Source organism: Streptomyces mayonensis (assembly GCF_018982965.1).
Taxonomy (GTDB): Bacteria; Actinomycetota; Actinomycetes; order Streptomycetales; family Streptomycetaceae; genus Streptomyces; species Streptomyces mayonensis.
Genome location: NZ_JACBYP010000049.1, coordinates 1 through 54,719 on the forward strand (window position 1 = coordinate 1; position 54,719 = coordinate 54,719).

Annotated in this window: 41 protein-coding genes and 1 riboswitch; of the genes, 16 read left to right on the forward strand and 25 right to left on the reverse strand. The window is 73.1% G+C overall.

The features are described from left to right. Nucleotides 1-2,116, reverse strand: a 2,116-nt coding sequence (locus HZS56_RS19615; RefSeq protein WP_253914523.1) for a GNAT family N-acetyltransferase, incomplete at its 3' end; no start/stop codon positions are given. A gap of 199 nt (nucleotides 2,117-2,315) precedes the next feature. On the opposite strand from HZS56_RS19615, the gene HZS56_RS19620 reads away from it, so the two are divergent. Next, nucleotides 2,316-2,597, forward strand: coding sequence for an HPr family phosphocarrier protein (locus HZS56_RS19620; protein WP_031035284.1), 282 nt, complete (start codon nucleotides 2,316-2,318; stop codon nucleotides 2,595-2,597). Between the two features lie 262 nt (nucleotides 2,598-2,859). On the opposite strand, the gene HZS56_RS19625 is transcribed toward HZS56_RS19620, so the two are convergent. The 4 genes from HZS56_RS19625 to HZS56_RS19640 all read right to left on the reverse strand — a co-directional run bounded on the left by HZS56_RS19625 (nucleotide 2,860) and on the right by HZS56_RS19640 (nucleotide 7,672). After that, on the reverse strand, nucleotides 2,860-3,555 hold the full coding sequence (locus tag HZS56_RS19625) for a GntR family transcriptional regulator (protein ID WP_216722024.1): 696 nt from the start codon (nucleotides 3,553-3,555) through the stop codon (nucleotides 2,860-2,862). A gap of 208 nt (nucleotides 3,556-3,763) precedes the next feature. Continuing rightward, a complete protein-coding gene (locus HZS56_RS19630; protein WP_216722025.1) occupies nucleotides 3,764-4,528 on the reverse strand; it encodes a M23 family metallopeptidase in 765 nt (254 codons plus the stop codon). Nucleotides 4,529-4,540: 12 nt separating this feature from the next. Then, nucleotides 4,541-4,706, reverse strand: a riboswitch (cyclic di-AMP (ydaO/yuaA leader). A 192-nt stretch (nucleotides 4,707-4,898) separates the two neighbouring features. After that, on the reverse strand, nucleotides 4,899-6,287 hold the full coding sequence (locus tag HZS56_RS19635; RefSeq protein ID WP_216722026.1) for a M16 family metallopeptidase: 1,389 nt from the start codon (nucleotides 6,285-6,287) through the stop codon (nucleotides 4,899-4,901). Next, the gene (locus HZS56_RS19640) at nucleotides 6,284-7,672 is read right to left on the reverse strand and encodes a M16 family metallopeptidase (protein WP_216722027.1); all 1,389 of its coding nucleotides are present in this window, start codon (nucleotides 7,670-7,672) and stop codon (nucleotides 6,284-6,286) included. The genes HZS56_RS19635 and HZS56_RS19640 overlap by 4 nt, the downstream gene beginning before the upstream one ends. 307 nt (nucleotides 7,673-7,979) lie before the next feature. Between HZS56_RS19640 and HZS56_RS19645 the strand changes: the two genes are divergently transcribed. Further along, nucleotides 7,980-10,436, forward strand: a complete 2,457-nt coding sequence (locus tag HZS56_RS19645; protein WP_216722028.1) for a DNA gyrase/topoisomerase IV subunit A — start codon at nucleotides 7,980-7,982, stop codon at nucleotides 10,434-10,436. Here the strand turns inward: HZS56_RS19645 and HZS56_RS19650 are convergent. Then, nucleotides 10,433-11,548 (reverse strand): CobW family GTP-binding protein, encoded by a 1,116-nt coding sequence (locus HZS56_RS19650; RefSeq protein ID WP_216722029.1) that lies wholly within the window; start codon nucleotides 11,546-11,548, stop codon nucleotides 10,433-10,435. The genes HZS56_RS19645 and HZS56_RS19650 overlap by 4 nt on opposite strands. Nucleotides 11,549-11,866: 318 nt before the next feature. Between HZS56_RS19650 and HZS56_RS19655 the strand changes: the two genes are divergently transcribed. Together HZS56_RS19655 and HZS56_RS19660 are read left to right on the forward strand one after the other, a co-directional pair. Continuing rightward, nucleotides 11,867-12,415, forward strand: a complete 549-nt coding sequence (locus HZS56_RS19655) for a DUF6082 family protein (RefSeq protein ID WP_216722030.1) — start codon at nucleotides 11,867-11,869, stop codon at nucleotides 12,413-12,415. Nucleotides 12,416-12,669: 254 nt separating this feature from the next. Beyond that, nucleotides 12,670-12,906 (forward strand): hypothetical protein, encoded by a 237-nt coding sequence (locus HZS56_RS19660; RefSeq protein ID WP_216722031.1) that lies wholly within the window; start codon nucleotides 12,670-12,672, stop codon nucleotides 12,904-12,906. A 182-nt stretch (nucleotides 12,907-13,088) separates the two neighbouring features. Here HZS56_RS19660 and HZS56_RS19665 read toward each other — a convergent pair whose 3' ends face one another. Continuing rightward, the gene (locus HZS56_RS19665; RefSeq protein ID WP_216722032.1) at nucleotides 13,089-14,276 is read right to left on the reverse strand and encodes a citrate synthase/methylcitrate synthase; all 1,188 of its coding nucleotides are present in this window, start codon (nucleotides 14,274-14,276) and stop codon (nucleotides 13,089-13,091) included. A 99-nt stretch (nucleotides 14,277-14,375) separates the two neighbouring features. After that, nucleotides 14,376-16,625: an MMPL family transporter gene (locus HZS56_RS19670; protein ID WP_216722033.1), complete on the reverse strand. Its 2,250-nt coding sequence runs from the start codon at nucleotides 16,623-16,625 to the stop codon at nucleotides 14,376-14,378. Nucleotides 16,626-16,826: 201 nt separating this feature from the next. Between HZS56_RS19670 and HZS56_RS19675 the strand changes: the two genes are divergently transcribed. Further along, nucleotides 16,827-18,089: an FAD-dependent oxidoreductase gene (locus HZS56_RS19675; protein ID WP_216722034.1), complete on the forward strand. Its 1,263-nt coding sequence runs from the start codon at nucleotides 16,827-16,829 to the stop codon at nucleotides 18,087-18,089. A gap of 143 nt (nucleotides 18,090-18,232) precedes the next feature. Here the strand turns inward: HZS56_RS19675 and HZS56_RS19680 are convergent, their stop codons facing one another. After that, nucleotides 18,233-19,471, reverse strand: a complete 1,239-nt coding sequence (locus HZS56_RS19680) for a cytochrome P450 (RefSeq protein ID WP_216722035.1) — start codon at nucleotides 19,469-19,471, stop codon at nucleotides 18,233-18,235. Nucleotides 19,472-19,785: 314 nt separating this feature from the next. Here HZS56_RS19680 and HZS56_RS19685 point away from each other — a divergent pair, with 314 nt between their 5' ends. From HZS56_RS19685 to HZS56_RS19710, 6 genes are all read left to right on the forward strand, one after another. Beyond that, complete coding sequence (locus tag HZS56_RS19685; protein ID WP_216722036.1) at nucleotides 19,786-20,481, forward strand: response regulator transcription factor; 696 nt, start codon at nucleotides 19,786-19,788, stop codon at nucleotides 20,479-20,481. Beyond that, a complete protein-coding gene (locus tag HZS56_RS19690; RefSeq protein ID WP_216722037.1) occupies nucleotides 20,474-21,568 on the forward strand; it encodes a sensor histidine kinase in 1,095 nt (364 codons plus the stop codon). The genes HZS56_RS19685 and HZS56_RS19690 overlap by 8 nt, the downstream gene beginning before the upstream one ends. 121 nt (nucleotides 21,569-21,689) lie before the next feature. Next, on the forward strand, nucleotides 21,690-22,742 hold the full coding sequence (locus HZS56_RS19695; protein WP_216722038.1) for a D-isomer specific 2-hydroxyacid dehydrogenase family protein: 1,053 nt from the start codon (nucleotides 21,690-21,692) through the stop codon (nucleotides 22,740-22,742). Further along, complete coding sequence (gene vanA / locus HZS56_RS19700) at nucleotides 22,735-23,802, forward strand: D-alanine--(R)-lactate ligase (RefSeq protein ID WP_216722039.1); 1,068 nt, start codon at nucleotides 22,735-22,737, stop codon at nucleotides 23,800-23,802. Before HZS56_RS19695 ends, vanA begins: the two co-directional genes overlap by 8 nt. Further along, nucleotides 23,795-24,418, forward strand: coding sequence for a D-Ala-D-Ala dipeptidase VanX (gene vanX / locus HZS56_RS19705; protein WP_216722040.1), 624 nt, complete (start codon nucleotides 23,795-23,797; stop codon nucleotides 24,416-24,418). The genes vanA and vanX overlap by 8 nt, the downstream gene beginning before the upstream one ends. 8 nt (nucleotides 24,419-24,426) lie before the next feature. Next, nucleotides 24,427-25,788, forward strand: a complete 1,362-nt coding sequence (locus HZS56_RS19710; protein WP_216722041.1) for a UDP-N-acetylmuramoyl-tripeptide--D-alanyl-D-alanine ligase — start codon at nucleotides 24,427-24,429, stop codon at nucleotides 25,786-25,788. Between the two features lie 75 nt (nucleotides 25,789-25,863). Here the strand turns inward: HZS56_RS19710 and HZS56_RS19715 are convergent, their stop codons facing one another. The 8 genes from HZS56_RS19715 to HZS56_RS19745 form a co-directional block, all read right to left on the reverse strand. Continuing rightward, complete coding sequence (locus tag HZS56_RS19715) at nucleotides 25,864-27,042, reverse strand: lipid II:glycine glycyltransferase FemX (RefSeq protein ID WP_216722042.1); 1,179 nt, start codon at nucleotides 27,040-27,042, stop codon at nucleotides 25,864-25,866. Nucleotides 27,043-27,150: 108 nt separating this feature from the next. After that, nucleotides 27,151-27,567, reverse strand: coding sequence for a DUF4260 family protein (locus HZS56_RS19720; RefSeq protein ID WP_216722043.1), 417 nt, complete (start codon nucleotides 27,565-27,567; stop codon nucleotides 27,151-27,153). 225 nt (nucleotides 27,568-27,792) lie between these two features. After that, nucleotides 27,793-28,836 carry a ketoacyl-ACP synthase III family protein gene (locus tag HZS56_RS19725; protein ID WP_216722044.1) on the reverse strand — a complete coding sequence of 348 codons (1,044 nt, stop codon included), beginning with the start codon at nucleotides 28,834-28,836 and terminating at the stop codon, nucleotides 27,793-27,795. Nucleotides 28,837-28,968: 132 nt separating this feature from the next. Next, nucleotides 28,969-29,283 carry a phosphopantetheine-binding protein gene (locus HZS56_RS38325; RefSeq protein ID WP_253914524.1) on the reverse strand — a complete coding sequence of 105 codons (315 nt, stop codon included), beginning with the start codon at nucleotides 29,281-29,283 and terminating at the stop codon, nucleotides 28,969-28,971. Next, nucleotides 29,280-30,767: a type III PLP-dependent enzyme domain-containing protein gene (locus tag HZS56_RS19730; protein WP_253914525.1), complete on the reverse strand. Its 1,488-nt coding sequence runs from the start codon at nucleotides 30,765-30,767 to the stop codon at nucleotides 29,280-29,282. Before HZS56_RS19730 ends, HZS56_RS38325 begins: the two co-directional genes overlap by 4 nt. Beyond that, nucleotides 30,757-32,346, reverse strand: a complete 1,590-nt coding sequence (locus HZS56_RS19735; protein ID WP_216722045.1) for a class I adenylate-forming enzyme family protein — start codon at nucleotides 32,344-32,346, stop codon at nucleotides 30,757-30,759. The genes HZS56_RS19730 and HZS56_RS19735 overlap by 11 nt, the downstream gene beginning before the upstream one ends. Then, nucleotides 32,343-33,404 carry a ketoacyl-ACP synthase III family protein gene (locus HZS56_RS19740; protein WP_216722046.1) on the reverse strand — a complete coding sequence of 354 codons (1,062 nt, stop codon included), beginning with the start codon at nucleotides 33,402-33,404 and terminating at the stop codon, nucleotides 32,343-32,345. Before HZS56_RS19740 ends, HZS56_RS19735 begins: the two co-directional genes overlap by 4 nt. Before the next feature lie 289 nt (nucleotides 33,405-33,693). Then, entirely contained in the window at nucleotides 33,694-35,082 is a 1,389-nt protein-coding gene (locus HZS56_RS19745; protein ID WP_216722047.1) for an MFS transporter, read from the reverse strand. 290 nt (nucleotides 35,083-35,372) lie between these two features. Here HZS56_RS19745 and HZS56_RS19750 point away from each other — a divergent pair, with 290 nt between their 5' ends. Beyond that, entirely contained in the window at nucleotides 35,373-37,178 is a 1,806-nt protein-coding gene (locus HZS56_RS19750; RefSeq protein ID WP_253914526.1) for an MFS transporter, read from the forward strand. A 124-nt stretch (nucleotides 37,179-37,302) separates the two neighbouring features. On the opposite strand, the gene HZS56_RS19755 is transcribed toward HZS56_RS19750, so the two are convergent. Further along, a complete protein-coding gene (locus tag HZS56_RS19755) occupies nucleotides 37,303-38,085 on the reverse strand; it encodes a thioesterase II family protein (RefSeq protein ID WP_253914527.1) in 783 nt (260 codons plus the stop codon). Nucleotides 38,086-38,318: 233 nt separating this feature from the next. Next, nucleotides 38,319-39,161 (reverse strand): AfsR/SARP family transcriptional regulator, encoded by an 843-nt coding sequence (locus HZS56_RS19760; protein ID WP_216722048.1) that lies wholly within the window; start codon nucleotides 39,159-39,161, stop codon nucleotides 38,319-38,321. Nucleotides 39,162-39,505: 344 nt separating this feature from the next. Here HZS56_RS19760 and HZS56_RS38330 point away from each other — a divergent pair, with 344 nt between their 5' ends. From HZS56_RS38330 to HZS56_RS19780, 4 genes are all read left to right on the forward strand, one after another. Continuing rightward, nucleotides 39,506-39,868, forward strand: a complete 363-nt coding sequence (locus HZS56_RS38330) for a TIGR04351 family putative TOMM peptide (protein WP_308408105.1) — start codon at nucleotides 39,506-39,508, stop codon at nucleotides 39,866-39,868. Beyond that, nucleotides 39,865-42,309 (forward strand): TOMM precursor leader peptide-binding protein, encoded by a 2,445-nt coding sequence (locus HZS56_RS19770; protein WP_216722050.1) that lies wholly within the window; start codon nucleotides 39,865-39,867, stop codon nucleotides 42,307-42,309. The genes HZS56_RS38330 and HZS56_RS19770 overlap by 4 nt, the downstream gene beginning before the upstream one ends. A 233-nt stretch (nucleotides 42,310-42,542) precedes the next feature. Next, nucleotides 42,543-44,159 carry a SagB/ThcOx family dehydrogenase gene (locus HZS56_RS19775; RefSeq protein ID WP_216722051.1) on the forward strand — a complete coding sequence of 539 codons (1,617 nt, stop codon included), beginning with the start codon at nucleotides 42,543-42,545 and terminating at the stop codon, nucleotides 44,157-44,159. Between the two features lie 80 nt (nucleotides 44,160-44,239). Beyond that, nucleotides 44,240-45,496, forward strand: coding sequence for a sensor histidine kinase (locus HZS56_RS19780; protein WP_216722052.1), 1,257 nt, complete (start codon nucleotides 44,240-44,242; stop codon nucleotides 45,494-45,496). Between the two features lie 214 nt (nucleotides 45,497-45,710). Here the strand turns inward: HZS56_RS19780 and HZS56_RS19785 are convergent, their stop codons facing one another. From HZS56_RS19785 to HZS56_RS19810, 6 genes are all read right to left on the reverse strand, one after another. Further along, nucleotides 45,711-46,316: a response regulator transcription factor gene (locus tag HZS56_RS19785; RefSeq protein WP_216722053.1), complete on the reverse strand. Its 606-nt coding sequence runs from the start codon at nucleotides 46,314-46,316 to the stop codon at nucleotides 45,711-45,713. A gap of 143 nt (nucleotides 46,317-46,459) precedes the next feature. Then, nucleotides 46,460-47,593, reverse strand: coding sequence for a ScbA/BarX family gamma-butyrolactone biosynthesis protein (locus HZS56_RS19790; protein ID WP_253914528.1), 1,134 nt, complete (start codon nucleotides 47,591-47,593; stop codon nucleotides 46,460-46,462). Between the two features lie 38 nt (nucleotides 47,594-47,631). Continuing rightward, entirely contained in the window at nucleotides 47,632-49,329 is a 1,698-nt protein-coding gene (locus HZS56_RS19795) for an FAD-dependent monooxygenase (RefSeq protein ID WP_216722054.1), read from the reverse strand. Further along, nucleotides 49,326-50,075, reverse strand: coding sequence for an HAD family hydrolase (locus tag HZS56_RS19800; protein ID WP_253914529.1), 750 nt, complete (start codon nucleotides 50,073-50,075; stop codon nucleotides 49,326-49,328). Before HZS56_RS19800 ends, HZS56_RS19795 begins: the two co-directional genes overlap by 4 nt. Nucleotides 50,076-50,581: 506 nt before the next feature. Then, nucleotides 50,582-53,116, reverse strand: a complete 2,535-nt coding sequence (locus HZS56_RS19805; protein ID WP_216722055.1) for an MMPL family transporter — start codon at nucleotides 53,114-53,116, stop codon at nucleotides 50,582-50,584. Nucleotides 53,117-53,177: 61 nt separating this feature from the next. Further along, complete coding sequence (locus HZS56_RS19810) at nucleotides 53,178-54,242, reverse strand: SMP-30/gluconolactonase/LRE family protein (protein WP_216722056.1); 1,065 nt, start codon at nucleotides 54,240-54,242, stop codon at nucleotides 53,178-53,180. Nucleotides 54,243-54,719 lie beyond the last annotated feature (477 nt).

Below are 54,719 nucleotides of genomic sequence, written 5' to 3' on the forward strand. Positions count from 1 at the left end.
GCGGCGGGCGCGGCCGGGGGCCCCCCGGGGGCCCCCCCCCCCGCGCCCCCCCCCCCCGGGCGCCCCCGCCCGGCGCCGCCGGCGGGCGGGGGGCCCGCGCGCCCGCCGCCCGGGGGCGGGACGCATCGGAAGGGGGCAGCGGTGTCTGACGACCGGAGGTCGGCCCGGTCGGCCCGGCCTGCGCGACCGGGCGGGACGCGTCGGACGGCGGCGTCTGCGGACCCGGGGGCCGGGGTGCCCGCGGGGCGGTGCTCGCGGCTGCCGAGAGGGCCTGGGCCAGGCCGCCCAGTTCCACGTGGACCACCAGCACCGGCTTGTCGGGCACCGCTGCCGCCGCCGACCGCAGGGCCCCGGCCAGCGCGGCGTCCCCGGCGGCCCCCTCCCCCAGCGTCGGGATCGCGGTCACCACCACCGCGTCGCACGTGTCGTCGGACAGGGCCCGGGACAGCGCCGCGTGGAAGTCGTCCGCCGAGGCCGCCGTCGTCAGGTCCCGGGGCGGGTGCGGGCGCAGCCCCTCGGAGAGGCACGCGTCGTACGTCAGCAGTCCCAGTGACTCCGAGTTGCCCAGGATGGCCACCCTGGGTCCGGCGGGCAGCGGCTGGCGGGCGAGCAGGAGTCCGGCGTCCACCAGGTCGGTGATCGTGTCGACCCGGATCACGCCGGCCTGCCGCAGCAGCGCGGAGACGGTCGCGTGCGGCAGCCGCGTCGCCCGCACGGCGTGCCCCTGCGGTGCCACCCCGCCGTGCCGGGCCCCCTGCACCACGACCAGTGGCTTGGCGGCCGCGGTCCGCCGTGCCAGGCGGGTGAACTTGCGCGGGTTGCCGATGGACTCCAGGTACATCAGGGCGACGTCGGTCTCCGGGTCGTCGTACCAGTACTGCAGGACGTCGTTGCCGGAGACGTCGGCCCGGTTGCCGGAGGAGACGAAGGTCGACACGCCGGTGACGCCGGTGACCCCGCCGCCGCGCCGGTGCAGTCGGGACAGCAGAGCGATGCCGATCGCGCCGGACTGGGCGAACAGGCCGATGCGTCCGGTGCGCGGCATCTCCGGGGCCAGGGAGGCGTTGAGCCGCACGTCCGGGGAGGTGTTGATGATCCCGAAGGCGTTGGGCCCGATGATCCGCATGCCGTACGTGCGCGCGTGCCGCACGAGCGCACGCTGGCGTTCCCGTCCGTCGGGGCCGCTGTCGGCGTATCCGGCGGAGACGACCACCAGTCCCTGTACGCCGTGCTCGCCGCACTCGGTGACGACGTCGGGGACGTGCTCGGCGGGCACGGTGACGACGGCGAGGTCGACGGGACCGTCGATGTCGCGCACGGAGCGGCACGCGGGAACCCCGTCGAGTTCCTTCCGGTCCTCGGGAAAGGCCGTGTTGACGGCGTACAGCCGGCCCGGGAAGCCCGCGTCCCGGATGTTGGCGAGGATGCTGCGGCCGACGCCGCCGGGTGCGCGGCCGGTGCCGACGACCGCGACGGAGCCGGGCTGGAGCAGCCGCTGGACGGAACGGGCCTCCGCGCGGTGCTCGCGCGCGTACTGCACGGCGAGGGACCGGTCCGTGGGTTCGAGACCGAACTCGAGGCGGACCACGCCGTCCTCGAAGCTGCGCTTCTGGGTGTACCCGGCGTCCATGAAGACTTTGATCATCTTGTTGTTGGCGGGCAGCACCTCCGCGGCGAAGCGCCGGATGCCGCGCTCGCGGGCGACCGCGGCGATGTGCTCCAGGAGCGCCGAGGCGACGCCGCGCCCCTGGTGGGCGTCCTGGACGAGGAAGGCGACCTCGGCCTCGTCGGCCGGGGCCGGGGCAGGTGTTCCGCCGGCGCCGATCCGGTCGTAGCGTACGGTGGCGATGAACTCGTCGCCGACGGTGGCCGCGAGTCCCACCCGGTCCACAAAGTCGTGGTGCGTGAAGCGGTGGACGTCCTTGGCGGACAGGCGAGGGTACGGCGCGAAGAAGCGGTAGTACTTCGACTCGTCGGAGACCTGCTCGTAGAAGCTGACCAGGCGCTCGGCGTCATCAACGGTGATGGGGCGGACGCGTGCGGTGCCGCCGTCGCGCAGCACCACGTCGGCCTCCCAGTGGGCGGGGTACTCGTGCCGGTCCGACGAGGTCTGCATGGGCCCCAGCGTACGGCTCGCGTACGACAGCGGCGCGGGGCAGCCTGTGGACACCGGCACCGGACCGGGGCCGCGGCCCGGTGCGCGTCGGGGGCGGCACACCGTGGCCGTCCCGGCCCGCTTCACGATGTGGGAAACTGGTCTAGACAAGACGGTCTGGACAACTTGAACCGCCTGAACACCTGAAGGGCAGCATCACATGGCTGAGCGCCGCGTCAACGTCGGCTGGGCCGAGGGTCTCCACGCCCGCCCCGCCTCCATCTTCGTCCGGGCCGCCACGGCCACCGGCGTCCCGGTGACGATCGCCAAGGCCGACGGGTCCCCCGTCAACGCGGCCTCCATGCTGGCCGTCCTCGGCCTCGGCGCCCAGGGCGGCGAGGAGATCGTCCTCGCCTCCGACGCCGAGGGCGCGGACGCCGCCCTGGACCGGCTGGCGAAGCTGGTCGCCGAGGGGCTCGAGGAACTGCCCGAGACCGTCTGAGGAACCGCCCGAGATCCCGTGACGGACAGCGGCACTCCCCTCTGAGGACCGCAGCACGGAAAGGCCCTCCCGGACCACCGGGCGGGCCTTTCTCTTTTCTCTCGAAGGCCGCCTTTCCTTCGAGCTTTCCGTCGAGCTTCCCTTCGAGGACCGCACAGGGTCGGATATCCACCCGCCCCGGAACTCCGGGGCATTTCCCGCACATCCCGGGGCAGCGGAAAAAGCACCGCCGATTTCCATCTCCTTGTATACGGCGCCCGCGTTACCGCCGCACACTCGCCGTGTTTACGGGAGGTTGCGGGTTCCTCACACGCCCCGTGCGCCCGGCGCCGGGGGCGAAGCGCAGCCGGTGGGCCGGCGCGGACCGCTCGATGTGCAGCGTCATCAGCGCACGGGCCCGTTCGCCGTCCCCCCGGGCCACCGCGTCGAGGATCGCGCCGTGCTCGGCCCAGTACTCCACCGGGCCGGCCGGCACGTCCACGGCGTACATCCAGGCGATCTTGTGGCGCAGCTGGGTCAGCAGGGCCGTCAGTGAGGGGCTGCCGGCCGCCTGGGCGAGGGTCTCGTGGAACCAGCCGCCCAGCGAGCGCAGTTCCTCGCCCGCGCCCTGCCTGGCCCGTTCCTGGCCGAGCCTGACCAGTCCGCGCAGCACCCTGAGGTGGGCGTCGGTGCGGCGGCGTGCGGCCCGGGCCGCACCGAGCGGCTCCAGGAGGGTGCGGGTCTCCAGGAGGTCGGCGGCCTCCTGTTCGCTCGGTTCCGCGACGCACGCGCCCGCGTGCCGCCGGGTCACCACGAACCCCTCGGCCTCCAGCGTCCGCAGGGCCTCGCGCACGGGGACGCGCGAGACTCCGTAGCGGCGGGCCAGGAGTTCCTCGGTGAGTCTGCTCCCACGGGCGTGCACCCCGGTCACGATGTCGTCCCGGATCGCCGTACACACCGAATGCGTCGGAATACGCATGCCCGACCTCCGTCTTAATCCCCGTGCAACGTCGACGATTGACGTATTCAACGACTCTAGGCCAATCGTGCGGGAATACCGGCGGCGGAGCGGATTTCATGGACGTTTTTTGGCCGACCCCGGCGGGGCCGGCGCGGCGGCAGGAATGCGGAAAGCCCCGGCCAGGTGGGGGCCGGGGCCGGGGCCTGTGGTGCCGTGCTGTCCGCCGTCAGACGTCGACGCCGTGGGAGCGGAGGTAGGCCACGGGGTCCATGTCCGAGCCGTACTCCGGGGTCGTACGGGCCTCGAAGTGCAGGTGGGGTCCGGTGACGTTGCCGGTGGCACCGGAGAGGCCGATCTGCTGGCCGGGCTCGACCGACTGGCCGGCCGCGACGCCGACGGACGACAGGTGCCCGTACTGCGTGTACGTGCCGTCGTGCATCCGGATCACGACCTGGTTGCCGTACGCCCCGCCCCAGCCGGCCTCGACGACGGTGCCGACGCCCACCGCGTGCACGGTGGTGCCGCCGGCGGCGTGGAAGTCGATGCCGGTGTGGCTGCCGGAGGACCACAGGGAGCTGCCGGCCTGGTACGCGGTGGAGACGTAGGAGGCCGTGATCGGCGCGACGAAGGTGTTGAGGCGCTTGCGCTCCGCCTCCCGCGCGGCTCGCTCCTTGGCCTCGCGGGCCTCCTCCGCCGCCTCGGCGGCCCGCTCGCGTGCCGCCTCCTGGGCGGCCTCGCGGGCGGCGGCGTCCGCCGCGGCCTGCTTCTGTGCGACGGCCTGGGCGTCGATCTCCTCGGCCACGGAGTCGCCGATGGTGACGACCGGGGTGAGCCCGCTCTGCTCCACCTCGGGCTCGGCGGCGAGCGCCGGGGCCGCGAGGGTGCCGACGACGCCGGTGGTGGCGAGGGCCGCGACTCCCGCCGCGCGGGCGGTGGATCGGTGCATCCGGCCGGTACGGCGGTGCTTCCCGGTGGCGCGCGTGAACGCCATGTAGAGGCTGGTCCTTTCCTTCCCTCTCGCCTACCGGGTTAGCTGACGGGTTCGGAGCAGGAAGGTCTCCTACGGACCCCCATCGCTGCGCGCGCGGGCGTCCGATTCACCCCAGGGACTGCGGTGGGTCCCCGGCTCCCCTGGCTCGCGCCGTACGGGGACTCGGCGATGACTGTCCGGTGCCGCGGATGCGGCGTACTGCACCTGACGAACAGCCCGGACGACGCTAAACGGGGTTGTCTTCAATCCTCAAACACAACCGGCCTTTTGTAGCGCACACCACAGGGCATACGGACAGCCACTCCCTCAATCCGGACAAACGGCGGCCCTGGTGACACTCCGGTCACCAGGGCCGCACGCGCGTGTGCCGCTACTCGGCCGCCACCACGGTGACTTCGCCGATGCCGAGGGCCTCCACGGGCTCCTTGACCTGGGCCGCGTCACCGACGAGGACCGTCACGAGGCCGTCCACCGGGAAGGCGTTGACGACCGCCGCGGTGGCCTCCACGGTGCCCGTGGCGGCGAGTTGGCGGTAGAGCGTCGCCTGGAAGTCGTCGGGCAGGTGCTGCTCGACCTGGTCGGCGAGGGTGCTCGCGACGGCCGCCGCCGTCTCGTACTTCAGCGGTGCCACGCCCACCAGGTTCTGCACGGCCACGTCGCGTTCTGCGTCGGTGAGCCCCTCCGCGGCGAGCGTGCGCAGCACCGTCCACAGGTCCTCCAGTGCGGGACCGGTGTTGGGCGTGTCGACGGAGCCGCTGATGGCGAGCATGGCGGCGCCCGTGCCGTCGGGCGCGGACCGCAGGACCTGCCCGAACGCCCGTACGCCGTAGGTGTAGCCCTTCTCCTCGCGCAGGACCCGGTCCAGGCGGGAGGTGAGGGTGCCGCCGAGGCAGTAGGTGCCGAGCACCTGTGCGGGCCACACCCGGTCGTGCCGGTCCGAGCCGGTGCGGCCGATGAGCAGCTGCGTCTGGACGGCGCCGGGACGGTCGACGATGACGACCCGGCCCCGGTCGTCGGCGGTCACCGCGGGCACGGGCCGCGGCTCGGCGGCCGAACCCGTCCATGCGCCCAGGGTGTCGCCGAGCAGCGCGTCGAGGTCGAGGCCGGTGAGGTCGCCGACGACGACCGCGGTGGCCGTGGCGGGACGGACGTGCCGCTCGTAGAAGGCGCGTACGGCGGCCGAGTCGACCGCGGCGACCGTCTCCTCGGTGCCCTGGCGGGGGCGCGACATGCGGGAGTCCGCCGGGAACAGCTCCTTGGAGAGTTCCTTCGCGGCGCGCCGGGCCGGGTTGGCCAGCTCGTGCGGGATCTCGTCGAGCCGGTTGCGCACCAGCCGTTCGACCTCGCCGTCCGCGAAGGCGGGCGCCCGGAGGGCGTCGGCGAGGAGGCCGAGGGCCTTGGCGAGGCGCGAGGCGGGCACCTCCAGGCTCAGCCGGACACCGGGGTGGTCGGCGTGCGCGTCCAGGGTGGCGCCGCAGCGCTCCAGCTCGGCGGCGAACTCCTCGGCGGAGTGCTTGTCGGTGCCCTCGGAGAAGGCGCGGGCCATGAGGGTGGCGACACCGTCGAGACCGGCCGGTTCGGCGTCCAGGGGCGCGTCGAGGAGCACCTCCACGGCCACGACCTGCTGGCCGGGGCGGTGGCAGCGCAGCACGGTGAGGCCGTTGGCGAGGCTGCCGCGCTCGGGGGCCGGGAAGGCCCACGGCTTGGGCTCGCCGGCCTGCGGCCGGGCGTGGAATTCCATCGTGGCGAGCTCGGTCACTTGGCCGCCTCCTCGTTGTCGTCGGCGTTCTCGGCGTGCTCGGCGTGCTCGGCGTTCGGGTCCGCGTCGTTCTCGTCGGAGGGGGCGGTGGGCTCGTAGACGAGCACCGCGCGGTTGTCGGGGCGCAGGCGGGCCCGGGCGGCCTCCTGGACCTCGTCCGCCGTCACCTCCAGCACCCGCTGCACGGCGGTGAGGGCGAGCTGCGGGTCGCCGAACAGGACGGCGTACCGGCACAGTTCGTCGGCGCGGCCCGCGACCGTGCCCAGCCGGTCCAGCCACTCCCGCTCCAGCTGGGCCTGGGCGCGCTCCATCTCCTCGGCCGTGGGGCCCTCCTCGGCGAAGCGGGCCAGCTCCTCGTCGACGGCGGCCTCGATGACCGGCACCTCGACGTCACCGGACGTCTTCACGTCCAGCCAGCCCAGGGAGGGCGCGCCGGCGAGCCGCAGCAGGCCGAACCCGGCGGCCACGGCCGTGCGGTCGCGCCGCACCAGCCGGTTGTAGAGGCGGGACGACTCGCCGCCGCCCAGGACGGTGAGCGCCAGGTCGGCGGCGTCGCACGCGCGTGTGCCGTCCTCGGGCAGGCGGTAGGCCGCCATCAGGGCGCGGGCGGGCACCTCCTCCTCGACGACCTCCCTCAGCTGCTCGCCCATGACGTCGGGCAGCGAACCGTCCCGGGGCGGCTGCTTGCCGTCGTGGGACGCGATGGAGCCGAAGTACTTCTCGACCCAGGCGAGGGTCTGCTCGGTGTCGATGTCGCCGACGACCGACAGCACCGCGTTGTTCGGCGCGTAGTAGGTGCGGAAGAACGCGCGCGCGTCCTCCAGGGTCGCCGCGTCCAGGTCGGCCATCGAGCCGATCGGCGTGTGGTGGTAGGGGTGGCCCTCCGGGTAGGCGAGGGCGGTCAGCTTCTCGAACGCGGTGCCGTAGGGCACGTTGTCGTAGCGCTGGCGGCGTTCGTTCTTGACGACGTCCCGCTGGTTCTCCATCGACTCGTCGTCGAGGGCGGACAGCAGGGAGCCCATGCGGTCGGCCTCCAGCCAGAGGGCGAGCTCCAGCTGGTGGGCCGGCATGGTCTCGAAGTAGTTGGTCCGCTCGAAGCTGGTGGTGCCGTTGAGCGAGCCGCCGGCGCCCTGTACCAGTTCGAAGTGGCCGTTGCCCTTGACCTGGGCGGAGCCCTGGAACATCAGGTGCTCGAAGAGGTGAGCCAGGCCGGTGCGTCCCTTGACCTCGTGGCGGGAGCCGACGTCGTACCAGAGGCACACCGCCGCGACCGGGGTCAGGTGGTCCTCGGAGAGCACCACGCGCAGGCCGTTGGCCAGGCGGTGCTCGGTCGCTGTCAGGCCGCCGGAGCCTGCCTGGGCGGTGGCCGTGTGACCCATGGGCATGTACGTCCCTTCGATCGCGAAATCCTTGGCGGAATCACTGGGTGGAATCAGTGGGCGGAACTGCGGGATTCCGCCGGTCCCGCCACTGTATGCAAGCGTGCGGGACACCGGTGGAGTTCCCGGGCGCCGTACGCCGAGAGCGAGCACGCGGTTGACGGTCCGCCGCGCCCGAGGGCGTACCCTGCGGGCAGCGCCGGGCCGGGGGCCGGGCACCCCGTGACGGGTCCTGGTCGGTCGCTGTCAGTGGCACAGTCCACAATGGACCGCGTCAGATCACCGTTCACGCTTCAGCAAGGAGCCGGCAGCGATGGCCCGCCGTAGTACGAAGACCCCGCCGCCCGACGACGCGTACGAGGAGAAGATCCTCGACATCGACGTCGTCGACGAGATGCAGGGCTCCTTCCTCGAGTACGCGTACTCGGTCATCTACTCCCGCGCACTGCCGGACGCCCGCGACGGCCTCAAGCCGGTGCACCGCCGCATCGTGTACCAGATGAACGAGATGGGGCTGCGCCCCGAGCGCAGCTACGTGAAGTGCGCCCGCGTCGTCGGCGAGGTGATGGGCAAGCTGCACCCGCACGGCGACGCGTCGATCTACGACGCGCTGGTGCGCATGGCCCAGCCGTTCTCCATGCGGGTGCCCCTGGTCGACGGCCACGGCAACTTCGGCTCCCTGGGCAACGACGACCCGCCGGCCGCCATGCGGTACACCGAGTGCCGGATGGCCGAGGCCACCAGCCTGATGACGGAGTCCATCGACGAGGACACCGTCGACTTCGGACCCAACTACGACGGGCAGGAGCAGGAGCCGGTCGCGCTCCCCGCGGCCTTCCCGAACCTGCTGGTCAACGGCGCCTCGGGCATCGCGGTCGGCATGGCCACGAACATGCCGCCGCACAACCTGCGCGAGGTGATCGCGGCGGCCCGGCACCTGATCCGGCATCCGAACGCCGACCTCGACGCGCTGATGAAGCACGTGCCGGGCCCCGACCTGCCCACCGGCGGCCGGATCGTCGGCCTGCCGGGCGTCCGGGACGCGTACGCGACGGGCCGCGGCACCTTCAAGATCCGCGCGACCGTCTCCGTGGAGACGGTGACGGCCCGCCGCAAGGGCCTCGTCGTCACCGAACTGCCCTTCGCGGTCGGCCCCGAGAAGGTCATCTCCAAGATCAAGGACCTGGTGGGCTCGAAGAAGCTCCAGGGCATCGCGGACGTCAAGGACCTCACCGACCGCGAGCACGGGCTGCGGCTGGTCATCGAGATCAAGAACGGCTTCGTGCCCGAGGCCGTCCTGGAGCAGCTCTACAAGCTGACGGCCATGGAGGAGTCCTTCGGCATCAACAACGTCGCCCTGGTGGACGGCCAGCCCCTCACCCTGGGCCTCAAGGAGCTGCTGGAGGTCTATCTCGACCACCGCTTCACCGTCGTACGGCGCCGCAGCGAGTTCCGCCGGACCAAGAAGCGGGACCGGCTGCACCTGGTGGAGGGCCTGCTCACGGCCCTGGTCGACATCGACGAGGTCATCCGGCTCATCCGCTCCAGCGAGAACTCGGCGCAGGCCAAGCAGCGCCTGATGGAGCGCTTCGGGCTGAGCGACGTCCAGACCCAGTACATCCTGGACACGCCGCTGCGCCGCCTCACCAAGTACGACCGGATCGAGCTGGAGTCCGAGAAGGACCGGCTGAACGCGGAGATCGAGGAGCTGACCCGGATCCTCGACTCGGACGCGGAGCTGCGCAAGCTGGTCTCGGCCGAACTGGCGGCGGTGGCCAAGAAGTTCGGCACCGACCGGCGTACGACGCTGCTGGAGTCGAGCGACTCCCCGGTCGCCGCGGTGCCGCTGCAGGTGGCGGACGACCCGTGCCGGGTGCTGCTGTCCTCGACGGGTCTGCTGGCCCGTACGGCGAACGACGACGCCCTCGTCACGGAGGAGGGCGCGAAGCGCGTCAAGCACGACCTGATCGTCTCGGCGGTGCCGGCGACGACACGCGGCGAGGTGGGCGTGGTGACGTCCGCGGGACGCCTGCTGCGGGTGAACGTGGTGGACCTGCCCCAGCTCCCCGGGTCCATGCCGTCCCCGAACCTCGCGGGCGGCGCGCCGCTCGCCGAGTTCGTGTCCCTGGAGGACGACGAGGACGTCGTCTGCCTGAGCACCCTGGACGAGTCCTCGCCCGGCCTGGCGCTGGGCACGGAGCAGGGCGTCGTCAAACGGGTGGTGCCGGACTACCCGTCCCACAAGGACGAGTTGGAGGTCATCACCCTCAAGGAAGGCGACCGGATCGTCGGCGGGGCCGAGTTGCGCACCGGCGACGAGGACCTGGTCTTCATCACCGACGACGCGCAGCTCCTGCGCTACCAGGCCTCGCAGGTACGCCCGCAGGGCCGGCCGGCGGGCGGCGTGGCGGGCGTGAAGGTCGCCGACGGCGCCAAGGTGATCTCGTTCACCGTGGTGGACCCGGCGGCCGACGCGGTGGTCTTCACGGTCGCCGGTTCGCGCGGCACGCTGGACGACTCCGTGCAGACCACGGCCAAGCTCACGCCGTTCGACCAGTACCCGCGCAAGGGCCGCGCCACGGGCGGTGTGCGCTGCCAGCGGTTCCTGAAGGGCGAGGACTGCCTGGCCTTCGCCTGGGCGGGCACCGTTCCGGCCCGCGCCGCGCAGAAGAACGGCACCCCGGCCGAGCTTCCGGACATCGACCCGCGGCGCGACGGCTCGGGCGTGTCGCTGCCGAAGACGGTGTCGGTGGTGGCGGGCCCGGCTTAGGACGCGGGAGGCGGTTCCCCGGCGGCCGCGGCCTCGGCGCCGGGGGCCGCCCCGTCCGGTTCCTCGCCGTCCGGGTCGCGTACGTAGCGCAGGACGCCCCACATGCCGTGCTCGTCGGCGGGCGGGGCGTCGGCGGCCCTGCGGCAGGCGTCGAGTTCCTTGCCGAGGGCCGGGGCGTCGATGCCGGAGCCGATCAGGACGAGCTGGGTGCGGCGGTCGTCGGCGGGTCCCCAGGGCTCCGGGCGAAAGCGCAGGAAGCGGCCGACGGCGTGGACGGCGTACCGGTTCCGCGTGTCGTACGGGCCGAAGTCGACGTACCCCTTGATCCGGTAGAGGCCCTCGGACCGGCTGTCCAGGAACCGCATGAGCCGGCGCGGATCGAGCGGCACGTCGGAGACGAACGAGAGGGTGTCGTAGTCGGCGTGCAGGTGCCCGGCGTGCGCGGCGCCGCCCGCGGCGTGCTCGTGCAGGTCGTCGAAGGAGAGCTGCCCGATGCGCTCCTCGGCGGGCCGGCAGTCGTAGAGGAACTCGGGGTCGATACGGCCGTAGGTGGCGGGCACGACGGCGGCGCCGTCGGCCAGCGAGCGCACGAGAGCCAGTACGCGTGCGGCGTCGGGGGCCCGGTCGGTCTTGTTGACCACGACCAGGTCGGCCAGCGCCAGGTGCCGGTCGATCTCGGGGTGCCTGGCGCGGGTGGCGTCGAACTCGGCGGCGTCGACGACCTCGACGAGACCCCCGTAGACGACCTCGGGCTGCTCACTGGCGAGCAGCATGCGCACCAGCTCCTGCGGCTCGGCGAGCCCGCTGGCCTCGATGACGACCACGTCGATGCCGGCCTCGGGCCGGGTCAGCCGCTCCAGGTACCCGTCGAGTTCGCTCGCGTCGACGGCACAGCACAGGCACCCGTTGCCGAGCGAGACGGTGGAGTCACCGAGGGCGCCGGCGACGGCCATCGCGTCGATCTCGATCGAGCCGAAGTCGTTGACGACGGCGCCGATACGGCTGCCTCCGCTGCGGTGGAGGAGGTGGTTGAGGAGTGTGGTCTTGCCGGAGCCGAGGAATCCGGCGAGTACGACGACCGGAACCTGCTGCGGAGTCGGGCGCTGCCCCACCGTGCGACCTCTCTCTCACCTACGCGTACGCCGGCCCCCGGCGGGGAGTACTCCCGCGTACCGGACTGCCCTGTTCAGGATACGAGCCGGCGCCGTGCCCGCGGAGTGAACGATTGTCAGCAGTCCGCGCCGGGCAGACGTTGTTCAGGCGCCGGACCGTGCGACCCTCGCTTCCCTCCGTGCGCCGCCTCTCCGCCTCCCCGCCGGTCAGCGCCGCTCGGCACCCTGGAGGTGGCAGCACCACCCATCGCTCGCCGGTTCCCGTCAGCCGACCCGCACTCGACGACCGGTGGGCGGTCGCCTGAATCGGGGGTTGACATGGTCACACGGAAGAAGATCACGGGGAGGTTCGGCCCCGCGGCGGCCGGAATGCTGGCCGCCACGGCCGGACTGTCGCTGGCCGCGCGGCGGCTGCGACTGACGGCGGCCCGCAGCCGGGCGCGGCTGGAGCTGGACGAACTGACCGTCCGGCGCACGTCGCTGGCCCATCAGCAGCGCATGCACTGGGAACTGCTGACCCGGGCACTCGACGATCCGACACTCGCCGAGGTCATGGATCCGTACGACAAGAGCATCCCGGCCGAGCGGCGCCGTCAGTTCATCTACGCCAACGCCTGGTACGTGTACCTCTACCACGTGCACCAGGCCGGCCTGGTGACCCGTGAGGAGCTGTACGCGGCCCTCCGGGAGTACTTCCAGAGCCCGATATTCCGTGCGTACTGGGAGGCGTCGCGGCACATGCGCGCCTCCCTCGACGAGAACTCCGCCGAGGCGCGGATGGGGCGCATGGTCGACGGCCTGGTGGAGGACATCGACGCGGCCGACACGGACGAGTGGTGGGTCGTCGGCACGCCTCCGGGCGACTGAGACTCCCGGCGCCCCGTCGCCCCCGCCTGCCCGTCCGCCCGTCCGCCCGTCCGCCCCGTCCGGTCAAGGCGGATCAAGTCGGATCAAGGCGAGTCAACGTGGGTCAACCTGCGGGTCAACCCGGGACGGCACCTGACACGACATGGGGACATTTCGGTCAGCAATGCACTGTGGCCCCACAAACACCAGTAGCGTGTGCCCACCGTTGTCACCCTGTCCAGAGTCACTCTGGCCGAAGCCAAGGATCGGTACCTTTGAAGATCGTCCGCCGCATCGGTGTGCCTCCGAGCGCCCGTGGCAGTACCTCGACCTCCACCTGCCCCGACGTGTTCGAACTGAGCGACGGCAATTTCGCCGTCATCGGCACCGAGGCAACCGAGGCGCTGGAGCGTGAGCTGCCCGCCGACGCCGGCCGCGCAGACTACGAACGCATCGTCGTCGTGAGCCGGGAGACCCTCGTCCGGGCCAAGGCGGACATCCCCGACGCCTGACGTCATCACGTGTCTCCGGCCGTACCCACCGCCACCCGCGCCGGACACCACCACCCGGCGAGCAGCCGGCACCCCGTCCTTGCTCGACGCTCCCCGACCAGGCCTGGCGCCCGAACGGCACCAGGCCGCTGGTGTGTCTGAGAGCACTTCCCGGACGGCCTCGGGCCACCGCCGGGACGGCCTCAGGCCACCGCCGGGACCCCCACCGGCGCCCCCGGGCCCACATACCGCGCCGCCGGGCGGATGATCTTCGAGTCCGCCGCCTGCTCCAGGATGTTCGCGCTCCAGCCGACCACGCGCGCCGCCGCGAACGTCGGCGTGAACATCTCGCGCGGCAGGCCGCACCGTTCCATGACGACGCCCGCGTAGAACTCGACGTTGGTGTGCAGTTCCCGCCCCGGCTTGAGCTCCGCGAGGATCGCCTCGACCTGTCGCTCCACCTCGACGGCGAACGCCACGCGCGGACCGCCGAACCGCCGCGCCACGTCGCGCAGCATCCGCGAGCGCGGATCCTCCGTGCGGTAGACGGCGTGACCGAAGCCCATGATGCGCTCGCCGGCGAGCACCCGCTCGCGGATCCACCCGTCGATGCGCTCGGGCGTCCCGATCGCGTCCAGGGTGTCCAACGCACGGCTGGGCGCCCCGCCGTGCAGCGGTCCGGACAGTGCCGCCACCGCTCCCGTGAGACAGGCCGCGACGTCCGCACCGGTCGAGGCGATGACCCGCGCGGTGAAGGTCGACGCGTTGAATCCGTGGTCGATGGTGGAGATCAGGTACTGCTCGATCGCCCGTGTGCGTTCCGCGTCCGGCTCCGTGCCGGTCAGCATGTAGAGGTAGTTCGCGGCGTAGGAAAGATCCTCGCGGGGCTCCACGGGTTCCAGTCCCCGGCCCAGCCGGTACAGGGCGGTGAGCAGCGTCGGTACGGCCGCGGCGGCCACGAGGGTGTCCTGACGCCGCCGGTCGTCCGGGAGGTCGTACACGGGACCGAACCCCCGCGCGGCTCCCAGCAGGGACAGCGCCGTACGCATCCCGGCGAGGGGTCCGGAGCGCCCGCCCGCCTCGGCGACGGCGGGCAGTGCCGCGCGCACGGCGGCGGGCAGCCGGCGCAGGGCGGCGGTCTCGGCGGCGAAGGCCGCGCCCCGGCGTGCGTCGGGCAGTTCACCGTGGACCAGGAGGTGCCAGACGTCCTCGAAGCCACGGCTCTCGGCCAGCTCGACGGCCGAGTACTGCCGGTAGTGGTAGAAGCCCTCGAGCCCCCGGACGTCGCCGACCTCGGTGTCGGCCACCACGACACCCGCGAGTCCGCGCGGCACTTCGACAGGCGCGGTGCCGCCACTGGAACTGGTGGCTGCGGTCTTGTTGACGGACATGTTTCGCCTCCTAGCACGTGACTCAACTGTCCATACTTGACTCTCTCCCTGTCAATATTGATTGAATCAATGTGGATGGGATGCACATGCGACTCCGGGTCAGGCGGTCGGAGTCTTCGCCGTGTCGGTGGCCGTGTCGGTGGCCGTGTCGGTGGCCGTGTCGGTGGCCGGGGCGGAGGGGGACGGCGGAGGCGTCGGCGTCGGAGCGGTGGCCGGGGGCTCCATGCGGTCCAGGCGCAGGGCCCGGTGCAGGGCGCGCAGGGGGGACGGTGCCCACCAGTTGGCCTTGCCGAGGAGCGCCATCAGGGAGGGGACCAGCAGGGCCCGGACGACGGTGGCGTCGACGAGGACCGCGAACGCCGCGCCCAGGCCGAGTTCCTGGATGAAGACCAGCCGGGACAGGGCGAGCGCGCCGACCGGGACGCAGAACAGCACGGCGGCCGAGGTCACGATCGAGCCGGTGCGGGCGAGGCCGTGGGCCACCGCCTCGCGGTCGCCCATGCCCTCGGCGCGGGCCTCCTTGATGCGGCTCAGCAGGAAGACGTTGTAGTCGGTGGACAGGCCGAAGGCGATCGCGAAGACCAGGACGGGCGTCGTGGCCTCCAGTCCGCTCTGGGCGGCGAAGCCGAGGTTGCCGTCCTGGAAGACCCACACCAGGAAGCCGAACGCGGCGCCGGTGGAGAGCAGGTTCATCAGCAGGGCCTTCAGCGGCAGCACCACCGAGCCGGAGAAGGCGAACAGCAGCAGCAGGGTGACCAGGGCCAGGATGCCGCCGGCCAGCGGCAGGCTGTCGGCGATGCTCCCGCGCTGGGCCAGGAAGTCCGCCGTCGCACCGGCGAACCGGGCGGGGTACGGGGCTGTCACGTCCTGTACGGCCTCGACGGCGTCCATGGCCGGGTCGTCCAGCGGGTTGTCGGTCAGGACGGCGTCGATCTGCCAGTGGCGGTCGTCCAGTTCGACCGGTGCGCCCACCGCTTCGACGCCGTCGACGTCCGCGACGCGCTCGGCGTAGTCGGTGAGCCGGGCGCTGTCCGGTGCGGCGCCCGTGTCGAGCACGATCTGCAGGGGGGAGGCGGACTGGGCGTCGTAGTCCCGGTCGACGACGGCGGCCACCCGGCCGGCGCTGATCTCCTGCGGCAGGGACGTCGCGTCCACGCCGACGAAGCGGACGCCCGCCAGCGGGGAGGCGATCGCCAGCAGGACCGCGGTGGCGAGCAGCGCGAAGACGGCGGGGCGGCGCATCACGGTCCGGGCGACACCGTGCCAGCGGCCCTCGGTGGACTGCGCGGAGCCCGCCGTGCGCTGCCAGCGGCGCGGGGCCAGGGAGTTGATGCGGGCGCCGAGGACGGCCAGGAACGCGGGCAGTCCCAGGAGGGCGAACAGGGCCGCGGAGACGACGGTGATGACCCCTGCCAGCCCCATGGAGCGCAGGTAGGGGTGCGGGAAGGCCGTCAGGGCGGCCAGCGCGGCGGCCACGGTGAGGGCGCTGAAGAGCACGGTGCGGCCTGCGGTGGCGACCGTACGGCGCAACGCCTGTGCGCCCGGACCGTGGGCGGCCAGTTCGTCACGGTAGCGGGAGACGATCAGCAGGCCGAAGTCGATGGACAGGCCCAGGCCCAGGGCGAAGGCGAGGCTCATCGCCCCGGCGGAGACGTTCATGAAGTCGGTGGCGACGCGCAGGCCCGCCATGCTGAGCAGCAGCGACACGATGCCGCCGAGCAGCGGCACCAGAGCGGCCACCAGTCCCCGGAAGACCAGGAAGAGGAGGACGAGGATGACGGGCAGGCTGAGCAGTTCGGCCCGGGTCAGGTCCTCGTCGGAGACCTGGCCGACCTGGACGTGGCCGGGGGTCGCGCCGCCGAGCCAGGTACGGCCGCGCAGGTCGGGGTCGTCCTTGATGGCCTGCTGGAGCAGTTCCTCTGCCTTCCGGCTCTCCTGGTCGGTCATGGCGCCGACGTTGCCGACGACCAGGGTGCTGCTGCCGTCGGTCGCGACCAGGGCGGACCCGCCGTCGGAGGTGTAGTCGACCACCTGCTCGACCTCGGGGCGGGAGCGCAGCAGTTCCGCCGCGGCGGTCACGGCGGCCGGCGCGGGGTCGCCGGCCGCGACCGGTTCGTCGGTCTCCACCAGGAGCAGGTAGCCCTGCTGCGGGTCGATGCCCGTCGCCCGTCCGATGATCTCCCGGGCGGCGACGTTGCCGCCGCCCGGATCGTCGTAGTCGGACAGGCTGTTGGTGAGTTTCTCCGACACCGTGCCCCCGTACACGGTGGCCAGGGCGGTGACGAGGAGGGCCAGCAGGAGGACGGCGACGCGCCGCCGGTGCAGGGCCAAGCCCAGAGCGGAGAACATGGGGTTCCTTCCTTCGAGCCCACGGGAGCGCAGCGCGGACGAACTGCTTCCGCCAGCGTCGGGCACGGCTCTGAAATCTCACTGAAGCGAACGTTCCGGCGCGGGTGAGGGCGCGGGTGAGGGGGTGCCGCTGCAAGGCGAGCTTTAGGCGGCGGCCGCAGGATCGGCCGACCATGACGTCCGCTGGAGAGGCAGCATGAGATGACAGCTGAGCTGACCGCACAGGTGTGCGTGGTCGGAGGGGGGCCGGCCGGCCTCACGCTCGCCGTGGAGCTCGCCAAGCGTTCCGTGTCGGTGGTGGTACTGGAGCAGAGCGGGCACTTCAACCGGTCGTTCCGCGGCGAGTCGGTGTCGCCGGACTCGGTCTGGCTGCTCGACCGGCTCGGGCTGCTCGGCCGGCTCGACGGGACCTACGCCCAGATGCACCACATGGAGATCGCCGACGGCGGCTCCACCGTGCTGCGCACCGACTTCTCCGACTACCGCTACCCGCACCCCTACCCGGTCGAACTGCCGCAGCCCGCCCTGCTGTCCGCCCTCGCCGAGGTCGGCCGCGAGCACGCCGGTTTCACGCTGCGCCAGTCGGCCACCGTCGTGGGTCTGCTCCGGGACGGGGGCGAGAGCGGTCCGGTCACCGGGGTGCGCGCCCGCACCCCGGACGGGGAGATCACCGTACGGGCGGCGCTGACCGTGGCGGCCGACGGGCGGTTCAGCAAGGTCCGGGAGATGTCCGGGCTGCCGTACGAGAAGCTGCCGCTGGACCGGGACGTCGTCTGGCTGCGGCTGCCCTTCCCGGCCGAGTGGGACTACCACACGTACCGCATCCGCATCCGCGGCGGCGAGCACGGCCTGTTCATCCCCACCCACCCCGACAGCGTCCGGGTGGGGCTCAACATCCCCAAGGGCGGTCTGAAGGACCTGCGCGCCCAGGGGCTCGGTGCGCTGCACGAGCGCCTGGACCGGCTCGCCCCCGAACTGTCCGGCACCGTGCGCAAAGAGGTGCGGTCCTGGTCGGACACGTCGATGCTGGACATCTTCACCACCGTGGTGCCGCGCTGGTCCACGGCCGGGCTGGTCCTGATGGGCGACGCCGCGCACACGCTGACCCCGATCCTCGGCCAGGGCGTCAACCACGCCATCATCGACGCCGTCACGCTGGCACCACTGGTCGAGGAGACGATGGCCGCGGGCGGCGGCACGCAGGCGCTGCTGCGGGCCGGGGAGCGGTTCCAGGAGTCCCGTGCGGAGGCGGTACGCCGCTCACGCGCCCTGCAGCTGCGCCAGGAACGGCTGTTCGCGCTGCACGGGCGGCTCGGGGGTGCCCTCCGGCGCTCGCTGTACCGGGTCGTGGACCGCAACCGGTCGCTGCAGCAGCGGGTGCTGGCACGGGCGTACTTCCAGGTGCAGCAGCCCGGTCCGGTGGTGGCCGAGCGGGTGAGGCGCGAGAGCGTGCGGCCCGTCTGAGCCGCGTACGGGCGGCACCGCGAAGGCCGTTGCCCGGACTCCTGGTGGGGTCCGGGCAACGGCCTTCGTGCGGCGGCTGTTCGGCGGCGGTGGCGGTTCAGCGGCGGTGGCGGTTCGGCGGCAGTGGTCCGGCCGCCGGGGGTTCACCAGGTGACGGGGACGCGCTCCAGGGCGTGGACCATCATGCCGCTGGTCAGGGAGAGGTTCTCCAGGTCGTCGGCCAGGGCGAGGCGGGGGAAGCGGCGGACGAGTGAGGAGAGGGCGATCTGCAGCTCGGCGCGGGCGAGCGCGGCCCCCAGGCAGAAGTGCGCGCCGTGGCCGAAGGCGAGGTGGGCGGTGGCGGACGGCCGTGCGGGGTCGAAGGCTCCGGTGGCCTCGCCGAAGCGGTCCGGGTCCTGGTTCGCGGAGGCGACCGCCGCGACGACCCCGCTGCCCTTGGGGATCGTGGTGCCGGCGAGCTCGACGTCCTCCAGGGTGACGCGGAACGGGCCGCCGTCGCCGATGGGGTTGATCCGCAGCAGTTCCTCCACCACCTGCTCGATCGTCTCCGGGCGATCCCGCAGCGCGGCCAGGTGCTCGGGGCTGCGCAGCAGGGTCAGCACACACTTGCCGATCATGCTGACCGTGGTCTCGTGGCCGGCGACCAGCAGGGTGATGCCCATGGTGATCAGTTCGTGCTCGCTCAGGCGGTCGCCGTCCTCGTCGTGCACGGCGACCAGGGCGCTCATCAGGTCGTCGGCGGGCTCCTCGCGCTTGCGCCGGACGAGATCGGCGAGGTATTGGACCATCGCCATCCGCTGCTCCATCACCTCCTGCTCGCTGTGTGCCGTGAGCGAGACGAAGGCGTCGGACCAGCCCCGGAAGCGGCCCCGGTCCTCGAACGGCACGCCGAGCAGCTCGCAGATGACCATCACCGGCAGGGGGAACGCGAAGACGGGGTTGAGGTCGACCGGCGGCGACAGCTTCTCCATTTCGTCCAGCATCCCGTCGGTGAGCTCCTGGATGCGGGGGCGGAGGTTCTGCACCCGGCGGGCGGTGAACTCCCGCGAGACGAGCTTGCGGACCCGGGTGTGCTCGGGCGGGTCCATGGTGAACAGGCTGCCGGGCATGGGCGGGGCAGCGGTGAGACGGGGGGCGTTCTCGGCCAGCATCGCCGCGCGGCTGAACCGGAGGTCGGACAGCACCGTGCGGGTGTCCTCGTAGCGGCTGACGACGTACCCCTCGTCCCCGCTGGGCAACCGCACCTTGGCCACGGGGCACTTGGCGCGCAGGTCCTCGTAGACGGGCGGCACCTCCACCGCCGACGGGCGGTGGAAGGGGTAGGGCAGCGCGGTCTCCGCCCCGGCCTCGGGCTCGGCGGGGTGCGCTGAGGCGGTGTCCATCGTGTGGCCTCCATGCTTGGGGGATTCACCGGCGTGCCGGCACTGTCCGGGGAGGGTCGCAGGGAGGCCTTGTGAGGGGGTAAAGGCGGGCTGAACCGGGTGGGCGGCGCCTTCCGCCGGTGGCGCGGTCGGCCGGCGGGTCGTGCGTGCGGGCCGGCGGATCGTGCGGCCGGGCGGGGCACGGCGACCGGACGCCGTCCCCGGATACGGGCCGAGAGCGGTGCCGACACTTCGGGGGCGGTGGCGCGGCGCCGGCGGAGCGGATGTGCTTTTTGATACGCGGACCATATGTGGCCACTCGTAGCATCGGGCGTATGCGTGTGCTGATCGTGGAGGACGAACCGTACATGGCGGAAGCCATCCGCGACGGCCTGCGCCTGGAGGCGATCGCGGCCGACCTCGCGGGCGACGGCGGCACCGCCCTGGAGATGCTGGGCGCCAACAGCTACGACATCGCCGTCCTGGACCGCGACATTCCCGGCCCTTCCGGTGACGAGGTCGCCAAGCGCATCGTCGCGTCGGCCAGCGGGATGCCGATCCTCATGCTGACCGCGGCCGACCGCCTGGACGACAAGGCGTCCGGCTTCGGACTCGGCGCGGACGACTACCTCACGAAGCCGTTCGAACTGAAGGAACTCGTCCTCAGGCTCCGGGCGCTCGACCGCAGGCGTGCCCACAGCCGGCCCCCGGTCCGTGAGATCGCGGGGCTGCGGCTGGACCCGTTCCGGCGCGAGGTCTACCGGGACGGCCGCTACGTCGCGCTGACCAGGAAGCAGTTCGCCGTGCTCGAGATCCTCGTCACCGCCGAAGGCGGTGTCGTCAGCGCCGAAGCGCTTCTGGAGCGCGGGTGGGACGCGAACGCCGACCCGTTCACCAACGCCGTGCGGATCACCGTCTCGGCCCTGCGCAAGCGTCTCGGCGAGCCCTGGATCATCGCCACCGTGCCGGGCGTCGGCTATCGCATCGCCGCACAGCCGGAGGCCAGGGGCACCAGAGGCGACCGTGGATAGGGCGCCCGGGCCGAGCGTTCGTCTCAAACTCACCCTCAGCTACACGGGTTTCCTCATCCTCCCCGCCGTTCTGGTGCTCGCCGCCCTGGCGGCCTTTCTCCTGCGGTACCAGGAGTTGACCTGGGACAACGAAGCGGGGGTGATCATCGCGCCGCCGGGCAGGTTCCTCCTGCGCAGCTTCGCCCCGGCGGCGGCCACCGTGATGGCGTTCCTGCTGGTGTTCGGTCTCGTGGGCGGGTGGATCCTCGCCGGCCGCATGCTCGCTCCCCTGACCCGCATCATGGACGCCACCCGCGCGGCCGCGCCCGGATCGCTCTCGCACCGTATCCGGCTGCCGGGCCGCCGGGACGAGTTCCGCGAACTCGCCGACGCGTTCGACGCGATGCTCGCGCTGCTCGAAGCGCACGTCGCCGAGCAGCGCAGATTCGCGGCCAACGCCTCTCATGAGCTGCGTACCCCGCTGGCGATCTCCAAGACGCTCCTCGACGTGGCCGGCACCGATCCGAACCACGACACCGGCGAAGTCATCGACCGCCTCCGCGCCGTCAACGCCCGGGCGATCGATCTCACGGAGGCACTGCTCCTGCTCAGCCGTGCCGACCAGCGGTCCTTCACCCGCGAGCCGGTCGACCTGTCCCTCCTGGTGGAAGAGGCCACCGAAACGCTCCTCCCGCTGGCGGAAAAACACGGCGTGACCATCGAAACCGGCGGCGACGTCACCCCCACGAGCGGATCGCCGGCGCTCCTGCAGCAGCTGACCACGAACCTCGTGCACAACGCGATCGTCCACAACCTGCCCGGACAGGGCATGGTGTGGGTCACCACCAGCGCCCAGCCCGGCTCCGTGATGCTCACGGTCGAGAACACCGGCGACAAAATGACTCCGCAACTGGTCTCGACGCTCACCGAACCCTTCCAGCGGAGCACCGAGCGCATCCACGCCGACCAGGCGGGCGTCGGTCTCGGCCTGGCGATCGTCGCCACCATCACCCGCGCACACGACGGCACCCTCAGCCTCACCCCGCGCGACACCAGCGGCCTGCGCATCACGGTGCAACTGCCCGCGCGTACGCACTCGCAGTCGTGAAACGGGCCCCGCCCACCGCCGGAGCGGGGGCGGGGCGGGGCAGGACGCGGCAGGCTGCGTATCGGCAACGTATCGAAAACCGCATACGTCACGGCAACATCCTGTTTCCTTGAATGGAGGCATGACCTCCAGCGAACCAGTGGGAATCACCGCTTTCGGATGTGGGCGGGACGAAGCTGCGCGGTTCCGGGAGCTGGCGCCCCGATTCGGGGTGACGCCGACGATCACAGAGGCCGCGGTGTCGGAGGAGACCGCCCATCTGGCCTCCGGAAACCGGTGCGTCAGCGTCGGGCACAAGACCCGCGTCACCCCGGCGACACTTCGGGCGCTGAGCCGGGCCGGCGTCTCCTACCTCTCCACCAGAAGCATCGGGTACGACCACATCGACGTGGACCACGCGGGCCGCGTCGGCATTTCCGTCGGGAACGTCTCGTATTCCCCCGACAGCGTCGCCGACTACACGGTGATGATGATGCTGATGGCGGTGCGCCACGCCAAGTCCACGGTCCGCCGCGTGGATGTGCACGACTACCGGCTGCACGACGTACGAGGCAGAGAGCTGCGCGACCTGACCGTCGGCGTGGTCGGAACGGGACGCATCGGCACGGCCGTCATGGAAAGGCTGCGCGCCTTCGGATGCCGGACGGTGACGTACGACGGAAACCGTTCCGGTGAGTCCGGCGGCTCCAGTGGCCCCGGCCCGGCCGGCTCTCCCGGCGCTCCCGGCTCTCCCGGCTCCGCGGGCTCCCTCGGTGAGGAGGTGTCGCTCGACGAACTGCTGAGGTCGAGTGACGTCGTCACCCTCCACGCGCCGCTCACCACCGAATCGCACCACCTTCTCGACCGCGACCGCATCCAGAGCATGAAAAGGGGCGCGTTCGTGGTCAACACCGGGCGCGGGGCCCTCATCGACACGACCGCGCTGGTCGCGGCCCTGGAGGACGGACGCCTGGGTGGTGTCGCCCTGGATGTCGTCGAGGGCGAGGAAGGCGTGTTCTACGCCGACCGACGGAACGAGCCCGTCGACAGCAAACCACTGCTGCGGCTGCAGGAAATGCCGAACGCGTTCATCAGTCCGCACACCGCGTTCTACACGGACCGCGCCCTGAGCGACACGGTCGAGAACTCGATCACCAACTGTCTGGAATTCGAAAGCAGGAATCAGCATGTCTAAGGCCAGGCTCAGGGTCGGAATCCTGTTCGGTGGCTGCTCGGAGGAACACCCCATCTCCGTCAAGTCCGCGCAGGAGATCGCACGGAACCTCGACCCGGGAACGTACGAGCCGTACTTCGTCGGGATCACGCGCGACGGCGCCTGGAAACTCTGCGAGGGCCCCGCCGCGGAGTGGGAGAGCGGCGCACACCGGTCCGCCACGCTGTCGCCGGACCGCGCCGTGCACGGACTGCTCGTCCTCGACGAGGGGAAGTACGAGACGGTCCACCTGGATGTCGTGGTGCCGGTCCTGCACGGCAGGCTCGGGGAGGACGGCGCGGTCCAGGGCCTGCTGGAACTGTCCGGAATCCCGTACGTGGGCTGTGACGTCCAGAGTTCCGCACTGGGCATGGACAAGTCCCTCGCCTATACCGTCGCCGCCGGTGCCGGTATCGCCACCCCGCGGTTCTGGACGGTCGCGGCGGGCGAGGAGATCGACGCCGGCTGGCTCACCTATCCGGTCTTCGTGAAGCCGGCCCGTTCGGGATCGTCCTTCGGGGTCAGCAAGGTGACACAAGCGGAGGAACTGCCGGCCGCGCTGGACGTCGCCCGGCGGTACGACACGAAGGTCCTGGTCGAGGAGGCGGTCGTCGGCAGCGAGGTCGGATGCGCCATCCTGGGCGGCGGAACGGACCTGACCGTGGGAGAGGTCGACCGCATCGCCCTGTCCCACGGGTTCTTCCGGATCCACCAGGAGGACGCGCCCGAGACCGGCTCCGACAACTCGACGCCCGTCGTCCCCGCCGACATCCCGGCCGCGTCCCGGGCACGCGTCCAGGAAGTGGCGAAGTCCGTCTACCGTGCGCTGGGCTGCAGCGGGCTCGCCCGGGTGGACCTGTTCCTCAAGGACGACGGGCAGGTCGTCCTCAACGAGGTCAACACCTTCCCCGGCATGACCTCCTACAGCCGCTATCCGAGGATGATGGCCGCCGCCGGTCTTCCGCTGTCCGAAGTGATCGACCGCCTGGTGGACGGGACGCTCGCCGGGCACCCGCACCGGACGGAGCAGGACCGTGCGTAAGGACTTCGTCTTCATAGACGAGTACATGCCCGGGATCCGCTGGGACGCCAAGTACGCCACCTGGGACAACTTCACCGGAAAACCGGTCGACGGGTACCTGGCCAATCGCATCGTCGGCACCAGGGCCCTGTGTGCGGCGTTGCAGAGCGCGCGGGAAGAGGCGGCCTCGCACGGATTCGGCCTGCTGCTCTGGGACGGGTACCGCCCGCAGCGCGCCGTGGACTCCTTCCTGCGCTGGTCGCGGCAGCCGGAGGACGGCCGCACCAAGGACCGCCACTACCCCAACATCGAACGGCCCGAGATGTTCGAGAAGGGGTATGTGGCCGCCAAGTCGGGTCACAGCCGCGGCAGTACCGTCGACCTGACGCTGTACCACCTGGACAACGGCGACCTCGCCGCCATGGGTGGCGACCACGACCTGATGGACTCGGTCTCGCACCACGGGGCGGAAGGTGTCCCGCAGGCCGCGGCGGACAACCGCAGGCGGCTCCGCTCCATCATGGAGAGCAGCGGGTTCGACTCCTACGCCTGCGAGTGGTGGCACTACACACTCCAGGACGAGCCCTACCCGGACGCCTATTTCGACTTCCCCATCACACAGGCGAGTCTGGGATGAACACGGCGATGCCCCGGCCGTCCGGCTCCTCCGCCCCGCGCCCCCTCTCCCTGGCCGAGATCGCCGCGCTCGTCGGCGGCCGGGTCGCGGGGGACGCGGCCGTCACCGTGCGTGCGCCGGCCGTACTCGACAGCCGGCTCGGCGAACCCGGCGGTCTCTTCGTCGCCATGGCCGGTGAGCACGTCGACGGCCACGACTACGCCGGCCGCACCCGCGCGACCGCCGTGCTCGGCTCGCGGCCGACGCCCCTGCCCACGGTCGTCGTCGACGACGTACCGGCCGCACTGCAGACACTCGCCGCCCATGCCGTGGCCCGGCTGCGCGAGCGGCTGACCGTTGTCGCGGTGACGGGCTCGCAGGGCAAGACCAGCACCAAGGATCTGCTGTCCGTGGTCCTCTCGGGCGCCGGGCCGACGGTCGCCACCCACGGCTCGTACAACAACGAACTCGGTGTGCCGCTGACCATGCTGCGCGCCGGCCCGCACACCCGTTTCCTCGCCCTGGAGATGGGCGCCCGCCACGTCGGTGACATAGCCCGCCTCACCGGCCTGGTCGCACCCGACGTCGCGGTCGTGCTCAACGTCGGCAAGGCCCACATCGGGGAGTTCGGCTCGCGCGCGGCCATCGAACGGACCAAGGGCGAACTGGTGCGCGGCCTCGCACCCGGCGGCACCGCCGTCCTCAACGCCGACGACCCCCGCGTCGTCGCGATGCGTGCGCTGACCGACGGGCCGGTCCTGACCTTCGGCCGCGCCGAGCACGCCGACGTGCGCATCGAGGACCTGGTCCTGGACCGCCGGGGCCGGGCGACCTTCACGCTGCGCGCCGCCGACGCCCCGGCCCGGGTCGCGCTGCCGTTCGTGGGCGCCCACCAGGCGCTCAACGCGGCGGCGGCCGCCGCGGCGGGGCTCGCGGCCGGCGTTCCCCTGGTCACCTCGGCGGTGGCCCTCAGCACCGCCTCACTGTCCAGGTGGCGTTTGGAACTGCGCACCCTGGCCTGCGGCGCGACCCTGCTCAACGACTCCTACAACGCCAACCCCGACTCCACTCGCGCCGCCCTGGACACGCTCGCGTCCATGGCGGGCCGCCGCCGTATCGCCGTACTCGGCGCGATGCTCGAACTCGGCGCCGACAGCGAGGCCGAACACCGGGCGGTGGGCGCCTACGCGGCCGCGCGCGCCGACCTGGTCGCCGTCGTCGGCGACACCGCCCGTCCCGTCGCCGAGGCCGCGGGGGAGCGGGCGATCGCACTCTCCGACAACGAATCGGCCGTCGGCTGGCTGCGCGAGCAGCTCACCGACGGCGACATCGTCCTGGTCAAGGCATCGCGCGGCGGCCGCCTCGACGAGGTGGCCGCCGCACTGGGGTGACCTCGCGGACCCTGGAGTGACTTCGCGGACCCTGGGGTAGCCGCACGGACCCTGGGGTGACCGCACGGTGGGGGCTCAGCGCTCGCGCCGCCGCATGTAGAGGTCGAACGCGCGGTAGACCAGCGGTCGCAGCGGCAGGTCCCACTCCCCGACGTACCGCACCGCCCGTCCCCCGGTGCCGACCTTGAACCGGATCAGGCCCACATGCGGATCGGCGGCGTCCAGCGTCGGCGTGATGCCCCGCAGGTCGTACACGTCGCAGCCCGCCGCCATGGAGTCACGGATCATCGCCCACTGGCACGCGTTGGAACCCCGCACCTCACGCTTGGCCGTCGACGAGGCGCCGTACACGTACCAGGCGTGCGCGCCGACCCGCACCAGAATGGTGGCGGCCACCAACTCGCCCTCGTGGCGCGCGAGATAGAGCTTGATCCGTTCGGGGTCCTCGGCGCTCAACTCCCCGAACATCGTCTCGAAGTACGCCGCAGGCCGCGGCCTGAACCCGTCGCGCGCGGCGGTGTGCACGTAGAGCTCGTGGAACGCCGCGAGGTCCGGCGCGCCGCCGAGCGTGACCTCGACCCCCGCCTTCGCGGCCTTCTTGATGTTGCGGCGCCACTGCTGGTTCATGCCCTTGAGGACGTCGTCCTCGGACCGTCCCGCCAGCGGCACCTCGTACGTGAACTGCGGCTGTCCGGCGCCGAACCCGTCCTCGGGGCTCTGCGGCAGCCAGCCGGCCTCCCGGAGCCGCCGGCTCACCGCGTCACCGACCGGATCGGCGTGCCCGCCGGGGAGTCCGGTGAGCCGCCGCACCTCCGGATCGGCCACGCCGTCCTTGACCTGCCCCGCGTCCCAGGTGTGCGTCCGCACCGGCGGGCACAGCCGGATCGCGAACGCGCCGCGGGCCTTGAGGTACGCCGCGAGCGGGTCGAGCCACGCACCGATGTCCCCGGACCAGTCGATGTCGGGGCCCCACGGCAGATAGGCGAGCGTGAACCGCGACAGCCCCGGCACCGGCCGGTGCAGGACGAGCCCCGCGCCCACGAGCCGCCCCCGGTCGAACCAGCCGAGCGACTCGGTGCGCCATTCCGTCTTCACCCGCCCCCACGCAGGGGTCTGCACGAAGTTGACCGACCGCCGCGTCCGCACGAAGGCCAGGTGCTCGGCGTCGCTGATCGGCACGACGGCCGGCGCCTCGGGAGGGGAGACGGGTGATGGTTCACGTGCTGATTCGCGTGCTGGTTCGCGGTAGGGCATGACGTCCAGTCAAGTCGGCCCGGTGTTGCCGTCGCGTATCCGCTTTTCGATACGCCGACGATATGCGCCGCCCGTTCCCGCCCGGGGAGGGAGGCCCACCGGGGGCTGTCAGCGGTGCAGGCCGTCCGGAGTGCGGAGGCCGAAGCCCAGGGCGCGGGCGATCGCGATGTTGGTGAGCCAGGACATCCCGAACGTGAAGGGTGCCGCGATGTCCTCGGGACCGTCGCCGAGAAACGAGAAGACGACCATGATGGCGAAGGGGATCACGGCCCGGTGCAGCAGGTTGTACAGCGGCACGGCCCGCGGCGCGAGCTGTCCCGGCGCGGTGGCCCGGCCGAGCACCGCCAGCCGGGGCAGGTCGGGCAGTACGGCGCCGAGGGCTGCCGCCGGGATCACCCAGCCGGTGTGCTTGACCACTTCGAAGACGTCCCAGGCCAGCAGGAGGACCCCGAGCACGCCCCAGGCCACGCGCAGCGGGGCGGGGGTGGAACTCCTTGCCGTGCCGGTGGGTTCGGTACTTGCCATGCAGCTCTCCTCGGTGGGGGTGCGGTCGGGCCGGCCGTCCCGGCCCCGGCGCACGAGCGGCCGTACGTCGAGTATCCCCGCGGTGCACTGGAGCGGCACTGAAGTCGCAGGCGGGGGCCCGGACTTGCCGCGAGGGCGTCTCCCTGGCCCGGGAAGTCCCGCCGGACCACCAAGACGCCCCCGGCCGGGAGGGGCACGGCATCCCGCCCCCCCCTCCCGGCTTCGTCACTCCCGCGGGCGCCAGGGCTCCCAGTCCGGTGCCGTGGTCATCTCCAGTACCGCGCAGGTGCAGCTGAACCCCGAGCCCCCGCCGACGAGCAGGACCCGGTCTCCCGGGCTCAGTTCGCGCCGTTCGACGAGGTCGTTGAGTCCGGCGATCTGGTCGCCCGCGCCGAGGTGGCCCACCGTGCGGGCGAACTCCCACGTGGACCGTTCCAGCGGCATGCCGAGCAGCTGCGGGACCTGCCACTCCATCCTGCTGCGCCCGCCGGCCAGCGGCACCACCCGGGTCACGTCGTCACGGCCGATGCCGGCGTCCGCGAGCGCCGTGTCCACCACGGAGTTCATCACCTCGGCGACCCGCTCCGTGGCCTCCCGGGCACTGCCGTTGGTGCGGATGTAGTGCCCCACTCTGCCCAGCAGGTCCAGGGGCTCGCCCGAGGGCAGCGGCCGCAGTTCCGGTCCCCGTACGACCGCCTCCAGGGCGTTGTCCGATCCGCTGGCCGTGGACAGCAGCCGGGCGAAGCCGCTCCGGGCGGAGAGCAGCAGGGCGGTGCCGCCGTCGCCGTACACGAAGCCGGGCTCGCTGCTCCAGCGTCGCACCAGGGGCGCGCCGAACCGGTCGGCGGTGGTGACCACCGCCGCGGACGTGCCGGTTCCCGAGGCCACCTGGCGGGCCGCGATCGCCAGCGCTCCGAGGCCGCCGTTGCACTCCTGGTCCAGCCCGTAGGCGAGGACGCCGCGGCCGAGCGCGTGGCCCGCCACGTAGGAGGCCGCGGGCCACATCTCGACGCCCTGGAACCAGATGCCGCTGTGGATCAGCAGTTTCACGTCGGAGGCGTCCAGACCGGAGCGCTTGAGCGCGGTCGTCGCCGCGTGGACGGCCATGTCGGGGGGTGCCACGGACGCGTCGGCGACGCTGACGGACAGGATGTCGTCCGCCGCGTGCTGCTCGGCGTCGTAGGCACCGGATTCCAGGGCGGTCTCGGCGGACTCGGGCTCACCGAGCCACACCCCCGTGCCCGCCACGTACACGCCTTCCCACCGCATGAGGTCTCCTCTCTATCGTCAGGGGTTCTCTTGTAGAAGGGGTTCTCTTGTCAGGCGTTCTCGTCAGGCGTTCTCTGCAGGGGTTCTCTGCAGGGGTTCTCTGCAGAGGCTCTCCTGTCGGGCGGCGCCGGCTCAGGCCGGGCGGGCGGGCTGCTCCCGCAGGGCCGACACGACGTGCCAGAGCGCGGCCGGCGTGGCGAAGGTGTCGGCCACCAGCTGGGAGTCGGGGATGGAGATGCCGTAGGCGTCCTCGACCCGGACCAGCACCTCGACCATGGCGAGCGAGTCGAGACCCGCCGCCTTGAGGCTGCTGTCGGGACGCAGGGCGCCCTTGGCGGCGAGCCGCGGGAGAGCTTCGTGCAGCAGGGCCTCGTAGGTCTCGTCCCAGGGGACGGCCGTCTCGTCGGCCGGGGTCACGGGCGTCGCCCGGACAGTCGCGTCGGTCATGGCGTGGTGTCCTCCGTAGCGGGTTCGGTGCGGGACGTCAGGACGGCCGCGGTGTCACGGCGCAGCGCGAGGCGGGTCGCGGAGACGAGGTCGGGGCCGTCGACGAGGATTTCGGCGGGCGCCGGATGGCCGAGGAAGCCCAGCAGGCTCGCGGACAGCCCGTACGCGCCGACGTTGGGGAAGGCCAGCAGGTCCCCCGGGCGCACTCCGGGCAGTTCGGCGACTCGGGCGAGGATGTCGGCCGGAGTGCAGAGGGGGCCGGCGAGGGTGATCGTGGCGGGATCGCCCGGGCCGTCGGGGGTGTCGGGGCCGTCCCCGTATTGGTGCCCCGGGTGCTCGTCGGCGCAGGTGGCGAGCGGCTGCGCCTTCAGTGGCAGCAGCCGGCCCAGACCGGACAGGCCGCCCAGGTGGTTGATGCCGGAGTCGAGGACGGCGTACGTGCTGCCGCGGCTGTTCTTCACGTCGGTGACGGTGGTCACCAACAGGCCGCTGTCGCCGACCAGATGACGGCCGGACTCGAAGGCCACCACCGGCTCGCCGTCGCGCCAGCCCGGCAGATGCTCGTCGAGCACGCCGGCCAGGGCGGTGCGCAGCCCGCGGTAGACGGGCCGTTCGCCCGGGGTGGCGTACGGGGCGGCGAAGCCCCCGCCGAGGTCCAGCAGGTGGAGCGGGATGCCCAGCTCGTCCCGCAGCCGGGCGGCGGTGCGTACGCTCTGGGCGAGTTCGGCGCACAGGCCTTCCTCGTCACGGGCGTTGGTGAGCGGGAAGAAGTGCATGCCGACGATCCGGGTGCCCGGCGTCAGGAGCCGGGCCCGGTTCTCGGCGAGGTCGTCGAGGTCGAATCCGAACTGGGAGGGGGCGCCGGTCATCCGCAGCCCGGCCTGGCCCGGTGCGCCGGCGGCGTTGATCCGCAGCACGCAGTCGGCGGTGACGCCGTGTTCCGCTGCGGCGGCACCGATCCGTTCCAGGTCGCCGAACGACTCGGCGGAGAAGGTGCGCATCCCCGCGGTGATCGCCTCGTCCAGCTCGGCGCGGACCTTGCCGGGGCCGGAGTACATCAGCTCCCCCGCCGGGTGGCCCGCCTCCAGGGCCGCGGCGAGTTCGCCGCGTGAGGTGACCTCGGCGCGGGCACCGCCCCGGCGCAGTTCGGCGACCAGGCCGGGGTGGGGGTTTGCCTTGAGCGAGTAGTAGATGCGGCTGGGCTGGGGCAGGGCCGCGCGCAGGTCCTCCAGCGCGGTACGGACCCTGGCCAGGTCGTAGACGTAGAGGGGGCTGCCGTAGCGCTCGGCGAGACGGCGCAGGGCTGGGGCTTCGAAGGAGGCACCGAGGGGCCGTCCGGCGGTGTTCCCGTCGCCGGCCGTCGGTGCGTTCGGGGCGCCGGCCGTCGGTGCGTTCCGGGAGCCGGTCGTCGGTGCGTTCCGGGAGCCGGTCGTCGCCGTGTCCCGGGCGGCACCGGCCGTCGACGCGTTCCGGTCAGTGGCCATCGGTGGCCTCCGTGATCCGCCTGCGCAGTTCCTTGCGGTCGGTCTTGCCGTTGGGCGTGAGCGGGAGGGCGTCCAGCACCCGGCACTCGTCGGGCACCTTGGCGGCCTCCAGCCGGTCGGCGAGGCGGGACAGCACGTGCTCGGCGGTCAGGCCGGCCCGCTCGCCGACGACGAAGAGGACCATGTCGCGGTCCTCCTCCGGCACGAGCAGCGCCGCCTCCCGTACGCCGTCGATGTCCAGCACGGCCGCCTCGATCTCGACGGAGCTCATCCGCGAGCCGCGCCGCTTGAACAGGTCGTCCTTGCGGCCCTGGAAGTAGACGTGGCCGTCCTCGTCGAGCCGGCCGTAGTCGCCGGTGTGGAGCGTGACCGGGCCGCCGCCGTCCCGGGCGCGCCGGAAACGCAGCGCGGTCTGTTCCGGGGCGCGCCAGTAGCCGGCCATCACGTGCGGGCCGCGCACGCAGAGTTCGCCGGTGTGGCCGGGCGGCAGCGGGCGGCCGTCGTCGTCGAGCACGAGCACCTCGGTGCCGGGCAGTGCGGGTCCGACCGAGCCGGGGCGGGCCAGGTCGCCGTCCGGTTCCAGGACGGTGATCCGCTTGCACTCGGTGGTGCCGTACATCGGCGCCACCGCCGCCCCGGGGAAGGTCTCCCTGAGCGAGGCGATGAGCGGGGCGTTGAGGGCGGCGCCCGTGTTGGTGAAGAGCCGGACGCGGGTGGGCCGGGGGTCGCGGGAGGCCAGGCGGACCAGCAGTTCCCCGAGCGACGGTACGAGCGGGACGACCGTCGCCCCGTGGTCGCGGGCGAAGCCCAGCAGCCTCGCGTGGTCGGCGGGCCCCGACAGCAGCAGCTCGGCGCCGGCCAGCGCGGTGAGCATGATCTGGTAGAGGCCGTAGTCGAAGGAGAGCGGTACGGCGGTGAGCACGACGTCGTCCGCGCGGTAGTTCAGCCGCTGCTGGACGGCACGCGCGGCGAACGCGACGGGACCGTGCGGGCAGGCCACCGCCTTGGGCAGGCCCGTGCTGCCGGAGGTGTAGATGAGCAGGGCGAGCCGGTCGGCGGGGACCTCGCGCTCGGTACGGGCGACCGGGTCGGCCGGTCCGGACAGGTCCAGGCCGCCGACGGTGAGGACCGGGGTACCGGACGGCCACTCCAGGCCGTCGGCGCCGGTGCGTTCGGCGTCCTCCGCGACGATCAGGGAGGGGGTGGAGTCGTCGAGCACCGCCCGCAGGTGGAACGCCTTCATCCCGGGGTTGATGGGAACGAGGACGGCGCCGCGCCGCCAGGTGCCGTACAGCAGGGCCGTGAACTCCCGGACGCTGCCGACTCGGGCCAGGACCCGGTCGCCGGGGCGGACGCCGTGGTCGGCCAGGGTGCGGGCGAAGGAGTCGGCGGCGGCGTCGAGTTCGGCGTAGGTCCAGGCGCCGTAGCGGTCCCGTACGGCGGGGGCGCCGGGGTGGGCGGCGGCGGCCGCGGTCAGGAGTACCTCGGCGACGTTGTCGACGCGGGGGGCGGTGTCGGTGCCGAGCGCGTTGTCGATCAGGGCCGTCACGGGGACGGCTCCCAGCAGGGTGGCGGTCATCGCCGTGCCTCCGGGGTCGGGTCGGCGGCCGGGGACGGCGCCCAGGCGGGCGTGCGGAGGATCTCCAGGACGGCGCAGCCGGCGGTGCCGGGGCCGGCGGAGAGCATCAGCACCCGGTCGCCGGGGTGCAGGGCGCCGTTCTCGGCGAGGTCGTTGAGGGCGGCGAACTGGTCGCCCGCCCCGAGGTGGCCGGTGCGCCGGCCGAACTCCCAGGTGGTGCGCTCCTCCGGAACGCCCAGTATCTGCTCGGCCTGCCACTGCATCTTGCTGCGGCCGCCCGTCGGGATGACGACCCGGGCGAGGTCCTCGCGCGTGGTCTCCGCGTCCGCCAGGGCGTCGTCGATGGCCCCGGTCACCATGGCGACGAGCCGTCCGGCCGCCTCCCGCACGTTGCCCTGGGCGCGCAGGTAGTGGGCGAAGCGGGCGGCGTGGTCGTACGGCTCCTGGGTGGGCAGCGGGGTCGGTCCGGCGCCCCTGGCGAGGGCCTCCATACGGTTGTCGGCGCGTGTCGACGTCGCCAGCACCCGGGCGAATCCTCCCTCGTTGGACAGCACCAGCGCGGTGCCGCCGTCGGCGTACACCAGGCCCTCCTCGGCCCGCCAGCGGTCGATCAGCGGCGGCGCGAAGCGGTCGGCGGTGGTGAGTACGGCGGCGGCGGGGGCGGATTCGGCGGTCAGGTGGCGGGCGGCGAGGTCCAGCGAGCCGATCGCCGCGCTGCACTCCTGCTTCACCTCGAACGCGGGCACGGCCCGGTGGACGGCGTGGTCGGCGACGTAGGACGCCACCGGCCACATGGTCTGGCCCTGGAACCAGACGTAGTTGTGCAGCAGCAGCCGCACGGTCTCCGGGTCGGTGCCGGACCGCTTGAGCGCGGTGGTGGCCGCCTGGACGGCCATGTCGGGCGGCGCGACGTCGTCGCCGGCCACCCGGACGGACAGCAGGCCGTCCGCCTCGTACTGCTCGGGGTCGTACTGACCCGCCTCTGCGGCGGCGCGGGCGGAGTGCGGTTCGGGGAGCCAAGCCCCCGTCCCCGCCACGTAGACGCTTTCCCAGCGCATGGTTCTCCCATCGTCGGTTGGCTCGACTCCCGGACGGCGTCTTGCACCGGACACGCACGGACGGTCCGGGGTCCGCCCTGCGGGGATCGTCGGGGCTGGTGCTTTGGCGTGGCTAAAAGCGCTGGCACGAGGTGGGCGGACGGGAGGGCGGACGGACGGGAAGGTGGACGGACGGGAAGGTGGGCGGACGGCGGAGAGGCGGTGCGGGAACCCGGCAGGGCGCACGGGTGCGCCCCGGCCGCGTGGGCAGCCGGGGCGCGGGGCGGGCAGACGCGCGGGAGGGACGCCGTCAGTCGGTGGACGTGGGGGTGGTTGAGGCGCGGGTGGCGGGTGCGGAGGCCGCGGCCGGCGCCGTCTCCGACCGCGGCGGGGCGGTCGCGGTGGCGCCGGTGGCGGGTGCGGGGACCGGAGCCGCGGGTTCCTTCGGCGCGGGCGCGGAGGCCGGAGACACGGGGGCCGGAGGCGCGGGATTCTTGGGGGCGGGAGCGGGGGCCGGAGGCGCCGGGGCGGCGAGGGAGCGGGCCGCGGGCAGGACGCACAGGACGAGGACCAGGGGTACGCACAGCGCGACCCGGAAGGAGATCCCGGCCCCGACGGCCCCGATCAGCGGCGGGCCGACCAGGAAGCCCACGTAGTTGAAGAGGTTGATACGGGCCACCGCGGTGTCCGCGGCACCCGGCAGGCGTTGTGCGCCGGCCGCGAAGACCTGCGGGAGGATCACCGACAGACCCGCGCCGAGCAGGGCGAAGCCGAGTACACCGGTCCAGGGTTCCGGGGCGGCGGCGACGGCGGCGCAGCCCGCCGCGGCCAGCAGCGCCCCCGTACGCACCACGGCGGGGGCGCCCCACCGCTCCACCCAGCCGTCGCCGAAGCCTCGGCCCAGCAGGGTGGCCGCCATGTAGAGGGCGTACGGGACGGTGGCCATCGCCTCCGAGCTGTGCAGGGTGTCCTCGAGGAACTTCGCGCTCCAGTTGGTGGCGGTGGAGTCGGCGACGACGGACACGGCCATCACCATGCAGAGCGGGAGCAGCGGCTTCCAGGGTGTGCCCCGGCCGGGGACGGGGCGTACGGCGGCGGTCCCGGCCGGTTCGCCGGGTACCGGGCCGCCCGCGTCGTATCCCCTGCTGAGGAACGGGCCTGCCGCCATCGCGGCGGGCAGCAGCAGCGCGACCGAGCCGGCGAACAGGGTGAGCAGGGAGAGGTCTGTGGTGGCCCCGGCCCAGGCGAGTACGGCGCCGAGGATGCCGCCGAGGCTCGCGGCCGCGTGGAAGCCGAGCATGATGCTGCGGCCGTAGCGGCGCTGGATTCCGACGCCGGTCATGTTGACGGTCGCCTCCATGGCGCCCACCAGCAGGCCGAAGAGCGTCAGGCAGAGCGCGAGTTGCCAGAGGGCGGTGCCGCCGCCGATCCCGACGAGGGTCAGGCAGATCACCGGCTGGAGGATCCGCACCAGGGCCGGGGCGGGCAGCCGGCGCACCAGCCGGGAGGCGGTGACGCTGCCGGCCCCGGCGAGGACCGGCACGGCGGCGAGGAACATCGGAAGCGCGGCGTCGCTCAGGGCGTACCGATCCTGGAGGGCCGGGATGCGGGTGACCAGCAGAGCGAAGGCCGCGCCGTGGACGAGAAAGATCAGCAGCAGTGCGGACCGGGCCTGTCGCAGCCGTGCCGGGATCTCCATGGCACCCCCTTCGGTGGTTCGCCGCCGCTCACCCGAGGACGACGCTGGCGCGACCGTAGGAAGGGGGGCTGTAGCGCCGCTTGAGCGGTGGGCAGCGGGCGCGGGCGGACCGGCGGGTCGGCGGGGAGGTTCGGGCCGGCGGGGAGGTGCGGGCCGGGCGGCGGGCGCGCGGCCGCAAGTGTGCCTTCAGCGGGGCCCGGGACGGTGGGCGACGGCCGGTGTGCCGCCCCGCAGGCCGGGGCGGGCGGCGGCCGGCACACCCGCCCCGGACCGACGGAGGACCGCCCGCGATGACGGAGGACCGACCCACCCCCAGCGCCGAGAGCGCGGATCCCCGCCGCTGGTGGATCCTCGCCGTGCTCTCCCTCGCCCTGTTCGCGATCGTGCTCAACAACGGGCTGCTCAACGTGGCGATCCCCGCGATGATGCGGGATCTGGACGCCGACATCGGCCGTATGCAGTTCATCGTGGACGGCTACGCGCTCGCCCTCGCCGGGGCACTGCTGACCGCCGGGACGCTCTCCGACCGGTACGGCCACAAGCGGGCCACGCTCGCCGGCACGGTGGTCTTCGGCGTGGGTTCGGTGGTCGGCATGAGCGCGGACGCCTCCGGCCAGCTGGTCGCGGCACGCGTGCTGATGGGACTCGGCGCGGCCTTCATCATGCCCGGGACGCTGGCCGTACTCGTCCACGTCTTCCCGCCGGACGAGCGGGCCAGGGCGATCGGCATCTGGAGTGGTTCCTCGGCCCTGGGGGTCGCGGCCGGTCCGGTCGTCGGCGGGGCGCTGGTCGGGCACTTCTGGTGGGGCTCGATCTTCCTGGTGAACCTGGTGCCGGTGGCTGTGGTACTGGTCGCCGGTGGCCTGCTGCTGCCGGAGTCCCGCGACCGGTCGCCGCGCCGGCCCGACCCGGTCGGCGCGCTGCTCGGTACGGCCGCGATGGTGGGACTGGTCTACGGGGCGATCCAGGCCGCGAAGCACGGCTGGACCGCCCCCGGGCCGGTCGCCGGGTTCGCCGTCGCCGCCGTCGGGGGCGTCTGCTTCGTCCTGTGGGAGCGCGGGCACTCCCATCCGATGGTGGACTTCGCCCTGTTGCGCCGGGCGCCTTTCATCGGGGCGAGCGTGAGCATCCTGCTGCTGATGTTCGGCCTGGCCGGAACGCTGTTCGTCCTCACCCAGCGGCTTCAGTTCGGCCTCGGCTACGGGGCGTTGAAGGCCGGGCTCGCGGTGATGCCGGTGGCGATCGCGGTACTGGTGGGGACGCTGCTGTGCCCGGCGGTGGTGCGCAGGGTCGGGCCGGGCGGGAGCGTGGCGACCGGTCTCGCGGTCGGGGCTGCGGGCATCCTGGTGCTGGGCCGGGCCGGCGAGGGCTATCCCCCGGTGCTCGGCGGGCTGCTGCTGGCGGGCGTCGGCTTCGGTCTGGCGATGGGGCCGACGACGGATGTGGTGATGTCGCTCGTGCCGCCGGAGCGTTCGGGTGCGACGGGGTCGCTCGACATGACGATGCAGGAGTTCGGCAACGCGCTCGGAGTGGCCGTGGTCGGCAGCGTCCTCGCCGCCGGCTACCACCGGGAGATGTCCGGTACGGGGCTGCCCGCGCCGGCCGCGCGCACGCTGGAGAGCGCCCTGGAGCTGGCCGACCGCACCGGCGGTGCGGCGGGGCAAACCATCGCGGCGACGGCGAGGTCGGGCTTCGGCCAGGCGGCAGGTACGGGCCTGGTCATGGCCTCGGCGGTGGTGGCGGCGGGCGCCGTCCTGGCCGCCGTCCTCATCCCCGGCCGCAAGGGCCTGCCGGCCGCGACACCTACGACTGCGGCGCCCGGGTCCACGGCGCCGGAGGCGGTGCCGGTATCGGAGACGGAGGCGAAGGCAGAGGCGAAGGCGAAGGCGAAGGCGAAGACGGAGACGGAGACGGAGACGGAGACGGGGGCCGGCACGGAGACGGAGGCGGGCACGGAGACGGAGGCGGGCACGGAGACGGAGGCGGGCACGGAGGCGAAGGTGTCGGCCGAGCCCGCCGTGTCCGCGGGGCCCGTCGAGCCGGCCGCACCGAAGCAGATCCCCGTCGGCACCGGCCCGCCGGGCACCGGGGCGTAGCCCGCACCCTCCGGGCCCTCTCGCCGGGCCCTCTCGCCGGACCCGCCCGCCGAGTCCTTCGCCCGCCGAGCCCGTACCCGGCCGTCGGGTGTGCCGCGGGTGCTCCGTGCCGCTCCCTCTCCTGTCAGTCCCCCGGGGCTCCCACCAGGACCAGGTCCGATGCCGCCGCGTAGCGGTCGAGGACCTGGGCGAGGTGGTCCAGGAAGACCGCTTCCTGGTCCCTGATGAAGAAGTGACCGCCGGGGACGACCACGGTCTCGCTCTCCCGAGTGCTGTAGGCGTCCCACTCCCGCACCTCGTCCACCGTGACCAGCCGGTCCTCCGCGCCGGCGAAGGCGTGCAGCGGGACGGACAGCGGAGTGCGGGCCACCTCTGCGGCGCCGGCGCACAGCATCAGGTCTGCCCGGACCACGGGCAGCAGCGCCGCCAGCCAGTCGGGACGGTCCAGCAGGGCCCGGGGAAGGCCGCCCAACAGGCTGAGCCCCCGCAACAGTTCACCGTCGTCCGAGACGTAGCCCCGGATGATCGGCGGGGCCGGCAGGTGGGGAGCCCGGTGTGCCCCGAGGAGCAGGGCATGGGGCAGCCGCGCGCCGCGCGCACGCCGGTGCTGGGCCAGCGCGTAGGCGATGAGGGCGCCCATGCTGTGCCCGTACAGCACATGCGGGTGGTCGAGTTCCGTGCCGAGTTCCCGGTCCAGGTCCGTCACGAGGGCGGTGAGGTCGGTGAAGCGCGGCTCGGTCATGCGGCCCTCGCGGCCGGGAAGCCGTACCGGCAGTACCTCCACCGCGTCCCCCAGGCGGCGCTGCCATCCGGCGTAGGCGGACGCCCCGCCACCCGCGTAGGGGAAGCAGAACATCCTCAGGCGGCCGTCCGGGTCGGTGTCGCCGCGCCTCAAGTATCGCGTCATAGTGCCCCGTTCTCCTCTCGGTACGCGGTGGCCGCGTGGTGACCGCGGTCCGCGCTGCCCCCAGGGTCGGCAGCGGCGCTTAAGGCGGGCCAAATGGCCGGAACGCGGTGCCCGGGACGGGGTCGTGAGGCGGACCCGAAGCGCCTCGACGGGGGCGAGAGCGGGGCAAGGGGGCATGAGGCGGGCAGTGCGAAGGCGCGGGCGGAGTGGCGAGGGCTCGGGCGCGTGCGGGCTCAGGCGGAGGCGGGTGCCAGGTACGCGGCGGACAGGGCGGCGGCGGAGGGAGAGGTAGCGGGCGGTTCCGGCAGTTCCAGTCCGGGGTCGGCGCGCAGGATCGCCTGGTGCAGCCGCTGCAGCCGCGGCGAGGGCTCCATCGCCAGTTCGCGGACCAGCGTGCCGCGCAGCCGCTGGTAGGAGCTGAGCGCGTGGGAGGGCCTGCCGCAGCGGTACAGCGCCAGCATCAGCTGGGCGTGCACGGTCTCGTGCATGGGGTGCTGGGCGGCCAGGGCGGTCAGTTCGCCCAGCAGCGCGGCGTGCCGGCCGAGCCGCAGGTCGGCCTCGACCCTGGCCTCGAGCGCGCCGAGCCGGGTCTCCTCCAGCCGTAACGCCTCGACTTCCAGCACCCGCCCGATCTGTACGTCCGCCAGGGCCTCTCCCCGCCACAGCTCCATGGCCCGGTGCAGCAGCCCGGAGGCCTCGAGTGCGGCGCCCTCACGCAGCGCCGTCTGGCCGGCCTCGCACAGCCGCTGGAACTCGGTGGCGTCCTCGGCGGCCCCGACGTCCAGCGCGTAGCCGCCGTAGCGGGTGCACAGCACGTCCTTGGGGCCGCGGACGGCGCCCGGCCCGAGGGCCTGGCCGAGCATCCGGCGCAACTGGCGGATGTACGTCTGCAGGGTGGCGGGCGCGGTGCGCGGCGGGGCGTCGCCCCACAGCTCGTCGAGCAGCGCGGTGACGGTCACGGCCTGGCCCGGGCGCAGGGCCAGCAGGGCCAGTACCTGGCGTGGTTTGGCCGCGCTCGGCACCACGGACTTGCCTTCGAGTCGGGCGACGAACGGCCCCAGGACCCGGATCTCCATCGGTTCTCCTCCCACCAAGACCGCATGGCTTCTTCGGGGCGCTCCACGATGGCACGGACGGCCGTGCGCTCCCAGTGAGCGGTTCACCGGCCGGGTGTGATTCCGCAAGGGGGTGCGGCATGACGAAATCATGGAGGAGCCGTGAGGGGAACACTGTCGTCAGCCTCCTCCCCGGCCGAACAATTCTGTTGCCGGGTCACCACGGACCCGCCTCGGACATCCGGCCGGACATCCGGCCCGGAGGTGCGGGGGCCGGCCCCGGCCGCCCCGGCCGGGCATCCGGCCCGGAACGTCAGTCGGACATCTCGTCAGGTCTCATACTCAGGTCTCATTCGGAGGGCAACGTGCACGAAGGAATCTTTCCCCTTCCTCAGGTCACGCCGGGCACGGACGGCGCGACGGGTTCCGGTCTGCCGGACGGCCAGGAGTCCCGGTTCGTCGAGCTGGTCGCCTGCGCCTGGCTGGACCCGGAGCTGGCGAACCGTTACCGGGCCGACGCCCGGGCGGTACTCGCCGAGTTCGGGGTGACGCCGGCGCCCGGCCAGGAGCCGCCGGCGCTGCCCGAGAACCCGATGGAGGAGCTGACCATCGAGGAGCTGTCGCGTCCGACGCCCACGGCGCACGCGCGGGGCTGCCTGTGCTGGGCGGACGAACCGGCGCCCGAGCCGGGCCTGACCGCGGCCGAAGACCGGGCGGTCGCCCGGTGACCGCCGTCTTCGGCGAGCGCCCCGCGCGCGCACCGGAGACCGCGAGTGGGCGGCGCGTGGGCTTCCGCAGCCACCTCAGAGCCGAGGTCGTCGCCGACGACGCCGCCTACCTGCTGTCCGACCGGGGTGTCACCGCGCTGCAGGGCGGCCGGGTGGAAGCGCTGGTGCCGCTGCTCGACGGCACCCGGGACCTGCCGTCGGTGCTGCGCGAGGCCGCCGCGCACATCCCCGCCGAGCAGGCGGGCCGGCTGATCGCGCGGCTGGCGCAGGCCGGCCTCGTGGGGTACGCGTCGGCCGACCCCGGCTCCCGCGCCGACGCGGGCCGCGGTGCCGCCCGGGCGTACTGGGAGCTGGCCAGTCTGGACGGCACGGAGGCGCTCGACGGGCTGGCGACGGCCGTGCTGCGGGTGCAGACGGTGGGCGAGACGAACGCCGACGGCGTGCTGGCGGCCTGCCGGGCCGCGGGGCTGTCGGCGGTGGGCGGCGACCTGCTGGACGAGGGGACGGACGGCGGTGTCCACGCCGGCGCCGCGCGGTTGTCCCTGGTGCTCTGTGACGACTACCTGAACCCCGCACTGCGGGAGGTCGACGCCAGGCACCAGGTCACGGGGCAGCCGTGGCTGCTGGTGCGGCCCGGCGGGTCGGCCGTCTGGATCGGCCCGGTGTTCCGGCCCGGCTCGGGCCCCTGCTGGTCGTGTCTGGCCCACCGGCTGCGCGGACACCGGACCAACGAGGCGCCGGTGCGGCGGGCGCTCGGCCTGACCGGGCCGGTGCCCCGTCCCGCCGCCCGGCTGTCCTGCTCGGCGACCGCGGCCGCCGAACTCGCCGTGCTGGAGGCGACGAAGTGGCTGGCCGGGTACCGATACTCCGGGCAGTCCTCCGTACTGACGTTGGACACCCTGTCGCTGACGGGCCGTCACCACGAGCTGCGACGCCGTCCCCAGTGCCCGGACTGCGGCGACCCGGGTCTGGTGACCGAGCAGGTGCGCCGCCCGGTGACGCTCGTCGCCCGGCCCAGGACGCCGTATGGGGCGGGAGGACACCGCGCCTGTTCCCCGCAGGAGGTGGACGACCGCTACCGGCACCTGATCAGCCCGGTCACCGGGGTGGTCGAGGACATCCGCCGTGACCCCAGGGCCCCGGACGGCCTGCACTGCTACCTGGCCGGCCGCAACCCCGCGGTCGGCGGCAGCGACCTGCAGCAGCTGCGGGCGGGGTTGCGCCAGGTCAGCGGCGGCAAGGGCGCCACCTCGCTGGACGCCCGGGTGAGCGCGATGTGCGAGGCTCTGGAGCGCTACAGCGGCACCCTGCAGGGGGACGAGCCGCGGACCCGGGACAGCTTGCGCGGCCTGGGTGAGCAGGCCGTCTCCCCCGACACCTGCCAGTTGTTCGCGCCGCGGCAGTTCCGCGACCGCGAGCGGTGGAACGCCCTGAACAGCTCCTTCCACCAGGTCCCGGAGCCCTTCGACGACCGGGCCCCGGTCGACTGGACACCGCTGTGGTCGCTCACCGGACGGCGGCAGCGGCTGCTGCCCACCGGGATGCTGTACTACCCGGGCCCGGCCGACGGTCCGGCGCCCGTGGTGGCCGGCCGGCGCTCGCTGCGCGCCGACTCCAACGGCTGCGCCGCCGGCAGCAGCATGGAGGACGCGATCCTGCACGGCTTCCTGGAACTCGTCGAACGGGACGCGGTGGCCCTGTGGTGGTACAACCGCACCCGTCAGCCCGGCGTGCGCCTGGCGGGCGGCCCCGGCCACGGCTTCGGCCACAGCCACAGCCACAGCCACAGCCCCGGCTTCAGCCACGGCCACGGCTTCAGCGACGCGTGGACGGACGAACTGCTGGACGTCTACCGGACCCTGCACCGCGAGGTGTGGGCCCTGGACCTCACCTCCGACCTCGGGATACCGGTGTTCGCGGCGCTGTCCCGGCGTACCGACAAACCGGCGGAGGACATCATGCTGGGGTTCGGCGCGCACTTCGACCCGGCCGTCGCGCTGCGCCGCGCCCTGACGGAGATGAACCAGCTGCTGCCGGTGGTGGCCGACGCCCGGCACGACGGCACCGGCTACCACTCCACCGCGCCGGAGCTGCTCGGCTGGTGGTGGGGCGCCACCGTACGCAACCAGCCCCACCTGCTGCCCGACGGTTCGCTGCCCGAGCGCGGCCCGGACGGCTGTGCCCACCGGCACCGTCCGGATCTCGGCGCGGACGTCGAGGCGGCTGTGGAGCTGCTGCGCGAACACGGCATGGAGATGCTGGTCCTCGATCAGACGCGGCCGGACATCGGCCTGCCGGTGGTCCGGGTGGTGGTGCCGGGCCTGCGCCATTTCTGGGCCCGGTTCGCCCCGGGCCGGCTGTTCGACGTTCCGGTGCGGCTGGGCCGGCTGCCCGCGCCGACACCGTACGGCTCCCTCAACCCCGTACCTCTGTTCATCTGACCCCGGCAGCGGGCGGTGGCCCCGGCCCGTCCGCTGCCTGGCCCTGTCCGTCCGCTGCCTCTCCCCCGTCCGTTCCCCCGTCCCCCTGTTTCTCTGTCCTCCCGTTTTCCTGTCCTCCGTTTTCCTGTCCCCCGCTTCCCTCTCCCACCTTTTCCCTCTCACCCATCCGCCCATGGCGCCCCACCGTCTTGCGCCCCCACCGTCTATGTGGCCTTCCCCCCTCAGGAGTTCCCATGTCAGCCGAGAGCCCGTCCGGTGTGCTGTCCGGTGCGCCGGACGAAAGGCGCTGTGTTTCCCTCTGGTCGCTCCGCGAGGACGTGCTGGTCGACACGAGCTCCACGACCGGTTCCGTCCTGCTCTCCGGGCGTTGGGGGGAGGTACGGCTGCGCGGGGTGAACTCCACGGTGCGTGAGGCGCTGCGCCGGATGAGCCTCGGTCCGATCTCGCTGACCAATGTGGCGGCAGAACTGGTGCCGTCCGGTCCGGAGCGTGCCCCGCGCGGCCTCAGCGTCGGCCCGTCCGCGGGTTCCAAGGCCGAGATCCTGATGGTGCTGCACCGGGTGCAGCAGATGGTCGTGCGCTCGCTCACCCTGGAGGGGGCCGACCGTCTGCTGCTGTCGGCCGTCCCCATCGCCCCGGCCGCCCGCTGCCGGCCGGTCCCGGCCGGCCGGCGGCATCCGGTCCGGCTGTCCCGCTTCGCGTTTCTGCGCAGCGAGGGCAAGGGCTTCGTCCTGGAGTCCCCCACCTCGCTGTACCGGATGGTGCTGCACGGCCCGGAGGCCTCCTGGGTGGTGGGGATGCTGGGCCTCCCGGCGACCACCGAGGAGATCGCCGCCGCCCTGCCGCTGTCCCTCCAGACGGTCTCCGAGATCATCGCCCTGCTGCTCGCGACCGGCATGGCGGTCCCCGCCGACTCCGGGGAGGTGGGAGAGGAAGGAAAGGGCCAGGAGAACGGGCATGTCCCGGGCCCGGCCGCCCCGTGCTTCGCCGAGGACCGGGATCCGGCACTGCAGTCCTGGTCGGCCGTGGACCTGCTGTTCCACAGCCGCTCCACACTCGGCCGGCACGACGCCGACTTCGGGGCCACCTACCCGCTCGCCGAGCGGATGCCGCCCGCGCCGGCGGTCAAGTCCCTGCCGGACGGCCCCCGGATCGCCCTGCCCCGGCCGGTCCTGGACGAGGTGGTGGCCGGCGATCCCCCGCTGACCACCGTGCTGGAGGAGCGGCGCAGCATCCGGTCCTACGGTGCCTCCCGGCTCACCGCCGCCGCGCTGGGCGAGTTCCTCTACCGGGCCCTGCGGGTGCGCGGCCTGCGCGAGCACCACGGTGACGGCCGTCCTCCGGACGAGTACACCGACCGCCCCTATCCGAGCGGCGGACGCGCCTACGAGCTGGAGTTCTACCTCACCGTCCGGGACTGCGCGGGCATCCCCGCGGGCATCCACTACTACGCCCCCGTGGAGCACTGCCTCGTGCGGATCGGCGACGCCGAGCAGGAGACGGCCGTACCGGAACGGATCGAGGAGGCCCGGATCGTGGCCGGGCTGGCCGACCCCCCGTCGGTCGTCATCACCATCACCTCGCGCTTCCACCGTCTGGCCTGGAAGTACAGCGGCCTCGCCTACGCACTGACGCTCAAGCACGTGGGCGCGGTGACCCAGAACCTGTATCTGATCGCCACCGCGATGGGGCTGGCGCCGTGCGCCCTGGGCAGCGGGGACGTCGACCTGGCGGCCCGCACCACCGGAACGGACTGGCGGATCGAACCCGGCGTCGGCGGATTCGCGCTGGGGACGCGGCGCGAGGAGCGGTCACCGGTCCCGCACAGGCCATCCGCTATTCGCACATGAAACCTACATTCAGGCTTTCGAATTCATGCGCTTTCCATAGACTGTGCACCCTTGGCTGATCTCGCGGGGGTGGAGCACGCATGCAGCTGGCCGGATCGCCCTCGGGCAGACCCACCGGGAAGTCCTCGACCGGGACGTCCCAGACGGGCCCGGGCGACGGCCCAGCACTCTCGGCCGCGATGCGCGCGCTGGGTGTCGGCGCCCCGCCGCCCCAACTCGCCCTGAGCCTGGTCCTGACCGTCGAGTGCGGCTTCGTCCTGGTCGGCTTCCTGAACATCCTGGACGCCGACCCCGGGGCGCTCGTCCTCGCCGCCTCGGCGCTCGGGTTCGGTCTCATCTTCGTGATCCAACTGGTGCACAGCGCCTACCGATTACGGCGGGTCCGGGAGCGCTGGGGACGGTGGACGCTCACCCTGCAGGCGTTGCTGACCTACCTTCCGCTGTTCGGTCTGGGGTTCGGCTGGGGCGGGATGGCCGGCTTCCTGGGCGCGTCCGTGCTGCTGGTGCTCCGGCCGGCCACCGCCTGGCCGCTGTTCGGTCTCGTCGTCGCGGCGGCGTGCGCCACCGGACCGTTACTGGGCCTGGATCCCGTCAACTCCGTCTACATCGCCGTGTCGACCGTCCTGACGGCCCTGATCGTGTACGGGCTCAGTCAGCTCGCCCAGCTGGTGCTCGAAGTGCAGGAGGCCCAGCAGGACTTCGCACGGCTGGCCGTCACCCAGGAGCGGCTGCGGTTCGCCCGTGATCTGCACGACCTGCTCGGTTACAGCCTGTCGGCCATCACGCTCAAGAGCGAGCTCGCGCTCCGTCTCGTCGGCGGGCATCCCGACCGCGCACAGGACGAACTCACCGGCATCCTGGAGATCTCCCGGCAGGCCCTGTCCGATGTGCGCACGGTGGCGCGCGGCTACCGGGAGATGTCCCTGGCCGCCGAGGCGGTGTCGGCGCAGTCGGTGCTCGAGGCGGCCGGGATCCAGGTGACGACCGAACTGAGCGGTGAGCCGCCCCAGGGCGAGGTGGACACCATCATGGCCACCGTGCTCCGCGAGGCCATCACCAACCTGCTGCGCCACAGCAAGGCGGAGCACTGCCGGATCGAGAGCCGGACCACCGACGCCGGCGACATCGTCCTGCTCATCACCAACGACGGGGCCCAGCGCGGCACGGTGAGCCGCTGGGACCTGTCGGCGGCCCCGGACGGCAGCGGCCTGGAGAACCTCCAGTTCCGGCTGACGTCGGTCGGCGGCCGGCTCACCTCCGGCGTGGACGAGTCGGGCCACTTCGTCCTGCGGGCCGAGGCCCCGCTGCGACGGCGCCCCGGAGCGCGCTCCGCCTGAGCCGGGGGCGGGAGCGGCAGCCGCAGCGGCAGCGGCAGCGGCAGCGGCAGCGGCAGCGGCCGGATCTCACCCCGGGTGAGCGACGGCCGGGACGATGCTCCGGCTGAAGGCCGGTTCGGCCCGCGCTCGGGCTGAAGGGCGGTTCGGCCCGCGCTCGGGCTGAGGGCGGTCCGGGCCCGCGCTCCGGCTGAGCGGGGGCCCGTCGCCGGCCGGTTCAGAGCCAGCCGTTGTCCCTGGCAAGCCGGATGGCGTCGACCCGGTTGCGCGCGTTCAGCTTGGTGACGACCGTCGTCAGATAGTTCCGCACCGTACCCACCGACAGGAACAGTTTCCCCGCGATCTCCGCGGCCTCCGCGCCGTCCGCGGCCAGCCGCAGCACCTCCGCCTCCCGCGGGCTCAGCGGGTTCTCGCCGTTGTCGAAGGCCGCGAGGGCCAGCTGCGGGTCGATCACCCGCCTGCCCGCCGCCACCTGGCGCACCGCGTCGGCCAGCCGGTCCGGCGGCGCATCCTTGAGCAGGAAGCCACCCACCTGGGCCGCGAGCGCCTTGCGCAGCGTCCCGGGCCTGCCGAGGCTCGTCAGAATCAACGTACGGCAGGAGGGCAACTGCTGGGTCAGCCGCTCCGCCGCACTCAGTCCGTCCATTCCCGGCAGGTCGACGTCGATGACGGCGACGTCGGGGCGGCACTCCAGCGCCCTGCCGACGATGACGTCCCCCCGCTCGACCTCCGCGACCACTCGCAGGTCACCCTCCAGCGCCAGCAGGGCCACCAGGGCCCCCCGCACCATGTGCATGTCCTCGGCGAGCAGGATGCGTATCAATGCGCTCCCCCATCGGGCTCGGATGTTCTACCGATGCCTTTTGGCTGGAAGGGTAGGGTACGGAGCGTCTCAGGGGGAGCGCGAACCGGCATCTTCTTGAATGTTCAATCCCTTTGTCCGGGAAGGTCAGGTGTCCGGAAGCGTCAGGCCCACTGGGCCACTTCGAGACGCATGGCGGTGGTGACCGTCGCGTCCTGGACAGCCGCCACCGGGACCGCGGTGACGAAGGTCCCCAACTCCTCGTCCCAGCGGAAGTTCTCGACCGACGCCCGCAGCCGGGTGATCCGGTCCAGTTCCGCGTAGTCCGTGAAGTCGGTGGTGATGGAGGCGACGGCCAGGCTGTACGGGTCGACACCGTGCCGCCGGGCGACGGCGGCGACGGCCAGCTGACGCGCGGCCTCCATCTGCAGGTGGCCCGGCACATGGTCCAACGGATGGTCGAACACGTGGGGGTGGCCGGTGTCCACCACCAACTGGGCGCTGAACTCCCCGGGTTCGCCCTCCGCCACGGGATGCGTGACGAACACGTTGCGGGCGTCCGTGCGCCCCACGGCGGAGGGTTCGGCCGCGGTGAAGCGCGGGACGAGGAACCCGGGATGGTCGGGCACCTGCCGCCTGCTGCGCAGCGTGCGGTAGGCGGCCTCGGACAGGATCAGCAGCGCGCCCTCCCCCCTCAGTGCCGGCCGGCCGTCGACCTGCACCTCGCCGGTGAAGGTGAACCCCTGGACCCGCCCCGCCCGGTTGCGCCGGGCCCGTACGTCCACGGTGACCCTGAGGTCGGCGGGCCGTCGGCCGATGCGCAGCGGCTCGAAGGCCACGGTGCGCAGCCGCAGGTTGCGGAAGATGAACACGGAGTCCAGCCGCACCTCCAGGTGGCGGTGGGCGATCAGGACACCGGCCTGCCGCACCACTTCGACCAGCAGGGTGAAGTCGTACAGCGGGGAGCTCTCACCGATCAGATGGCCGCGGGGGAGCTGCGCGCCCACGACGAACGACTCCTCGCCGGTCCGGGCGGAGTCGGTGACGAAGACCTCGGCTATCGACGCCCTGTGCACCAGGGACCTCGGCACGGTCGCGTCGTAACTCAGCCGGACGCCGGTGCTGTCGGCCTCCGCGGGGGCCGGCTCGGGGGCGTCCGCCGCGGGAGCGGTCGAGGCGGGAACGGACGAGGCATGAGCGGCCGGCGCGGGAGTATCCGGCGCCGGGCTGTCCGGCGCCGGGCTGTCCGGCGCCGGGCTGTCCGGCGCGGGCACGGGGGTGGTCGCGGGCACGGGCATGTCGGGTCGGTCCTTCCGGGAGACTACGGTGATGGGGTTCACGTCAGCGCCGGACGGCCGGCGTCCGACGTGGCGAAGGACGGACGGGACGGCACCCGGGCGAGGAGCGTGCCGAGGCCGTCCGGGCCCGACCGGGCGGCGACGACGCCGTCGGGCCGCACATACGCGCACCACGCAGGCCCGGCCAAGGCCTTGGGCCCGGCCCCGGCCCCTGCTCTCGCCCCGACCCCGGTCCCGGCCCACGTGTCCGTCCGCGCGCCGACGATGTCGAAACCGGCGCCGGCCGCCGGGAGTTCACCCCTGTCCGGGCCCTCGGGCCGGATCCACAGCACCCGGACCGTGTCCCCGGCCCCGCGCGCCCCGGCCTCCGCCCAGGCCCGCGCGGCCCGCCGGCCCGCGTCGTCACCGCCGTACACCAGCAGGGTGTGCCGGCCGGCGGCCAGGAGCGTGTGGAGCGACGTCTCCGCCCCGGCACGCACGGAGGTCAGCGGCAGGTCGGGGGCGCGACGGCCGGGCCGCAGCGCGCGCGGTGCGGCCGCGGCGCCCTCGAGGTCGGCCACCGCCGGGCTCGCCGAGTGGTCCAGGTCGATCTGCGCGAGCACCGGGAGCACCTTCTTCTCCAGCAGGCCCGCACCGGACAGCACCCGCATGACCGTGTCGCGCAGGGCCCGGGCCGCGGGGTTGCGCAGCAGCCACATCCGGGTCTGCTGGTCGCCGTTCCCGACCGCGCGGACGGACGCCGGCCGGCGCTCCGCCTCGTAGCTGTCGAGCAGGTCCTGGTCACAGCCGCGGACCACGGCAGCGAGCTTCCAGCCGACGTCGTAGCCGTCCTGGACCCCGGTGTTGAGTCCCTGGCCGCCCGCCGTGGTGTGGGCGTGCACCGCGTCGCCCGCCAGCAGTACGGGCCCCTCCCGGAACCGGGGGGCGACCTTGGCGTGCACCCGGAAGCGGCTGGACCACCGGACGGCCTCCAGACGCAGTCCGCCCGGCCCGCGTTCGTCCAGCAGCCGCTGGAGCAGCTCGGTGGACGGCGGGTCGGTCCGGCCGTCGGGTTCCGTGTCGAAGAAGACCCGGTGGCCGTCCGGCTGGGGGACGATCACCAGCACTCCGTCGGGTGTGATGTGGTGCTGGACCTCGGCCTCGGCACCGGCGCCCGCGAGACGGCCGTCGCCGATCAGGAACGTACGGTCGAAGGTGTGCCCCTCGAAGGGGATGCCGACGCTGTCCCGCACCAGGCTGCGGGCGCCGTCGGCTCCGACGAGCCAGGGCACGGTCACGGTCTGCTCGCCGTCGGGCGACCGCAGGCACACGGTCGCCGACTCGGCCGAGCCGCCGCGGTCCACGGTCACCGATACGACCTCGGTGTCCCACTCGACCGTGCCGCCGAGTTCGGTGAGCCGCTCGTGCAGCGCCCGCTCGGTGACCGGCTGCGGCACGCACAGCGGGCCCGGGAACGCGGTGTTCTCCAGCCCGCCGAAGCGAACGGCACCGGTGCGCCGGCCCCGAGACCAGTACGACGCGCCGGCCAGCGGCAGGGCGGAACCTGTGAGTCGCCGCGAGACACCGATCCGGAGCAGGCACTCCAGCGCCCCGCTCCACAGCACCAGTCCCTTCGGGGCGGTGCCGGGGCCCGGACGCCGGTCGACCACGCGGCACGGCACGCCGAGGTCCCACAGGGCGCAGGCGGCGGTGAGGCCGGTGGGTCCGGCGCCGACGACGAGAACCTGTGCGCTCATCGGGCTCCGCCTCCCGCCGGTCCGGCCGGCACGGCGGCGGGGCAGCCGAGCAGGGCCGCGGTCTCGCGGACGGCCGCGCCGGTCCCGGTGAACCGCACCGTCCGGATGCCCAGTTCCTCCGCGGCCCGGCAGTTCTCCTCGGTGTCGTCGACGAACACGCAGCGCTCCGGGGTGGTGCCGAGCCGCTCCAGCAGGATGCGGTAGATCCGCGGGTCGGGTTTGCGCACACCCTCCCGGTGCGAGTCCACGACGACGTCGAACAGTTCGTCGGCGGGGATCTGGGCCCGCCACAGGGGCTCCCACTCGCGCACGTTGTTGGTGAGCAGGGCGAGGCGGTAGCCGCCGGCGCGCAGGGAGCGAAGGAACGCCAGGAACGGCTCGTTGGGCCGTCGGCCGCGGAACCACAGCTCACCGAAGCCCTGCCCGTCCCCGAGGATCCGCCCGGATCCCTCGGGCAGTTCGGCCAGGATCCGGTCCACCATCTCCCGCTCGCTGATCCCGCCTGTCTCCAGGGCCGCCATCGGGTTCTGTCCGTGGCGTTCCGTGGCCGCGAGGAACGCCTGGGCGAGGTCGCCGGCGTCGATGCCGGCGAGGTCGGCGAAGGCGGCGAAGGTTTCGACGAGCGGGTTCGTCAGCACTCCCCCGTAGTCGACGACGACCGTGTCGACGGCCATGGTGTCCCTCTCTCGTGCCGGTGCCGGGCGCGCGGACTGCGCGCGCGTCCCGGCGGTCTGCGTGGGTGTCATCGGACTGCTCCCCCTCTGCTCCTGCTCCTGCTCGGTGGGTCCCGGGTGCTCCGGTGGGCGCGTGTCGGTCCGTCCGGGCAGCCGGAACACGGCTGGTGAGGCTGATCCCGGGTGTGGCGGTGGTCGAGGACGTGTCACGGACCCGCCGGCGTGTGTCTCCGGCCGGCCGCTCCCCGCTGCCCGGGTGTCCGCCCGACCGCGCGTCCCGGACACTAATGACGCAGGCTTGCGCGCCGCCAAAGCCGACGCGGGAGGACCACGAAGGGTGGTCCTCCCGCGTCGGGGGTGTGCGCTTGCGGAGCACGGCACGGCCGTACCTCGCGGGCGCCGGGTGACGGTGACGGACTCGGACTCGGAGTCGGAGTCGGAGTCGGGCGACCGCAGCGGACGGCCGCCCAGGCGGCCGGTCCCGGACGTCCACCGTCAGGCGGCCGGTCCCGGACGGCCGACCGCAGACGGCTGATCCCAGACGGCCGGTCCCAGAGGGCCGGTCCCAGAGGGTCGGCTCAGACGGTCCGTTCCGCCGTCGCCGTGCCGAGCGGGGCCGCCGGCTCGGGGTCCCGCCGCTCCGCCGGGTCCGGTGCGGCCGGTTTCCGTTCCTCAGCCCCTTCCCGTCCCTCCGCCGGTTTCCCCATCCCTGCCGGTTTCCCCGCTCCTGCCGGACCCGGGTCCGGTGCGCCGGGCGCCGCGTCCGTTACGCCGGGCGTCGCATCCGTTGCGCGTACGGCGGGACCGCCGCCCTCGCTGATACCGAACCGGTCGTGCAGCCGGCGCAGCGGCCCGGGAGCCCACCAGCTCGCCCGTCCGGTGAGCGACAGTACGGCCGGCACCAGCAGCGTGCGGATCACCATGGCGTCCATCAGGACGGCCAGGGCGACACCCAGTCCCAGCATCTTCGTGTTCGTGATCCGGGACGTGCCGATGGCCACCATCACCACCGACAGCACCAGCGCGGCGGCGGTGATCACGCCGCCGGTACCGCGCATGCCCGCCACGACCGCGGCCCGGTGGTCGCGCCCGTGGTCCCGTTCCTCCTTGATCCGGGAGAGCAGGAAGAGGCCGTAGTCCATGGAGAGTCCGAAGGCGAGGCAGAACATGAGCACCGGCAGCGCCGTCTCGACGCTCCCGGTCGGGGTGAAGCCCAGCAGCCCGGACAGGTTGCCGTCCTGGAAGACCCACACCACGGCGCCGAGCATCGCGGTCAGGCTGAGGGCGTTCAGCAGCACGGCCTGCACCGGGATCAGCACACTGCCGGTGAGCAGGAAGACCAGCGCCAGCGTGGCGAGCACGATGACGGCGAGGGCCCACGGCAGCCCGCTGCCGATGGCCTGCTGGCTGTCGATCAGGGCCGCGGCCGCCCCGGAGGCGTACGTCGCGAAGGGTGCGTCCACCGCCCGTACGTCCCGCACGAGTTGCTTGCCCTGCTCGGAGACCGCCTCCACCTGGGGTACGACGGTCAGGTACGCGATGCCCCCGGCGACCCGGCCCGGCTGCCCGTCGCCGGCAGAGCGGCCGTCGGCGTGGCTCCCGCTCGGCGCGTCCACCCGCATGACTCCGTCGAGCCGGGACAACCGCTGTGCGTACACGTCGAGTTCGGCGGTTCCGGCGTCCCGGGTGACCACCTCGACCACACCGGTGGGGCTGCCCTGGAAGTCGTCCCTGAGGTGTTCCTGCACCACCCGGGACTCGGCCGAGGCGGGCAGCTGCCGGTAGTCGGCGGTGCCGAAGTGGGCGCCCAGGAAGGGCGCGCCGAGCAGCAGCAGGAGCGCCAGCGTGCCGGTGGCCACCAGCGGCGCGCGCCGCATCACCCACCCGGCCAGCCGGGCCCAGCCCGCTCCGGCTCCGGCCCCGTCTCTGGCGTCGGCGTCGGCGTCGGTGGTGGCAGCCGCGCTGCCCGGTTCGGGGGTACGGCGCGAGCCGCGCCGCACGAGCCGGCGCACGTCCAGCGCGTCGATCCGCGGGCCGAGTACGGCGAGCAGCGCCGGCAGCACCAGCAGGGCGGACGCGGCGGCGAGGACGACCACGCTGATCCCGGCGTAGGCGAGGGACCGCAGGAAGTACAGCGGGAAGACCAGCATCGCGGCCAGGGACACGGCCACCGTCGCGGCCGAGAAGAGCACGGTCCGTCCGGCGGTGTTGAGGGTGGCGGCGAGCGCGCCCGGCATGTCCCGCCCGGCGGCGAGTTCCTCCCGGTAGCGGCGCACGATCAGCAGCGCGTAGTCGATGGCGAGGCCGAGACCGAGGGCGGTGGTGAGGTTGGTGGCGAAGACGGAGACGTCGGTGAAGGACGTCAGCACCCGCAGCACCGCGTTGGTGCCGAGGATCGCGATCACGCCGATGCCGACCGGCAGCAGGGCCGCGACCGCGCTGCCGAACACCACCATCAGGATGAGGAGGGTGACCGGCAGCGCGATGAGCTCCGCGCGCACCAGGTCCTCGGCGATGAGGGTCTGCTGCTCGTGCTGGACCGCGACGCTCCCGCCGACCCGGACCGACAGGTCGCCCTGTCCGCCGTCGAAGCGCGGCACGATCCGTTCCTCCAGCGTGCGTTCCGCCTCCAGGTCGTCACCGGTGAGCCGGGCCACGACCAGGCCCTCCCGGCCGTCCTCGGAGCGCAGGGCGCCGGCGCCGGTGTCCCAGTAGGAGGTGACACCGGTGACCCCGGGCTCGTCGGCCAGCCGGGCCGCGAGTTCCCGGCCCTGCCGGGCGGTCTCCGCGTCGTCGACTCCGGCGTCGGTACGGGCGAGCAGGACCAGGTTGGGGCGGGATCCGGGGAACTCGCGTTCCAGGATCTCCGCGGCGTACGAGGACTCGGAGGAGGGGTCGACGACTCCTCCGCTGCCCCCGCTGCGCAGCCGGTCGGCCACGCCGCTGCCGAGGACCACCGCCCCGGCGAGGAGGACCACGGTGAGGGCGAGCAGCAGCCGGGGCCTGTTGCCGGCCAGCCGGGCGACGGCGGAGAACAGCCCGGCGGGCGGCCGCCCGGGACCGGCGGGGGAAGTGGAGTCGGGGGGTGGACTGCTGTGGGACAGGGGCGCCATGAAGGACTCCCGGGGAGGGTCTGGGACGGTGGGATCGGGACGGCGGGCCGCGGGCGGAGCCTCAGCGACGGCGCAGGTGGAACTGGCCGGGCGTGGCCGACGGGACACCGGTGAGGACCTCGCGGAGTCCGCCGCTGAGGACGTAGTCGCCGTACGGCGTCACGGCGACGGTCGTCGGGTCCTCGAGGGACCAGGTCCGGTCCTGCACCGTGCGGGCGGAACGCCAGTGGTCGGTGGAGCGCAGTACCACGACGTGGTCGCGGCCCTGGCGTCCGCCGGACAGCGAGAGGTCGTTGGCCGCGGCGACCAGGGAGCCGTCGGGGCGCAGCGCGATGCCGTCCAGGGAGGTCGGGTGGCGGTCCAGGCGGACCTCGCGGACGACCGGGCGCGACGAGCGGGGGTGGTCGATCCGGAACAGCCGGCCGCCGTCGTACTTGGCCATGAGCAGGAACCCGGCGGGATGGTGGACGATGCCGTTCGGTCCCGTGTCGGCCGTCTCGAACCGCGGGTCGCCGAACACCCCGAGCACCTTTCCCTCACGGCTCACCCGGGTCACGGTGTCGGCGCCGGTGTCGGTGAGGTAGATGTCGCCGTGGCGTTCGTCGACGGCGACGTCGTTGGCCCTCGGCAGATCGGCCCCGCCGGAGGCGTCGGCCAGGTGGCGCACCGCACCGGTGGCCAGGTCGAAGACGCCCACCCCTGACACGGGCGGCAGGGAGGGGTCCACGATGCCCAGCATCCGCCCGAAGTAGTCGGTGTAGGCGGCCACCACCCGGCCGCGGCGCGCGTCCACGGTGAGACCGAGCACCGAGACCTGGGCGAACGGTGCCACCAGCGGGGTGACCGAGCCGTCCGGTCGGACGACGGAGATCGTGCCCTGCGTGCTCGATCCGACCAGGAACGCCTTACGGGTCGGGTCCCAGGTCACGCCCTCCGGGTACAGGTTCGGCGCGGTGACCGCGAGCGTGCCAGGCAGCGCGCAGCGGGCCTCGGAGCGGCGGTGGCGGCGGTCGCCGCCGGAGTGCGCGGAGGCGGGGAGCGGTACGGCGGCGAGGGCACCGCCCGCGACGCCCGCGGCGGCGAGTTGGAGAAGCGTGCGGCGAGAGGCCGGAACTGACACGTCCATGGTGTGCTCCTTCAGGCGGAAGCGGGTGACGGCCGGCCGATACGCGGTGACGGGGGGGCGGGGAGTCCGCCCGCGGCCCGGACACCTGGAGGGGAACAACCGATTCCGACTGCCCGCCGGCCGTCACCCAGAGTCGCGATGCGTTCTGGAGAACCACTGGACCGGAACTGAACCGCCGACAGCGGCCGTCGGCCGTGGCCGGGCGACCGTGTGCGCGCTTTGCTCCGCCTCAAGGTCCGCTGTCTAGCGTCCCGGTCCGTCAGCGCACCGAGGAGGCCGGACGGCCAGGACCGGACCGTGCGTCGCAATGCCGAAGGAGACGAGTCGCGTGACGGTGGACATCGAGTACGCCCGGCCTGCGCCGGCCGGGACCGGCCCCAAGGAAGTACGCCGACTCGACCGGGTGGTCATCCGGTTCGCGGGTGACTCGGGTGACGGGATGCAGCTCACGGGCGACCGTTTCACCTCGGAGACCGC

What these genes read in the sequence shown, in the direction of transcription:
- HZS56_RS19725 (WP_216722044.1), bottom strand. Translation starts at nt 28,836, where the DNA reads ATGCGGTGGGAAGGCGTGTACGTGGCGGGCACGGGGGTGTGGCTCGGT.
- HZS56_RS19715 (WP_216722042.1), bottom strand. Translation starts at nt 27,042, where the DNA reads ATGCCCTACCGCGAACCAGCACGCGAATCAGCACGTGAACCATCACCC.
- HZS56_RS19695 (WP_216722038.1), top strand. Translation starts at nt 21,690, where the DNA reads ATGACCTCCAGCGAACCAGTGGGAATCACCGCTTTCGGATGTGGGCGG.
- HZS56_RS19745 (WP_216722047.1), bottom strand. Translation starts at nt 35,082, where the DNA reads ATGGAGATCCCGGCACGGCTGCGACAGGCCCGGTCCGCACTGCTGCTG.
- HZS56_RS19620 (WP_031035284.1), top strand. Translation starts at nt 2,316, where the DNA reads ATGGCTGAGCGCCGCGTCAACGTCGGCTGGGCCGAGGGTCTCCACGCC.
- HZS56_RS19780 (WP_216722052.1), top strand. Translation starts at nt 44,240, where the DNA reads ATGCAGCTGGCCGGATCGCCCTCGGGCAGACCCACCGGGAAGTCCTCG.
- HZS56_RS19750 (WP_253914526.1), top strand. Translation starts at nt 35,373, where the DNA reads ATGACGGAGGACCGACCCACCCCCAGCGCCGAGAGCGCGGATCCCCGC.
- vanA (WP_216722039.1), top strand. Translation starts at nt 22,735, where the DNA reads ATGTCTAAGGCCAGGCTCAGGGTCGGAATCCTGTTCGGTGGCTGCTCG.
- HZS56_RS19710 (WP_216722041.1), top strand. Translation starts at nt 24,427, where the DNA reads ATGCCCCGGCCGTCCGGCTCCTCCGCCCCGCGCCCCCTCTCCCTGGCC.
- HZS56_RS19665 (WP_216722032.1), bottom strand. Translation starts at nt 14,276, where the DNA reads ATGTCCGTCAACAAGACCGCAGCCACCAGTTCCAGTGGCGGCACCGCG.
- HZS56_RS19680 (WP_216722035.1), bottom strand. Translation starts at nt 19,471, where the DNA reads ATGGACACCGCCTCAGCGCACCCCGCCGAGCCCGAGGCCGGGGCGGAG.
- HZS56_RS19790 (WP_253914528.1), bottom strand. Translation starts at nt 47,593, where the DNA reads ATGCCCGTGCCCGCGACCACCCCCGTGCCCGCGCCGGACAGCCCGGCG.
- HZS56_RS19800 (WP_253914529.1), bottom strand. Translation starts at nt 50,075, where the DNA reads ATGACACCCACGCAGACCGCCGGGACGCGCGCGCAGTCCGCGCGCCCG.
- HZS56_RS19740 (WP_216722046.1), bottom strand. Translation starts at nt 33,404, where the DNA reads ATGCGCTGGGAAAGCGTCTACGTGGCGGGGACGGGGGCTTGGCTCCCC.
- HZS56_RS19720 (WP_216722043.1), bottom strand. Translation starts at nt 27,567, where the DNA reads ATGGCAAGTACCGAACCCACCGGCACGGCAAGGAGTTCCACCCCCGCC.
- HZS56_RS19760 (WP_216722048.1), bottom strand. Translation starts at nt 39,161, where the DNA reads ATGGAGATCCGGGTCCTGGGGCCGTTCGTCGCCCGACTCGAAGGCAAG.
- HZS56_RS19810 (WP_216722056.1), bottom strand. Translation starts at nt 54,242, where the DNA reads ATGGACGTGTCAGTTCCGGCCTCTCGCCGCACGCTTCTCCAACTCGCC.
- HZS56_RS19735 (WP_216722045.1), bottom strand. Translation starts at nt 32,346, where the DNA reads ATGACCGCCACCCTGCTGGGAGCCGTCCCCGTGACGGCCCTGATCGAC.
- HZS56_RS19730 (WP_253914525.1), bottom strand. Translation starts at nt 30,767, where the DNA reads ATGGCCACTGACCGGAACGCGTCGACGGCCGGTGCCGCCCGGGACACG.
- HZS56_RS19675 (WP_216722034.1), top strand. Translation starts at nt 16,827, where the DNA reads ATGACAGCTGAGCTGACCGCACAGGTGTGCGTGGTCGGAGGGGGGCCG.
- HZS56_RS19640 (WP_216722027.1), bottom strand. Translation starts at nt 7,672, where the DNA reads ATGCCCATGGGTCACACGGCCACCGCCCAGGCAGGCTCCGGCGGCCTG.
- HZS56_RS19685 (WP_216722036.1), top strand. Translation starts at nt 19,786, where the DNA reads ATGCGTGTGCTGATCGTGGAGGACGAACCGTACATGGCGGAAGCCATC.
- HZS56_RS19630 (WP_216722025.1), bottom strand. Translation starts at nt 4,528, where the DNA reads ATGGCGTTCACGCGCGCCACCGGGAAGCACCGCCGTACCGGCCGGATG.
- HZS56_RS38325 (WP_253914524.1), bottom strand. Translation starts at nt 29,283, where the DNA reads ATGACCGACGCGACTGTCCGGGCGACGCCCGTGACCCCGGCCGACGAG.
- HZS56_RS19805 (WP_216722055.1), bottom strand. Translation starts at nt 53,116, where the DNA reads ATGGCGCCCCTGTCCCACAGCAGTCCACCCCCCGACTCCACTTCCCCC.
- HZS56_RS19795 (WP_216722054.1), bottom strand. Translation starts at nt 49,329, where the DNA reads ATGAGCGCACAGGTTCTCGTCGTCGGCGCCGGACCCACCGGCCTCACC.
- HZS56_RS19670 (WP_216722033.1), bottom strand. Translation starts at nt 16,625, where the DNA reads ATGTTCTCCGCTCTGGGCTTGGCCCTGCACCGGCGGCGCGTCGCCGTC.
- HZS56_RS19755 (WP_253914527.1), bottom strand. Translation starts at nt 38,085, where the DNA reads ATGACGCGATACTTGAGGCGCGGCGACACCGACCCGGACGGCCGCCTG.
- HZS56_RS19645 (WP_216722028.1), top strand. Translation starts at nt 7,980, where the DNA reads ATGGCCCGCCGTAGTACGAAGACCCCGCCGCCCGACGACGCGTACGAG.
- HZS56_RS19655 (WP_216722030.1), top strand. Translation starts at nt 11,867, where the DNA reads ATGGTCACACGGAAGAAGATCACGGGGAGGTTCGGCCCCGCGGCGGCC.
- HZS56_RS19775 (WP_216722051.1), top strand. Translation starts at nt 42,543, where the DNA reads ATGTCAGCCGAGAGCCCGTCCGGTGTGCTGTCCGGTGCGCCGGACGAA.
- HZS56_RS19625 (WP_216722024.1), bottom strand. Translation starts at nt 3,555, where the DNA reads ATGCGTATTCCGACGCATTCGGTGTGTACGGCGATCCGGGACGACATC.